General features: G+C 40.3%; 55 protein-coding genes, 2 pseudogenes and 1 other annotated feature. Of the genes and pseudogenes, 44 read left to right on the top strand and 13 right to left on the bottom strand.

Features of this window, described 5'->3' with window-relative positions; genetic code table 11:
* Nucleotides 1-91: 91 nt before the first annotated feature.
* Complete coding sequence (locus BFI01S_RS04295; RefSeq protein ID WP_061791503.1) at nucleotides 92-583, bottom strand: YajQ family cyclic di-GMP-binding protein; 492 nt, start codon at nucleotides 581-583, stop codon at nucleotides 92-94.
* Nucleotides 584-740: 157 nt separating this feature from the next.
* Between BFI01S_RS04295 and BFI01S_RS04300 the strand changes: the two genes are divergently transcribed.
* Nucleotides 741-1,604 (top strand): CvfB family protein, encoded by an 864-nt coding sequence (locus BFI01S_RS04300; protein ID WP_061791504.1) that lies wholly within the window; start codon nucleotides 741-743, stop codon nucleotides 1,602-1,604.
* 52 nt (nucleotides 1,605-1,656) lie between these two features.
* On the opposite strand, the gene BFI01S_RS22265 is transcribed toward BFI01S_RS04300, so the two are convergent.
* Together BFI01S_RS22265 and BFI01S_RS04305 are read right to left on the bottom strand one after the other, a co-directional pair.
* Nucleotides 1,657-1,788 carry a DUF3941 domain-containing protein gene (locus tag BFI01S_RS22265; protein ID WP_009331260.1) on the bottom strand — a complete coding sequence of 44 codons (132 nt, stop codon included), beginning with the start codon at nucleotides 1,786-1,788 and terminating at the stop codon, nucleotides 1,657-1,659.
* 109 nt (nucleotides 1,789-1,897) lie between these two features.
* On the bottom strand, nucleotides 1,898-2,752 hold the full coding sequence (locus tag BFI01S_RS04305; RefSeq protein ID WP_061791505.1) for a DegV family protein: 855 nt from the start codon (nucleotides 2,750-2,752) through the stop codon (nucleotides 1,898-1,900).
* A 125-nt stretch (nucleotides 2,753-2,877) separates the two neighbouring features.
* Between BFI01S_RS04305 and BFI01S_RS04310 the strand changes: the two genes are divergently transcribed.
* Both BFI01S_RS04310 and BFI01S_RS04315 read left to right on the top strand, forming a co-directional pair.
* The gene (locus BFI01S_RS04310) at nucleotides 2,878-3,708 is read left to right on the top strand and encodes a YitT family protein (protein WP_061791506.1); all 831 of its coding nucleotides are present in this window, start codon (nucleotides 2,878-2,880) and stop codon (nucleotides 3,706-3,708) included.
* Nucleotides 3,709-3,727: 19 nt separating this feature from the next.
* On the top strand, nucleotides 3,728-4,477 hold the full coding sequence (locus BFI01S_RS04315; protein ID WP_061791507.1) for a BsuPI-related putative proteinase inhibitor: 750 nt from the start codon (nucleotides 3,728-3,730) through the stop codon (nucleotides 4,475-4,477).
* A 35-nt stretch (nucleotides 4,478-4,512) separates the two neighbouring features.
* Here the strand turns inward: BFI01S_RS04315 and BFI01S_RS04320 are convergent, their stop codons facing one another.
* The 3 genes from BFI01S_RS04320 to BFI01S_RS04325 form a co-directional block, all read right to left on the bottom strand.
* Nucleotides 4,513-4,698, bottom strand: a complete 186-nt coding sequence (locus BFI01S_RS04320; RefSeq protein ID WP_048011909.1) for a DUF3813 domain-containing protein — start codon at nucleotides 4,696-4,698, stop codon at nucleotides 4,513-4,515.
* Between the two features lie 2 nt (nucleotides 4,699-4,700).
* Complete coding sequence (locus BFI01S_RS23270) at nucleotides 4,701-4,853, bottom strand: hypothetical protein (RefSeq protein WP_169799723.1); 153 nt, start codon at nucleotides 4,851-4,853, stop codon at nucleotides 4,701-4,703.
* 123 nt (nucleotides 4,854-4,976) lie between these two features.
* Nucleotides 4,977-5,795: a Cof-type HAD-IIB family hydrolase gene (locus BFI01S_RS04325; protein WP_061791508.1), complete on the bottom strand. Its 819-nt coding sequence runs from the start codon at nucleotides 5,793-5,795 to the stop codon at nucleotides 4,977-4,979.
* Nucleotides 5,796-6,076: 281 nt separating this feature from the next.
* On the opposite strand from BFI01S_RS04325, the gene BFI01S_RS04330 reads away from it, so the two are divergent.
* The 3 genes from BFI01S_RS04330 to BFI01S_RS04340 all read left to right on the top strand — a co-directional run bounded on the left by BFI01S_RS04330 (nucleotide 6,077) and on the right by BFI01S_RS04340 (nucleotide 8,522).
* Complete coding sequence (locus BFI01S_RS04330) at nucleotides 6,077-6,844, top strand: alpha/beta fold hydrolase (protein WP_061791509.1); 768 nt, start codon at nucleotides 6,077-6,079, stop codon at nucleotides 6,842-6,844.
* Nucleotides 6,845-6,915: 71 nt separating this feature from the next.
* Nucleotides 6,916-7,224, top strand: coding sequence for a metal-sulfur cluster assembly factor (locus BFI01S_RS04335; RefSeq protein ID WP_061791510.1), 309 nt, complete (start codon nucleotides 6,916-6,918; stop codon nucleotides 7,222-7,224).
* Between the two features lie 170 nt (nucleotides 7,225-7,394).
* Entirely contained in the window at nucleotides 7,395-8,522 is a 1,128-nt protein-coding gene (locus BFI01S_RS04340) for a TIGR04053 family radical SAM/SPASM domain-containing protein (RefSeq protein ID WP_061791511.1), read from the top strand.
* Between the two features lie 32 nt (nucleotides 8,523-8,554).
* On the opposite strand, the gene BFI01S_RS04345 is transcribed toward BFI01S_RS04340, so the two are convergent.
* Nucleotides 8,555-9,256, bottom strand: coding sequence for a Crp/Fnr family transcriptional regulator (locus tag BFI01S_RS04345; protein ID WP_061791512.1), 702 nt, complete (start codon nucleotides 9,254-9,256; stop codon nucleotides 8,555-8,557).
* Between the two features lie 285 nt (nucleotides 9,257-9,541).
* Here BFI01S_RS04345 and moaA point away from each other — a divergent pair, with 285 nt between their 5' ends.
* A complete protein-coding gene (moaA, locus tag BFI01S_RS04350; RefSeq protein WP_061791513.1) occupies nucleotides 9,542-10,558 on the top strand; it encodes a GTP 3',8-cyclase MoaA in 1,017 nt (338 codons plus the stop codon).
* Nucleotides 10,559-10,671: 113 nt separating this feature from the next.
* On the opposite strand, the gene ric is transcribed toward moaA, so the two are convergent.
* Nucleotides 10,672-11,364, bottom strand: coding sequence for an iron-sulfur cluster repair di-iron protein (ric, locus tag BFI01S_RS04355; protein ID WP_061791514.1), 693 nt, complete (start codon nucleotides 11,362-11,364; stop codon nucleotides 10,672-10,674).
* Between the two features lie 227 nt (nucleotides 11,365-11,591).
* Between ric and BFI01S_RS04360 the strand changes: the two genes are divergently transcribed.
* From BFI01S_RS04360 to argF, 10 genes and pseudogenes are all read left to right on the top strand, one after another.
* A complete protein-coding gene (locus tag BFI01S_RS04360; RefSeq protein WP_061791515.1) occupies nucleotides 11,592-12,857 on the top strand; it encodes a molybdopterin molybdotransferase MoeA in 1,266 nt (421 codons plus the stop codon).
* Nucleotides 12,845-13,387, top strand: coding sequence for a molybdopterin-guanine dinucleotide biosynthesis protein B (gene mobB / locus BFI01S_RS04365; protein WP_061791516.1), 543 nt, complete (start codon nucleotides 12,845-12,847; stop codon nucleotides 13,385-13,387). Before BFI01S_RS04360 ends, mobB begins: the two co-directional genes overlap by 13 nt.
* Before the next feature lie 153 nt (nucleotides 13,388-13,540).
* Nucleotides 13,541-14,260 carry a YwiC-like family protein gene (locus tag BFI01S_RS04370; protein WP_061791517.1) on the top strand — a complete coding sequence of 240 codons (720 nt, stop codon included), beginning with the start codon at nucleotides 13,541-13,543 and terminating at the stop codon, nucleotides 14,258-14,260.
* A 187-nt stretch (nucleotides 14,261-14,447) separates the two neighbouring features.
* The gene (argC, locus tag BFI01S_RS04375; RefSeq protein ID WP_061791518.1) at nucleotides 14,448-15,479 is read left to right on the top strand and encodes an N-acetyl-gamma-glutamyl-phosphate reductase; all 1,032 of its coding nucleotides are present in this window, start codon (nucleotides 14,448-14,450) and stop codon (nucleotides 15,477-15,479) included.
* Nucleotides 15,480-15,492: 13 nt separating this feature from the next.
* A complete protein-coding gene (gene argJ / locus BFI01S_RS04380) occupies nucleotides 15,493-16,722 on the top strand; it encodes a bifunctional ornithine acetyltransferase/N-acetylglutamate synthase (protein ID WP_061791519.1) in 1,230 nt (409 codons plus the stop codon).
* 12 nt (nucleotides 16,723-16,734) lie between these two features.
* Nucleotides 16,735-17,508 (top strand): acetylglutamate kinase, encoded by a 774-nt coding sequence (gene argB / locus BFI01S_RS04385; RefSeq protein ID WP_061791520.1) that lies wholly within the window; start codon nucleotides 16,735-16,737, stop codon nucleotides 17,506-17,508.
* Nucleotides 17,505-18,663, top strand: a pseudogene (gene argD, locus BFI01S_RS04390) (acetylornithine transaminase). Before argB ends, argD begins: the two are co-directional and overlap by 4 nt.
* A 77-nt stretch (nucleotides 18,664-18,740) precedes the next feature.
* Nucleotides 18,741-19,819 (top strand): annotated as a pseudogene (locus BFI01S_RS04395) (carbamoyl phosphate synthase small subunit).
* Entirely contained in the window at nucleotides 19,812-22,937 is a 3,126-nt protein-coding gene (gene carB, locus BFI01S_RS04400; RefSeq protein ID WP_061791521.1) for a carbamoyl-phosphate synthase (glutamine-hydrolyzing) large subunit, read from the top strand. The pseudogene BFI01S_RS04395 and the gene carB overlap by 8 nt, the downstream one beginning before the upstream one ends.
* Nucleotides 22,934-23,887, top strand: coding sequence for an ornithine carbamoyltransferase (gene argF / locus BFI01S_RS04405; RefSeq protein ID WP_061791522.1), 954 nt, complete (start codon nucleotides 22,934-22,936; stop codon nucleotides 23,885-23,887). The genes carB and argF overlap by 4 nt, the downstream gene beginning before the upstream one ends.
* A 37-nt stretch (nucleotides 23,888-23,924) precedes the next feature.
* Here argF and BFI01S_RS04410 read toward each other — a convergent pair whose 3' ends face one another.
* Nucleotides 23,925-24,737, bottom strand: a complete 813-nt coding sequence (locus tag BFI01S_RS04410; protein ID WP_373682868.1) for an undecaprenyl-diphosphate phosphatase — start codon at nucleotides 24,735-24,737, stop codon at nucleotides 23,925-23,927.
* Between the two features lie 170 nt (nucleotides 24,738-24,907).
* Here BFI01S_RS04410 and BFI01S_RS04415 point away from each other — a divergent pair, with 170 nt between their 5' ends.
* Both BFI01S_RS04415 and clpB read left to right on the top strand, forming a co-directional pair.
* Nucleotides 24,908-25,087: a YjzC family protein gene (locus tag BFI01S_RS04415; protein ID WP_009331234.1), complete on the top strand. Its 180-nt coding sequence runs from the start codon at nucleotides 24,908-24,910 to the stop codon at nucleotides 25,085-25,087.
* A gap of 158 nt (nucleotides 25,088-25,245) precedes the next feature.
* Nucleotides 25,246-27,843 (top strand): ATP-dependent chaperone ClpB, encoded by a 2,598-nt coding sequence (gene clpB / locus BFI01S_RS04420; protein ID WP_061791524.1) that lies wholly within the window; start codon nucleotides 25,246-25,248, stop codon nucleotides 27,841-27,843.
* 69 nt (nucleotides 27,844-27,912) lie between these two features.
* Here clpB and BFI01S_RS04425 read toward each other — a convergent pair whose 3' ends face one another.
* Entirely contained in the window at nucleotides 27,913-28,104 is a 192-nt protein-coding gene (locus tag BFI01S_RS04425) for a YjzD family protein (RefSeq protein WP_061791525.1), read from the bottom strand.
* Nucleotides 28,105-28,283: 179 nt separating this feature from the next.
* On the opposite strand from BFI01S_RS04425, the gene BFI01S_RS04430 reads away from it, so the two are divergent.
* From BFI01S_RS04430 to BFI01S_RS04445, 4 genes are all read left to right on the top strand, one after another.
* Complete coding sequence (locus BFI01S_RS04430; protein WP_061791526.1) at nucleotides 28,284-29,021, top strand: serine aminopeptidase domain-containing protein; 738 nt, start codon at nucleotides 28,284-28,286, stop codon at nucleotides 29,019-29,021.
* Nucleotides 29,022-29,102: 81 nt separating this feature from the next.
* Nucleotides 29,103-29,930, top strand: a complete 828-nt coding sequence (locus BFI01S_RS04435; protein WP_061791527.1) for a hypothetical protein — start codon at nucleotides 29,103-29,105, stop codon at nucleotides 29,928-29,930.
* Nucleotides 29,931-30,039: 109 nt separating this feature from the next.
* Nucleotides 30,040-30,996 (top strand): BMP family ABC transporter substrate-binding protein, encoded by a 957-nt coding sequence (locus BFI01S_RS04440; RefSeq protein ID WP_061791528.1) that lies wholly within the window; start codon nucleotides 30,040-30,042, stop codon nucleotides 30,994-30,996.
* Between the two features lie 29 nt (nucleotides 30,997-31,025).
* Nucleotides 31,026-31,214 (top strand): ComZ family protein, encoded by a 189-nt coding sequence (locus BFI01S_RS04445; protein WP_048010971.1) that lies wholly within the window; start codon nucleotides 31,026-31,028, stop codon nucleotides 31,212-31,214.
* A gap of 53 nt (nucleotides 31,215-31,267) precedes the next feature.
* Here the strand turns inward: BFI01S_RS04445 and BFI01S_RS04450 are convergent, their stop codons facing one another.
* Nucleotides 31,268-31,654 (bottom strand): hypothetical protein, encoded by a 387-nt coding sequence (locus tag BFI01S_RS04450; protein ID WP_061791529.1) that lies wholly within the window; start codon nucleotides 31,652-31,654, stop codon nucleotides 31,268-31,270.
* A gap of 215 nt (nucleotides 31,655-31,869) precedes the next feature.
* Here BFI01S_RS04450 and BFI01S_RS04455 point away from each other — a divergent pair, with 215 nt between their 5' ends.
* The 10 genes from BFI01S_RS04455 to BFI01S_RS04495 all read left to right on the top strand — a co-directional run bounded on the left by BFI01S_RS04455 (nucleotide 31,870) and on the right by BFI01S_RS04495 (nucleotide 42,196).
* The gene (locus BFI01S_RS04455) at nucleotides 31,870-32,802 is read left to right on the top strand and encodes a beta-ketoacyl-ACP synthase III (RefSeq protein WP_061791530.1); all 933 of its coding nucleotides are present in this window, start codon (nucleotides 31,870-31,872) and stop codon (nucleotides 32,800-32,802) included.
* Between the two features lie 48 nt (nucleotides 32,803-32,850).
* The gene (fabF, locus tag BFI01S_RS04460) at nucleotides 32,851-34,089 is read left to right on the top strand and encodes a beta-ketoacyl-ACP synthase II (protein ID WP_061791531.1); all 1,239 of its coding nucleotides are present in this window, start codon (nucleotides 32,851-32,853) and stop codon (nucleotides 34,087-34,089) included.
* A 238-nt stretch (nucleotides 34,090-34,327) separates the two neighbouring features.
* Nucleotides 34,328-34,984: a DUF2268 domain-containing putative Zn-dependent protease gene (locus tag BFI01S_RS04465; protein WP_061791532.1), complete on the top strand. Its 657-nt coding sequence runs from the start codon at nucleotides 34,328-34,330 to the stop codon at nucleotides 34,982-34,984.
* 157 nt (nucleotides 34,985-35,141) lie between these two features.
* Complete coding sequence (locus BFI01S_RS04470) at nucleotides 35,142-36,167, top strand: ABC transporter ATP-binding protein (protein ID WP_061791533.1); 1,026 nt, start codon at nucleotides 35,142-35,144, stop codon at nucleotides 36,165-36,167.
* Nucleotides 36,164-37,183, top strand: a complete 1,020-nt coding sequence (locus BFI01S_RS04475; RefSeq protein WP_061791534.1) for an ABC transporter ATP-binding protein — start codon at nucleotides 36,164-36,166, stop codon at nucleotides 37,181-37,183. Before BFI01S_RS04470 ends, BFI01S_RS04475 begins: the two co-directional genes overlap by 4 nt.
* A 35-nt stretch (nucleotides 37,184-37,218) precedes the next feature.
* Complete coding sequence (gene opp4A, locus BFI01S_RS04480) at nucleotides 37,219-38,955, top strand: oligopeptide ABC transporter substrate-binding protein (RefSeq protein WP_061791535.1); 1,737 nt, start codon at nucleotides 37,219-37,221, stop codon at nucleotides 38,953-38,955.
* Between the two features lie 96 nt (nucleotides 38,956-39,051).
* Nucleotides 39,052-40,017: an oligopeptide ABC transporter permease gene (gene opp4B / locus BFI01S_RS04485; RefSeq protein ID WP_061791536.1), complete on the top strand. Its 966-nt coding sequence runs from the start codon at nucleotides 39,052-39,054 to the stop codon at nucleotides 40,015-40,017.
* Nucleotides 40,018-40,029: 12 nt separating this feature from the next.
* Nucleotides 40,030-40,950, top strand: a complete 921-nt coding sequence (gene opp4C, locus BFI01S_RS04490) for an oligopeptide ABC transporter permease (protein ID WP_061791537.1) — start codon at nucleotides 40,030-40,032, stop codon at nucleotides 40,948-40,950.
* 156 nt (nucleotides 40,951-41,106) lie between these two features.
* Nucleotides 41,107-41,322: a YuzI family membrane protein gene (locus BFI01S_RS24730; RefSeq protein ID WP_082804464.1), complete on the top strand. Its 216-nt coding sequence runs from the start codon at nucleotides 41,107-41,109 to the stop codon at nucleotides 41,320-41,322.
* Between the two features lie 127 nt (nucleotides 41,323-41,449).
* Nucleotides 41,450-42,196, top strand: coding sequence for a YjbA family protein (locus BFI01S_RS04495; RefSeq protein WP_048010961.1), 747 nt, complete (start codon nucleotides 41,450-41,452; stop codon nucleotides 42,194-42,196).
* Nucleotides 42,197-42,219: 23 nt separating this feature from the next.
* Here the strand turns inward: BFI01S_RS04495 and trpS are convergent, their stop codons facing one another.
* On the bottom strand, nucleotides 42,220-43,209 hold the full coding sequence (gene trpS, locus BFI01S_RS04500) for a tryptophan--tRNA ligase (RefSeq protein ID WP_061791538.1): 990 nt from the start codon (nucleotides 43,207-43,209) through the stop codon (nucleotides 42,220-42,222).
* 109 nt (nucleotides 43,210-43,318) lie between these two features.
* Nucleotides 43,319-43,538 (bottom strand) — a binding site (T-box leader).
* Between the two features lie 614 nt (nucleotides 43,539-44,152).
* Between trpS and BFI01S_RS04505 the strand changes: the two genes are divergently transcribed.
* The 6 genes from BFI01S_RS04505 (at nucleotide 44,153) to BFI01S_RS04530 (ending at nucleotide 51,340) form a co-directional block, all read left to right on the top strand.
* Nucleotides 44,153-45,799, top strand: coding sequence for a peptide ABC transporter substrate-binding protein (locus tag BFI01S_RS04505; RefSeq protein WP_061791539.1), 1,647 nt, complete (start codon nucleotides 44,153-44,155; stop codon nucleotides 45,797-45,799).
* Nucleotides 45,800-45,894: 95 nt separating this feature from the next.
* Nucleotides 45,895-46,830, top strand: coding sequence for an ABC transporter permease (locus BFI01S_RS04510; RefSeq protein ID WP_048010958.1), 936 nt, complete (start codon nucleotides 45,895-45,897; stop codon nucleotides 46,828-46,830).
* Nucleotides 46,830-47,747, top strand: a complete 918-nt coding sequence (locus BFI01S_RS04515; RefSeq protein WP_061791540.1) for an ABC transporter permease — start codon at nucleotides 46,830-46,832, stop codon at nucleotides 47,745-47,747. Before BFI01S_RS04510 ends, BFI01S_RS04515 begins: the two co-directional genes overlap by 1 nt.
* Nucleotides 47,748-47,758: 11 nt before the next feature.
* Nucleotides 47,759-48,826: an ABC transporter ATP-binding protein gene (locus BFI01S_RS04520; RefSeq protein WP_035327232.1), complete on the top strand. Its 1,068-nt coding sequence runs from the start codon at nucleotides 47,759-47,761 to the stop codon at nucleotides 48,824-48,826.
* 2 nt (nucleotides 48,827-48,828) lie between these two features.
* Entirely contained in the window at nucleotides 48,829-49,764 is a 936-nt protein-coding gene (locus BFI01S_RS04525) for an ABC transporter ATP-binding protein (RefSeq protein ID WP_061791541.1), read from the top strand.
* 403 nt (nucleotides 49,765-50,167) lie between these two features.
* Nucleotides 50,168-51,340: a putative glycoside hydrolase gene (locus tag BFI01S_RS04530; RefSeq protein ID WP_206698114.1), complete on the top strand. Its 1,173-nt coding sequence runs from the start codon at nucleotides 50,168-50,170 to the stop codon at nucleotides 51,338-51,340.
* 115 nt (nucleotides 51,341-51,455) lie between these two features.
* On the opposite strand, the gene BFI01S_RS04535 is transcribed toward BFI01S_RS04530, so the two are convergent.
* Entirely contained in the window at nucleotides 51,456-51,644 is a 189-nt protein-coding gene (locus tag BFI01S_RS04535; protein ID WP_061791543.1) for a hypothetical protein, read from the bottom strand.
* Between the two features lie 249 nt (nucleotides 51,645-51,893).
* On the opposite strand from BFI01S_RS04535, the gene BFI01S_RS04540 reads away from it, so the two are divergent.
* From BFI01S_RS04540 to pepF, 5 genes are all read left to right on the top strand, one after another.
* Complete coding sequence (locus tag BFI01S_RS04540) at nucleotides 51,894-52,469, top strand: GNAT family N-acetyltransferase (protein ID WP_061791544.1); 576 nt, start codon at nucleotides 51,894-51,896, stop codon at nucleotides 52,467-52,469.
* Nucleotides 52,470-52,943: 474 nt separating this feature from the next.
* Nucleotides 52,944-53,339 carry a transcriptional regulator SpxA gene (spxA, locus tag BFI01S_RS04545; RefSeq protein ID WP_009331204.1) on the top strand — a complete coding sequence of 132 codons (396 nt, stop codon included), beginning with the start codon at nucleotides 52,944-52,946 and terminating at the stop codon, nucleotides 53,337-53,339.
* 364 nt (nucleotides 53,340-53,703) lie between these two features.
* On the top strand, nucleotides 53,704-54,366 hold the full coding sequence (gene mecA, locus BFI01S_RS04550) for an adaptor protein MecA (protein WP_061791545.1): 663 nt from the start codon (nucleotides 53,704-53,706) through the stop codon (nucleotides 54,364-54,366).
* 189 nt (nucleotides 54,367-54,555) lie between these two features.
* Nucleotides 54,556-55,719: a competence protein CoiA gene (locus BFI01S_RS04555; protein ID WP_235831099.1), complete on the top strand. Its 1,164-nt coding sequence runs from the start codon at nucleotides 54,556-54,558 to the stop codon at nucleotides 55,717-55,719.
* A 122-nt stretch (nucleotides 55,720-55,841) separates the two neighbouring features.
* On the top strand, nucleotides 55,842-57,659 hold the full coding sequence (gene pepF / locus BFI01S_RS04560) for an oligoendopeptidase F (protein WP_061791547.1): 1,818 nt from the start codon (nucleotides 55,842-55,844) through the stop codon (nucleotides 57,657-57,659).
* Nucleotides 57,660-57,671 lie beyond the last annotated feature (12 nt).

Raw genomic sequence — 57,671 nt, forward strand, 5'->3', positions numbered from 1 at the left:
CCTCTGAGTCTTGAAGTGGGGTCTTACTGCCCGTTAGACTGCGATAAACTAAACAAACAAAAAAGCAAACGGAGTTTTCCGTTTGCTTTTTTTAGCGGTAGTTAACGAATTGAACATCAACTGTCAAATCTGCCTCTTTAACAGCAGCAATAATTTTCTGCAGGTCATCGCGGTTTTTGCCGGTTACACGTACCTGATCATCCTGAACCTGGCTCTTTACCTTTAATCCGCTGTTTTTAATCAGGTTATTAATCTTCTTGGCATTTTCTTTATCAATACCCTGGACAAGCTTTGCTCTTTGGCGGACCGTTCCGCCTGATGCTCCCTCAATCTTGCTGTAATCAAGATTTTTTACAGGAATGCCCCGTTTAATTAACTTGCCTAATAAAACATCCTTAAGCTGGTCAAGTTTAAATTCATCATCAGATAGAAGCACAAGCTCCTCTTTATCCAGCTTTATATCACTTTTGCTGCCTTTAAAGTCATAGCGGGTGGAAATTTCCTTCATGGCAATATTAATGGCATTGGTTACTTCAGAAAAGTCAACTTTAGATACAATATCAAATGAGCTTTCTTTAGACATGACAGCCTCCTTGGCGATTACAATTTAAGTTTCACTTCTTGTCCTTATTATAGTAAAATATAGCAGTTCAAACAACTTTAGGAGTTATGTGATCTTTTTTGGGAAAGATTTAATATAATGAATATTTGCTGTTTACTGCTGAGAAGGAGGAAAAGAGATGGCTATAGAAGAGAATTTGGGGCGTGCTGTTAAGCTGATCGTTTCAAGGGAAGCAGCGTTTGGCTATTTTTTGACAGATGGAGAGGAGGATGTTCTTCTTCATCAGAATGAGACGGATGAAAAGCTCGAAGAAGGGCAGGAGGTTGAGGCTTTCCTTTACATGGACTCACAGGGAAGAATCGCAGCAACAACTGTCATTCCAGAGGTTCAGGCTGGTACATATGGGTGGGCACATGTAAGCGATGTAAAGCCCGGCATCGGTGTATTTATCAATATTGGCATTCAGAAAGACATGCTCCTTGGGGAGGAGGATCTTCCTGTCCATGAAGCTGTGTGGCCGATTGAAGGAGATAGATTATACATTACACTCCGGGTAAATAAGAATAACAGAATTTATGTGAAAATGGCTACTGATCCTGTCATTACCGATATCTCAATTAAAGCATCCAAAAGTGACTATAATAAAAATATTCACGGACATATTTATAGAACCGCAAAGGTGGGAAGCTGGATTTATACAGCTGAGGGCTTTAAAGGCTTTATCCATGAATCCCAGCGAAAAAAAGAGCCCCGTCTTGGAGAGAAAGTGGAAGGCCGCATAGTTGATGTGAAAGAAGATGGGACAGTGAATGTTTCTCTTATTCCAAGAAAGCATGAAGCTCTTGATGATGATTCGGAAAAAATCATCTCTTATCTTGAAAGCCGAAGCGGTGCGATGCCATATGGCGATAAAAGTGCCCCGGAAGATATCCAGGAGCGTTTTCAGTTAAGCAAAGCTTCTTTTAAAAGAGCTTTGGGCCGGCTTATGAAGGAAGGCAGGATTTATCAGGAAGAAGGATGGACATATATTAAGAAAGACTAATCAACTTCAAAAAATAATAAAACGGACAAGCCAATGCTTGCCCGTTTTATTATTAAAGATGATCTGTCTTTTTCGAATATTGGTTTTTCCCGGCTTTGCGGTTTTTCTCGCGCATCATATTTTTTTCGTGAAGAAGCGCATTATTGTCTTTCGCTTTCTTATCATTATCGGAAGTATGCGGCATAATAAAAATACTCCTTTCATACTGATGGGTTTAGCCTTCAGAAATATAACTGAAGTACAGTCATATTGTCTGTCAGAATGAAATGGAGTATGTATCCTGCACTTATGGTTTAAATTTGCTTAAAGTAGAATATCGCTATAGTTCCTGGGCCTGTATGAGCCCCGATTGCTGAGCCAATGGAAGTAATATAGACTTCTTCGGCATTAAGCTCGTCCAGTATCAGCTTTTTCATTTCAAGAGCTGTGTCTTCATCATCAGCATGGCTGATGCCGACAGTCTGCATCTCAAAGGAATTCCCATTTTCCTTCATCAGCTCAATAATGCGGCGAAGCAGCTTTTTCTTGCCGCGCAGTTTCTCAATCGGCACAAGTTTGCCATCTTCTACTGTTAAAAGAGGTTTAATATTCAAAAGTCCGCCCAGAAAAGCCGAGGCTTTCGAAACGCGGCCGCCTTTTGCGAGGTATTCAAGATCATTTACTGTAAATAAGCTCTCGAGGTTTCGGCAGCGAAATTCGATTACTTTCTGGAGGTCTTTCTTGGATGCGCCTGATTGTGCTGCAGCTGCAGCAGCCTTCACAATTAATCCATATCCCAATGAAGCAGCCTTGGAATCGACTATGGTTAATTGGAAATCGGGATATTTCTCTTTTACTTGCTCCAGGATCATGACAGCGGTCTGGTATGTACCCGAAAGTTCGGAGGAAAAAGCAATATAAATGCCGTCTTCATTGTTTTCTGCCATTTTATTGAACGTGTCTTCAAAAAGAAGAGGGGATACCTGAGATGTTTTAGGCATTTGGCCTTCCCGTATAGCTCTATAAACATCCTTAGGTTCTATGGTGACTAAATCTTCATATTCTCCATCATTCAGTTGAACCTGTAACGGAAAAAGTGTGACACCATGTTCTTTATAAAAGCTAAGCGGCAAGTCACACGCACTGTCAGCTAGAATTTTTACTGACATTATCTTTCACCTGCTTTCAAACTATATGAATTAAGTTTATAGAAATCAAGGAGAAAACACAATGAATTGTGTTGAAAATGCACCTTATTGGGGTAAAGAAATTATAAAAATTCAGGGGGTAAAAAATGGTTTGGCTAGAAACTAAGAAAGTATTTATTGTTTTAATTGGCGCGATATTGAATGCAATCGCTATGAATTTTTTTCTTATACCCGCTAATGTATATGCAAGCGGTTTTACAGGGGTGGCACAGCTCTTATCAAGTATTTTGGGTGATTTCGGATCAACAGGGATATTGCTGTTCATTCTAAACATTCCTGTTACCATATTGGCCTGGAAAAAGGTTGGCCGTTCGTTTACGATTTATAGTTTTCTAAGCGTCTTCCTGATGTCTTTCTTCCTGGAAGTGATACCTGTAATCCATGTATCCGGGGATATTCTGCTTAATGCCGTTTTTGGAGGTGTCATAGCAGCTGTAGGTGTAGGGATTACACTTAAATGGGGGGCTTCCACAGGAGGAATGGATATCATTGCGATGGTCTTGTCCAGGATGAAAGACAAACCTGTCGGTACATTTTTTTTTACTCTTAATGCCATTATTATTATAACAGCCGGTTTTTTGTATGGCTGGGAAAAAGCACTATACACCCTTGTAACCCTTTATGCTTCTACAAGGGTTATTGATGCCATTCATACCAGACATGAAAAACTTACAGCTCTGATTATCACGAAAAAATCCGAAGAAATGAAAAGAGCGATCCATGACCATCTTGTCAGGGGAATAACAACTTTCCCTGCAAAGGGAGCTTTTACAAATGAAAATAAGGAAATGATGATGATTGTCATCACCCGCTATGAGTTATTTGACCTTGAAAGAATCATTAAAGAAGTGGATCCGAATGCTTTTACAAATATTGTTCAAACCACTGGTGTATATGGTTTCTTCCGCAGGGATTAAATGAATGGAGGGATGAAGGATGCTTCGTCTTTTGGCTGCTGCTGTAATTATCCTCACTATGCCTATGCAAAGTTTTGAAGCTTCTATTAAGGAAATGCCTTTTGATTTTAATGTAATGCCTCAAGCAGGACAGGAAACACTAAAGATCGATTTGCTTCTGAGGAATAAGGCCAATTATCCGCTGAGCTTTGAGTTTGGATCCTCTCAGTTTTATGAAGTGGAGATTTTCACTCAAGAAGGCGAAAAGGTATATTCCTCCTCAGAAGGAAAAGCATTTTTACAAGCTATTCAAACCATTGCCGTCAAACCGGATGAAAGCAAGGTATGGGAAGAGCAGTGGGATTACAGGCATAAAGGGAAAAGAGTTCAGGAGGGAGAGTACATAGTAAAAGCCAGGCTTCTGGCATCAAACTTAAATGGCAAAAAGTTGGAGACAAAACCTGAATCTGAAGCATCTGTTTATATCCCGGGCCAAAATCCTTCCTTTAGCCAGGCAAAGGTTACAGGCAGGAACGGCGAATATATCATATTATTTAAAGCTCGTCCAAAAAGTGGAAAGCTATGGTATACAGTTGAAGACGGCCATAATGAGCTGCAGTCTGAAAAGACCATATTGGCTTCACCAAATGATTGGAAGAGCTTTAGGATAAAGATAAGCCTTCCTTCTGAAAACATACCTGAAAACAGAACAGTGGTTTTGCATTTATATGAAAAAGATGAAGACGGAGATATTATGAATTCTTATCCTGTTATACTGGAAAGCAATTAACAAGAGCTGGCAGCCATTGAGGCCGCCAGCTCTTTTTAGCGATACTGCGAATATTGTTCAAGTTCCTGCTGCATCTCCCGGAGCTGAGCCTGTTCAGCCGCTGTGGAGTTGGCAAATGCAGAACTTAAAGCATTTTTCGCCCGGGAAACAGTTTCTTCGCCTGCAGAATTTTTGGCTATTTCCACATATTTTCTGGCTTCCTGAAATAATCTGTTACCCATCGCTATATTCCTCCGAGGGATGATTCTTTCACATTATCTAGTTTTTGGGCTTCCGCCTCAGCATAGGTCATGTGGTACGGGATACGCTCATCATGCTTACTAACAGTATCAGCACCCTGTTGAACGAAGCGTTTTGATTTATTACGTTTACCCATTCGAATCCCCTCCATGAAAGAGTTTGAAGCCGCAATTGGGCTGCTTCATCTTTAGTATGCTCTATAGGAAGGATTTAAAAAGGGGATTTAATGGTTTCAATCTAATTCTTTTTGGTCAGCTGCTTAAAGAGCTTTAAGATTTAATAAGTCATTTAGATAAATGCCGATTCCATCTTCCTCATTGGTTAATGTGACCTCTTTGGCAATATTTTTCACCTGGTCGATCGCATTGCCCATGGCAATCCCGTAGCCTGCAAATTCAAGCATTTCGAGATCATTGTCTTCATCGCCAAAAGCAATGATCCGCTCGGGCGGTATTTGGAAATAATCAGCTGCTTTTTTGAGGCCAACAGCTTTATTCAGTCCTGTTTTCACGATTTCAATGACATGCCAGGGAGCAGCCCATCTGCGGTGGTCAATTACTTCGGCATGGACCTCGGAAAGATGATTCCTGATGGATTTTACATGTTCCTCATCAGTATGTATCAGCATGCTTGTCGGATTCTCTTTTAAGTAACTGCGCAAATCTCCCGTCGTAATATTCGGATCGCCAAAACCGAAGATGTCGAGAAGCTTCTCATCATGGTAGTGCAAATAAACATCATCAATAACTTCTGCTACGATATTATGAATAGTATAGCTATTAACGGCTTCGACAATTTCCTTAGCCACGTTCATTTGCAGTGGTGTGTGGTAAACACCCCAATTATGGTCTTTAGGATGATGTATGTATGCACCATTGAAATTGACAATCGGCGTAGTCAAACCCATTTCACGATAGTAAATTTCACTCGAGCGAAATGGCCTTCCGGTGGCAATCATTACTTCATGCCCTTGTTCACGTGCCTTTTGAATAATCGTTTTAGTTTTAGCAGAGATGGTTTTGTCATCTTTTAATAATGTGCCATCAAGGTCCAGTGCAATTAAATGTTTTTCTGCCATAAGATCTCCTTCTAAGCGCTCAGCACTTTTATAATAATAAAGTAATTGCAGCCAGCGGACTGCAGCGCATTGCTTATATTGAAGTATGCCCCGCTTTTCTTTTTAAGTGTAAAGGTTTTGGAAAAGAAAAGTCCACATGTTAAACTGAAAATATAGAAAGAATTTACATAAAGACAAGAGCTTAAGCTTTTACAAAATCATTTTATACATATATGTTATCAATATTATTATAATTTTGTAAAAAAGTTCATCTTGGTACAACAGGTTTAGGAGGAAAAATTGTGGTTGTTATTGAACATAAGCTTATCAGAGAAATTCCTGTTCTTGAACTTGCCAGACAGGAAATAAAAGGGGAACCCCTGCCTTTTATCATTTTTGTTCATGGTTTTACAAGTGCCAAAGAACATAATCTGCATTATGCCTATCTCCTTGCAGAAAAGGGGTTTAGGGTAGTGCTGCCGGACACCTTATTTCATGGGGAAAGATCCGAGGGCTTATCAGGCAGCGATTTAAACTTCAAGCTTTGGGATATTGTTCTGAATACCATTGCGGAATTGAACATAATCAGGAATGTCTATGAGGATTGTGACTTGATTGATGAGGGAAGAATAGGACTTGTAGGCACCTCCATGGGGGGAATAGTCACTTTGGGCGCCCTGACACAGTATGAATGGGTCAAAACTGCAGTTAGCCTTATGGGTATGCCGTATTATGAAAAGTTTGCTCAGCTTCAGCTCGATGAACTGAAGAAAAATAATATTAAGGTTCCGCTCACAAATGAAGAACTAGCAGATCTTCTGAGAATCCTTAGGGAGCGGGATCTGAGCCTTCAGCCAGAAAAGCTTGGCGGAAGGCCGCTCATGTTCTGGCATGGCAAAAAGGACCCGGTTGTTCCTTATTCCTATACATACCAATTTTATGAGACCATCCAGCCCCTGTATAGTGACTCGCCTGAAAACCTCCTGTTTATATCAGATGAACAGGCGGGGCATAAAGTCAGCAGGGAGGGGCTGCTTGAAACAGTTAAATGGTTTGAGGAACATTTATAACCTGTATTTTTTCATTTCATTTAAATTTTTGTTAAGATAAAGATAGTAAATAATGAAGGAGTGCTGCAGATATGGATCAGGATTTAAAAGACAGCATTATGGGTGCACTGGAGCTTGTAGTAGACCCTGAGCTGGGCATAGACATTGTAAACTTAGGCTTAGTATACGATGTGAAAATGGAAGAGGAAGGAAAAGCTATAGTTGATATGACTCTTACTTCCATGGGCTGTCCTTTGGCAGGCACAATTGTTGAACAAGTAAAGTCAGCGCTGGCAGATATCCCTGAAATAAAAGACACTGAAGTGAATATTGTCTGGAACCCGCCTTGGTCCAAGGACAAAATGTCCCGTTATGCAAAAATTGCACTTGGCGTACGGTAAAATTTAAGCTCAAAACAGCAGGAGTATTTCCTGCTGTTTTTTTGTGCCCTTGTGAGGTAGTTCACTTATTTCACATGCCGATTATCCTATAATAACAATGGAAAGACAAAATATAGTTTGCTTTGCGTTGACAAATGGCTGGGAGTGAGGCCATCAAGGAGGCATTTTTAATGGGATTTGATAGAGATTTTAATAAAGACCCTTTTATTGTGATATGGGAATTAACAAGAGCATGCCAGCTAAAATGTCTGCATTGCCGTGCGGAAGCGCAGTACAGGAGAGATCCGAGAGAACTTTCCTTTGAAGAAGGGAAGGCTCTAATTGACCAAATCAGGGAAATGAACAACCCTATGCTTGTTTTTACGGGTGGAGATCCATTAATGAGGCAGGATGTTTTCGACATAGCTGAATATGCCGTGAAAAAAGGCGTTCGTGTTTCCATGACGCCCAGTGCTACACCAAATGTAACGAAAGAAGCTATTGAAAAAGCCAAACAGGTCGGCTTAGCTCGATGGGCGTTCAGCCTTGATGGGCCAAATGCAGAAATTCACGACCACTTTAGGGGGACTTCCGGTTCCTTTGATTTAACGATTGAAAGGATAAAATATTTACACGAGCTTGAAATTCCAGTCCAGATTAATACAGTTATCTCGCGTTATAATATCGATTACCTTGAGGAGATGGCCAAGGTTGTAGAAGAACTCAAATGTGTCCTATGGAGTGTGTTCTTCCTCGTCCCAACAGGGAGAGGGCAGGAAAAAGATATGATCTCGCCGGTTGAGCATGAGAAGGTATTTACATGGCTGTATAACTTAAGCAAAAAGGTTTCCTTCGATATTAAGACAACAGCTGCCCAGCATTACCGCCGAGTTGTCATTCAGCAAAAAATGAAGGAAGCAAAAGATCAAAATGAGGATATTCAATATCTCGATGCACTTACACAGCAAGGGCTGACGGGTTCTATAGATGGTTTAGGCAGGGCGCCAAAAGGAGTAAATGACGGAAACGGGTTTGTTTTCATTTCACACATTGGGGACGTTTATCCAAGCGGGCTTTTGCCTGTTAAAGCAGGAAATGTAAGGGAACAGCCGCTCGCCGAAATATACAGGGAATCGCCCATTTTTAAAGATCTCAGAAATCCTGATAAATACAAAGGGAAATGCGGTCAATGTGAATTCCGGTATGTTTGCGGAGGATCAAGATCACGTGCATTTGCCATGACAGGGGATTATATGGAAAGCGAGCCGTTTTGTGTATATATTCCTAAGGCACTTAGAAAGAATGCGGCAAAGGCATAAAAGGAATAGAGGAGTGCAGCATGACTGCGCTCCTATTCAATGCTGCAGTATACGGCAGGGCAATTTTCACAGCCTATTTCACTTTTTAAATATTGAAGATCTTGAACTGTAATTTTTCCATTTATGATCGTAATAATGCCGTCCTTCTTCAGTTCACCTAGTATCCGGTTGGTGCTCTCTCTGGAGGTGCCGCAGAAATTCCCAAGCTCCTGATTCGTAAGGGGCAGATCAATTAGTATGCCGCCATTCACCTTTACGCCATAGCTGTTAGTCATTCTGATAAGAGTTGAATACAGGGCACCTTTTTTCCCATTAAGCACGAGGTCTCTGAATTTGGTCTGTGTATTGCGGAAATGGTCGCTCATCCATTTCATAAATTCATAGGCCAGAGTACTATTTTTAAAAATCTCCCTTTCCAGGACATCTTTTTTAATCACAGCTACTTCACCAGCTTCAAGAACTAAAGCATTCAATAAATATTTTGGGTCGCTGGTAAATAAGGTCAGCTCACCAATGATTTCATTTTCTCCGCATAACCTGAAGGTGAGTTCCCTGCCATCTGCTGTTATCTTGCTGATTTGTATCTTGCCGGAAAGGATGATATACAGTTCATCTGCATCCATGCCTTCCTGAAAAATATAAGCCCCTTTCTGGGTTTTCATATGCCGGTCAGCGAAATGAAGAAGCTCTTTAATCTCAATGGAATGTGTCTGTTTAATGGCTGTATGAGCCATGGTAATCCTCCTTCATAAAACAACTGTCTTTTCTCACAATAATATCATTTGTATAGTGAAAACATCGCCGGCTTTTGTGTCTTTATTGTGGCATTTTCTATAGAAATGGCTAGTCACAGCTATTAAAAAACAATTTCCTATTAACATTGCATCGATTGTATGTTCTAATAGTAAAAGCCCTTAATTTGAGATACTGGGTTATTTCTGTTATTTTAAGGGAAAGGCTAAAATATACATCTGTATAGATAGCTTAATAAAGTCACTCTTTAAATGGAGTTGAACGGAATGGCTAAAACAATCGTTAAAGATAAATTGAATAGACCTTTAAGAGACCTGCGTATTTCTGTCATTGACCGCTGTAATTTCCGCTGTCAATATTGCATGCCGGCAGAAATTTTCGGTCCTGATTTTGCTTTTCTTCCAAAAAGCGAGCTTCTCAGCTATGAAGAAATTGAACGGCTGGCTAAAATTTTCGTGAGTCTTGGAGTGGAGAAGATCAGGTTAACAGGCGGGGAGCCCCTTATGAGAAAGGACATGCCTAAACTTGTCAAAATGCTTTCAGACATTGAGGGATTAAAAGATATTGGACTGACCACCAATGGTGTATTGCTTCCCAAACATGCGAAGGATTTAAAAGAAGCAGGACTGTTGAGGGTTAACATCAGTCTTGACAGTCTGGATGATGAGCTTTTCGGACAAATTAACGGACGCAATGTGGGTGTCAAACCAGTCCTTAAAGGGATCGAAGCAGCAAAAGAAGCAGGACTTGGCGTGAAGATTAATATGGTCGTCAAAAAAGGCCTGAATGATTCTGAAATTGTCCCGATGGCTAAGTTCTGTAAAGATAACGGCTTACAGCTCCGCTTTATTGAATACATGGATGTCGGCAGCACAAACGGCTGGAAAATGGATGAGGTAGTAACTAAAAAAGAGATTTATGAGCTCTTAAAGGAACACTATTTTTTAGAGCCGGTAGATCCGGATTATTTCGGAGAGGTGGCCAAGCGGTACCGCTATAAAGGCACCGATGTAGATGTTGGGTTTATTACATCTGTTTCTGAATCTTTCTGTTCAAGCTGCACTCGTTCAAGATTGTCAGCAAACGGCCAAATTTTCACGTGTCTATTTAATGGTGAAGGGCACGATTTAAAGGAATTTATGAGAAAAGGCGCCACGGACGAAGAAATTACCGATCGGATTATTAAGATTTGGAATGGCAGAAAAGACAGGTACTCAGACGAACGGACAGAAGAAACCGCTGCAAACAGGAAAAAGATTGAAATGTCCTATATTGGGGGATGAAAAAGCATGCTTTGCTGTGTCATGAGAAATAGGCACAGCGGGCAGGCTTTTATTTTTGCCGTTTGAATGCACAAAAAATCTGCAGCCGATATTGGCTGCAGATAAAGCATTGTTTAAATATATCGAGGGAAAAGAATATTATTTTCCAGATGAACATGCATGAACGTTTGGCTTTCCAGATCTTCAAGCCGCTTATATACAAGACGATAAGAACCGCATGCATCTGCTGGAGGAGTAAAATCAGCTGTAATTTCCCTCAATTCCTTTAAAATTGAACCTGCATGATCATGCTCCTTCTCAAGCTCCCGGATATAGCTGATGATTTCTTCGCGATTTTCAACTGTAGGGTCTTCAAGCTTCAGAAGAAGCGGAAAAACTGACTCTTCCTCTTTGGAAGTATGTTCAAGAAGCTCGTGCTTCAATTCAAAGAATAATTGATGGACTTTAAGAAGCTCCTCATGGCTTTCTCCATGAACTCTTGATACCTTTGTTACATATGGGCTCAATTGTGATAGTTCTTCTTCAAGAGGACGATGATATCGATTGATGACATGTTCAATAATGTCTTCTGATGTACTGTCTGTCCAAACCTCTAAATCATCGGTTTGGTTTTCCTTTTGAATTACATCGTTTAATTCGTTAATCAGAACGTCCATATCTGCTGACTGCTCTGAAACAGCACGCGCCAGCGGAATATTGCCGCCGCAGCAAAAATCAATGCGATGACGTTTAAAAACATCGCTTGTTTTTGGAAATTCATTTACGATATCTTTTACCAGACGATCTTTTGTAATTTGTATAGTCATTGAATTTTTCCTCCTTCTATCTTGTGAACTATCTAAAGAATAAACGAATCTCCTTTTTAATTTGGTGACGGGCATCACACTTGCAGGCTTTTTATAAAGTTTTTTGAGTAAAACCTTGCACAGATGAAAACTGAAAGTGTGATGATTGTCATGTTATGGATTTTCATGTACGTTTATAATAATTAAATTAGAAAAGACATTAAGAAAAGTACATAGGAGCTGATATCATGCTGGAAAAAAGAACTCCCATTCCTGTTGCTGAAGCAGTAAAAAAAATCATGGCATATCAATTAAACGGATGTGCAGAATACGTATCCATTAATGAAAGCAGCGGCCGTTTTCTGGCAGAAGATTTAAAAGCGACACATGATGTCCCTCATTTTGATCGATCACCATATGATGGTTTTGCTGTCCGTTCTGCAGATACAAAGGAAGCTTCAATGGAAAATCCCGTCGTATTTGAGGTGGTAGACCACATTGGGGCGGGGCATGTGACTTCTAGAAACATTGGTCCATTCCAGGCTGTGAGGATCATGACCGGTGCGCAAATGCCTGAGGAATGTGATGCTGTTGTAATGCTTGAACTGGCAAAAGCATACGAAGAAGACGGTAAGAATTATATGTCCATAAAACGCTCCTATAAAACTGGAGACAATGTTTCCTTCAAAGGAGAAGATGCAAAAAAAGGAGATTCTTTAGTTAAGAAGGGGACAAAGATCAATCCCGGAATTCAGGCCATTCTCGCAACCTTTGGTTATGCAGAAGTGCCTGTTGCCAAAAAGCCTGTTATTGGATTATTTGCAACAGGCACTGAACTATTGGAAGTCCATGAACCGCTGGAACCGGGGAAAATCAGAAACAGCAATGCTCATATGATTACAGCGCAAATTGAACGGGCCGGCGGGGAAGTTATTTATTATGGAAAGCTTCCTGACGAATTTGAAACATGTTTTAATGCTGTAAAAGAAGCGTTGAACAGCGTGGATATGCTGATTACTACAGGCGGTGTATCTGTGGGCGATTTTGATTATCTGCCGGGCATTTATGAAAAACTTGAGGCAGAGGTGCTGTTCAATAAAGTTGCCATGAGGCCAGGCAGTGTAACGACTGTTGCCCAGCATGAGGGAAAACTTCTGTTTGGACTTTCGGGAAATCCTTCTGCCTGCTATGTCGGGTTTGAGCTTTTTACAAGACCAATCATCCGGAAAATGCTGTTCTCTGAGAAACCGCACTTAAGGAAAGAAACTGCTGAACTGGTTGCAGAATTTCCAAAAGCAAACCCATTTACACGATTTGTCAGGACGTCTGTAAATTATTTGGAAGGACGACTGGTGGCAGCACCAAGCGGAGTGGATAAATCAAATATTGTGATGAGTCTTGCCGGTGCGAACTCGCTAATGATTCTGCCAGGCGGAACGAGAGGCTATGGCAAGGGGGACATCGTTGAAGTACTATTGCTTGAGGACCATGAAGGAAGCAAATGGCCATGGTAAAGGGAGCTGTTATCTTTCAGGTATCCGGCTATCAAAACAGCGGAAAAACAACGTTGATAAATAAATTGATTTCCGGATTAAAAGAAAAGGGGCTTTCTGTCATTACCATTAAACATCATGGTCATGGCGGCAAACCGGAAACTCCGGAAGGGAAGGATTCCAGCAGCCATATCGAGTCAGGAGCTGCCGCTTCACTTGTAGAAGGGGGAGGCAGACTTCTTATGCATGCTGAGAAGAAAAGCTGGAGCCTGGAGGAGCAGGTAAGGATTGTGCTGCAGCTGCAGCCGGACGTCGTGCTTATTGAAGGTCATAAAAAGGCATCATATTCTAAAGCACTCTTGCTCAGAAGTGAAGAAGAAATGCACCTTATGAAGGAATTGACAAATGTTTGTGCAGTGATCAGCTGGGATGCTAAAGTAATAAAATCAAACGATGCAAATTTTGAAACGCCGTTTTTCAGCATTGGTGATCCCAAAGGCCCTGATTGGATTGTTGAGTATTTAGTGAGCGAAAGAATGAAAAAAAGATAGAAGCAGAACAGCCCAATTCTATTTTGGGCTGTTTTTAATATCCTCTCAAAATTGAACTTTTTGTGGCGTTGTGTGTATCAGTGATAATCTTCACTTTATATTTACCGGGAAGATTATATATTATAGGCAGAAAGCAGCGGGGAGGTATTATAGATGAAGTTATTTATGCCGAAACAGCATGGCGCCTGGGCAATGCTGTTTCTGCCATTTTGGCTCGGAGCGGCTGCATCTGATATTATTTGGTCTCATATCCCGTTTTTTTTAGGATGGATATTACTATATCTGGCCACTTATCCGGGCCTTCTGCTATTTAAAAGAAAAAGAATGGCTTTATATGCAAAATGGACGGCCATTTATCTGGTCCCGGCTATTTTACTCCTTATAATTCCTTTACTGGAAAGGCCATCGATTATCATTTTCGGGCTTCTTATGGTTCCTTTCTTTATTATTAATGCGTTCTATTCTTTCAAAAACAGAGATAGAGCATTGGGCAACGACTTTAGTGCCATTTGTGCATTTTCAATAGCGGGTCTTGCGAGCAGCTGCTTGCCGCAGGGGGGAATTTCACCGATGGCCTGGACAGTGTTTGCAGCATCTATTTTATTTTTTGCAGGAAGCACCTTCTATGTAAAATCAATGATCAGGGAAAAGAAAAATAGTTCCTTTAAATGGATTTCCTGGATCTTTCATACTGCGGTACCGATACTTTGGCTCCTGGCGGGCGGATGGATTGTATCTGCTGCGTTTCTTCCCAGCCTTTTCAGGTCCATTGCATTTTACGGGAAGTCATTTACACCAAAAAAAATTGGCGTTTATGAAATTGCTAATGCTTCAATATTCTTCTTCATGTTATTACTTGCCATACACACTTGAGAACCGGCCAGAAAAGGCCGGTTTTTTCAATTTATCAAGAAAAGCGGATAATAAATATTAGAAATCTTTAAAACTTCAGTAAAATAGGTTGCAATTTTTCAAACCAGTTTCTATAATAAGAGAAACATAAATTCATAAATATGTATATAAATGATTAAATATACAACAAAGTGTGAAAGGAGCAGTTATGAACGTTTCAATAATCGGAACAACCGGATATGGGGGTGCTGAATTGCTCCGTATCCTCAAGCAGCATCCGGAATTTAACATTATATCAATTCATTCAACCAAAGAAGACATCCCCATTTGGAATGAATATCCGCATCTATATGGAATATTAGACAAAAATTTGCAGGGAATAGATTCAGATCAAATAGCTGGCCAATCTGATATTGTTTTTCTGGCTACACCATCTGGGGTATCGGGAAAACTTGCTGAAGATTTTTCAGGTAAAGACGTTAAGGTAATTGACCTATCCGGTGACCTTCGAATTCCGGCTCAAGCCTATCTGGATTGGTATAAACACGCTCCTGCAAACGAATCTCTTGTAGAAAAAGCAGTATATGGGCTTCCTGAGTGGCATCATGACGAAATAGCTGCCGCAGACATCATATCTAATCCTGGGTGCTATCCAACAGCTGCTCTGCTAAGTCTTGCACCGGTTGTAAAAGAAAATTTAATAAAACCAGATAGTGTTGTTGTCGATGCAAAATCCGGGGTGTCCGGGGCAGGACGGGCGCTTTCGCGAACAACAAGCTATGCGGAAGCAAATGAAAACCTGCGGGTTTATAAGGTAAACCAGCATCAGCATACACCCGAGATCGAACAGCAGCTGATGAAATGGAATTCCGCATTGATGCCGATCACCTTCACAACCCATCTTCTTCCGATAACAAGGGGCATTATGACAACCAGTTATGTTCAGATGACCAAAGAATACACTTCTTCTCAAATTCTTGAACTTTATCAATCAGTCTATGAAAACCAGCCATTTGTCCGGATTCGTCCGGAAAATACCTTTCCTTCTGTAAAAGAGGTGGCAGGCTCTAATTTTTGCGATATAGGTGTCCATATGGATTCCAGAACGGGCAGACTGACAATCGTTTCAGTGATTGATAATTTAATGAAGGGTGCTGCCGGGCAGGCTGTGCAAAATGCCAATATTATGAGCGGATTGGATGAAGCAGCGGGTCTCGGATTTGTTCCGCTCTATCCATAAGGAGGAAAGAAAAATGCAATTAGTATCTCAAACCGAAGTAACCGAACTGCCGACCGGAAGCATCATAACACCGAAAGGCTTTACAGCAGCTGGGGTCCATGCAGGGCTGCGCTATTCAAAAAAAGACTTAGGAATTATATTAAGCGATACTCCTGCACAATGTGCAGCTGTCTATACAACAAGCCATTTTCAGGCGGCCCCTCTAAAAGTTACACAGGAAAGCATTGCAGCAGAAGGCCTCATTCAGGCTGTTATTGTAAATAGTGCATGTGCCAATGCCTGTACAGGGAAACAGGGTCTAAAGGATGCTTATCAAATGAGAAAATCAGCTGCAGATAAATTCAATTTAAAGGAACAGCATGTGGCGGTTGCCTCTACCGGTGTCATTGGCGAGTATATGCAGATGGATAAGATAGAAAAGGGCATTAAGATGCTGAAGCCCGGCAATGAGGCATTACACTCAGAGGATTTCCAAACAGCCATATTAACAACAGATTTAGTGATGAAGAAGTGCTGCTATTCTGCAGTCATTGATGGAAAAACAGTCACGATGGGCGGGTCGGCTAAGGGTTCTGGAATGATTCATCCCAATATGGCAACCATGCTTGCGTTTATCACAACTGATGCCAATATAGCAAGCTCTGATTTGCAATTTGCTTTAAAACAGGTTACTGATCGAACGTTCAATCAGATAACCGTTGATGGGGATACCTCAACAAATGACATGGTAATGGTTATGGCCAATGGAGCCAGCTGTACCAATAAACTTTCACAGGAGCACCCGGAGTGGGATGTATTTATACAGATCCTTTCCAAAACTTGTGAGAGTCTTGCCAAACAGATTGCAAAAGATGGCGAAGGAGCTACAAAGCTGATTGAGGTGGAGGTGTCGGGAACAAAAAACGATGAAGAGGCAAGAATAATTGCCAAGCAGATTGTCGGCTCTAACCTTGTTAAGACTGCTATATATGGAGCAGATGCCAATTGGGGCAGAATTATCGGGGCAATTGGACAGAGCCAGCCTGCTATTGATCCGTCTTCGGTGGATATTGCAATCGGACCTATAGTCATGCTGAAAAATAGTGTTCCACTGGCATTTTCAGAGGAAGAAGCAAAAGAGTACTTATCTAATTCCGCCATTCAAATTACTGTGGATCTTCATCAGGGAGCAGGCAAAGGGAGGGCCTGGGGATGTGACTTATCCTATGATTATGTCAAAATCAATGCAAGCTATCGAACCTGAGGGGGATGCCATTTGAAAAGTATAGTCATTAAGTGCGGAGGCAGTGTAATGGAAGAGCTGGGAGAAGCTTTCTTTGATAGTCTTTTAGAGTTGAAGAAGGAAGAATACCAGATTGTTTTTGTTCATGGGGGAGGCCCGGCAATTAACAGGATGCTGGAACTTTATAATATCCCTCATGAATTTGTTAATGGGCTAAGAAAAACGACTCCGGAAGTTCTGGAAGTAGCAGAGATGGTTTTGTCAGGACAATCCAATCGCAAACTTACCTCAATGATCGAACTGCATGGTTTGAGAGGTTTTGGTGTAAATGGCAGTGATGCGGGATTACTAAAGGCAAAATGTATCAATCAGGATGAGCTTGGACTTGTTGGTGAAATAACGGCTGTTAATCAGTCAGTACTTGAAATGTTATTTAATGAAGACCTGGTCCCTGTCATTACTCCTATTGCAGCTGCAGAAGATGGCACGAAACTGAATATCAATGCCGACTATGCTGCGGCAGCCATTGCCAATGCCATTAAAGCTGAACATTGCATCTTTGTAACGGATGTAAAAGGAATATTCATTGACGGTAACCTCACTCACCAGCTTGACGCGGATGAAATTGAACAGCATATTAAAAATAAAAAAATTACAGGCGGAATGATTCCAAAAGTTACCTCTGCCTTGAACCTAATCAGTAAAGGACTAAATAGCGTAATGATTGTATCAGGTAAAGAAAAGTTTTATGAGGATGGCATATGGATCGGGACGAACGTATCTGCCAAGAAGGAGGTCTTAACTTGAGTAATCTATTTCCAACGTATGCCCGGTGGGAAGTGGAGCCGGAAAAAGCAGAAGGAAGTTATCTTTTTGATAAAAGCGGTAAGCGCTATTTGGACTTCACCTCAGGAATCGGAGTCTGCAATCTCGGTCACCGTCCAGCAGCTGTACAAAAATCAATCAACGAACAGCTGAATAAATTCTGGCATGTTTCCAATTTGTTCATACAGGATCAGCAGGAGACTGCAGCAAAGGCTCTCTCCGAAGCTGCGGGTATGGATCTTGTATTCTTTGCCAATAGTGGAGCAGAAGCAAATGAAGCAGCGATTAAACTTGCCAGGAAAGCTTCGGGACGGGAAAAAATCATTACTTTTCAGCAATCATTCCACGGGAGGACCTTCGCCACTATGGCTGCAACTGGGCAGGATAAAATAAAAAACGGCTATGGTTCCATGCTGGAAACATTTAAATATGTTCCTTTTAATGATCTTAATGCATTAAAGGATGAGATGGATTCAGAAACAGCCGCTGTAATGCTGGAAATTGTACAGGGTGAAGGCGGGATTCACATTGGGGATCAGGAGTTTCTGGCAGAAACAGAGAAGCTTTGCAAAGAATACGGTGCGCTGCTGATTGTAGATGAAATTCAGACCGGCATTGGCAGGACGGGTAAAGCCTTTGCATTTCAGCATTTTGGCCTTGCCCCCGATATCGTAACCGCAGCTAAAGGCCTGGGAAGCGGATTGCCAATCGGCGCTGTGGTTGGAAAAAAAAACATTAGAAGGAGTGTTTGGACCAGGAAGCCATGGATCAACATTTGGCGGAAACCCGATCAGCATTTCTGCTGCTATTGCTACAATGAAGACAATATTTCATGATGATTTTTTGCAGGACGTCCGGGAAATGAGTGAGTATTTTGCTGACAAATTGGCAGAATCGCTTGAACAGATTGCAGCTGTTAAGGAGATTCGCTATCTTGGTTTGATGGTCGGTATTGAATCAGATATTCCCCTTCCATCATTGTTAAAGGAATTAAGAGGCAAGGGCTTGCTGGCATTGCCTGCAGGGGTAAATGTTTTGAGGCTGCTGCCTCCCTTGACAGCATCCAAATCTGAAATAGATGAAGCTGTACAAATTCTGCAATCCACACTAAAGGAATTTTCAAAATCAGCTGTGTAGGCTGTATTATTTTTCAAATGGATGAATAAAAATTAACAAAGTTATATAAATATACAGATAGCTTCGAGGTGTTGATAATGGAAGGATACCTTCATTTAAATAGCGGCCATTCCTATAAGGGCCAATGGCTGACGGATCAGCCTGAAAAGGATATAAAAGGGGAAATCGTTTTCTTTACAGGAATGACAGGCTACCAGGAAGTATTGACAGATCCTTCTTATAAGGACCAAATTATTGTGTTTACGTATCCTTTAATCGGAAATTACGGAATAAATGAGAATGATTTTGAGAGCAAGAAACCTCATGTGGCAGGGGTTATTGTATATGAAGGAAGCAGAAATCCTTCGCATTACAAATCGACTTATTCGCTTCAGGAGTACCTTCAGAAATGGAATATTCCATTATTAGGGCATATGGATACCCGTTCCATTGTAAAGAAAATCCGTTCAGAAGGCAGCATGCCGGCAAAAATGTCTTCTTCGGAAACGGCAGCCGCCGGATTGCTGCTTCCAAAGGATGAAAAAGTTTGTAAAGTATCATCACAAACTATGGAATGCTTTGGGGAGGGCGGCATTCATATAGTTGTCATGGATTTTGGAGCTAAAAAATCAATTGTGGATTCTTTGCTGAAAAGAGCGTGCAAGGTTACATCTGTTCCTTATAATACAGGCTTTGAACAGATAAAAAAACTAAATCCAGACGTGTGGTGCTTTCAAACGGGCCTGGAGATCCAAAAGAATTAAAAAGCATCCTCCCGGAATTAAAAAAGGTGCTGGAGCAGTATCCGGCATTGGGAATTTGCCTTGGCCACCAGCTGGCAGCTTTAGCATTTGGAGGCAACACAAAGAAACTGTCCTTTGGACATAGGGGTGCCAACCACCCGATTGCGGACATGAAGAAGGGCACTGTCTTTATGTCATCACAAAATCATAGCTATGTGGTTGATGAAGAAAGCATAATAGATACAGGGTTTAAAACCCGCTATGTAAACCTTCATGACCAGTCAATTGAGGGACTGATGCATAAGGTGCTGCCAATCCATACGGTGCAATTCCATCCGGAAGCCCATCCCGGCCCTGCGGATGGTGATTATATTTTTGATGAGTTTATGAACATGATTCAAGAGGAGAATAGGAGAGTTTTCGCTTATGCCTAAAGACATCAGTATCCAATCCATATTAGTAATTGGCTCAGGCCCGATTGTCATCGGGCAGGCAGCAGAATTTGATTATGCAGGAACACAGGCCTGTGCAGCATTAAAGGAAGAAGGCTATAAGGTTATCCTTGTTAATAACAATCCGGCTACCATCATGTCTGACAAAGCTTTTGCTGATAAAGTCTATTTCGAGCCGATGACTGCTGACAGCCTTGAGAAGATTATAAAGAAAGAACGTCCAGATGGCCTGCTTGCCACACTGGGAGGCCAGACAGGATTAAATCTTGCTTTTAAACTGAGTGAATCAGGTGTGCTTGAACGCTATGGAGTGAAGCTTTTGGGCAGCAGTATTGAATCCATTAAGAAAGGTGAAGACCGGGAAGCTTTTCGTAAACTGATGAACGAGCTTAACGAACCTGTTCCTGAAAGCATCATTGTCCATGAAGTGGAAGAAGCCATTCAATTTGCCCATGATATTGGATTCCCTATTATAGTCCGTCCAGCTTATACCCTTGGCGGAACAGGCGGTGGAATTGCAGGAGATTTTGATGAACTGGCATCCCTGGTGCAGGGCGGCTTAAAAGAAAGTGCGATTAGCCAATGTCTGGTTGAAAAAAGCATAGCAGGGTTTAAGGAAATAGAGTATGAGGTTATGCGGGATTCCCAGAATACGTGCATCACGATATGCAATATGGAAAATATTGATCCTGTAGGGGTGCATACCGGTGATTCAATTGTTGTAGCGCCTTCCCAGACCTTAACTGATGATGAGTACCAGATGCTCCGAACGGCATCCATTAAAATCATTTCAGAGCTGGGCATTATTGGAGGGTGCAACATTCAATTCGCCCTGGATCCGCATAGCAGGAATTATTACTTGATCGAAGTAAATCCGAGAGTCAGCAGGTCATCTGCCCTTGCTTCCAAAGCAACAGGCTATCCAATTGCCAGAATGGCTGCAAAGCTTGCAGTCGGGTATAACTTATCGGAGATCATAAACCCTGTAACAGGAGACACATTCGCAAGCTTTGAACCAGCTCTCGATTATGTCATCGTTAAATTTCCAAAATGGCCTTTTGACAAATTTCCTTCTGCAGACCGCAAGCTCGGAACACAAATGAAAGCCACCGGAGAGGTAATGGGTATTGACCGGAATCTGGAACGGGCTCTTTTAAAAGCAATCCATTCACTTGAAGGGAATGGATTGGATTTAATATCACCTGTCTTATCAGCTAAATCGGCAGATGCGCTTGAGGAACTGCTATTAAAGCAGACAGACGAAAGATTTTTTACCGTGATTGAATTATTGCGGAGAAATTACTCATTAGAAGCGTTACACTCTATCACAAAAATAGATTATTTCTATCTCAATATACTCAATGAAATGGTAAAACTGGAAAAACAAATCTCTGCCTTAACACTTGATGAAGCAACAAAAGAGGAGCTGCAATTTTTTAAGGAAAAGGGCTTCAGTGATAAGTTTCTTGCATGGGAATGGAAAGTAACGGAGAAAGCAGTCAGGGAAAAACGGAAAGAGGCTGGCATTCTTCCAGCATATAAAATGGTTGACACATGTGCTGCTGAATTTGAAGCACAATCTAATTATTATTACTCCAGTTACTTTGGCGAAAATGAACAAGTAAAGAGTGATAAGAGGAAAGTGCTTATTATCGGAAGCGGCCCCATCAGGATTGGCCAGGGCATTGAATTTGATTATTGCTCCGTTCAGGGAGTGTTTGCTCTGAAAGATGAAGGCGTTGAGACAATTATGATCAATAATAATCCTGAAACGGTTAGTACGGATTATACAACCGCTGACAGACTGTATTTTGAACCGCTAATCCTTGAGGATATCTTAAATGTGATTGAAGCAGAAGGGATTTCAGAAGTCATTGTGCAGCTTGGAGGGCAGACAGCTCTGAATCTCGCATCCGAACTGGAGGATTATGGAATTATCCTGCTCGGAACTGACTCAAAGACTATTGATGCATTAGAGGACCGCAAGCTTTTTTATCAGTTATTGGATGATTTACATATCCCGAGGATAAAAGGCGATGTCGTCTACTCAGAAGCAGAGCTGAAAGAAGCGGCCGAAAAAATTGGATTCCCGATTCTGGTCCGGCCATCCTATGTTATAGGCGGCAGAGGAATGGAACGTATTTCTTCTTCAACTGAGCTGGAACGTTATTTAATGAAAGGTAATGTCCCTTACCCGATTTTAATTGATCAATTCGTGCATGCTGTAGAAGCTGAACTTGATCTGGCAGCAGACGGAAATTATATCTGTGCACCGGCAATTATGGAGCATATTGAAAAAACCGGAGTGCACTCAGGAGACAGTATGTCCGTTCTCCCGCCGCAAAATCTTTCGGAAAATGTCCAGAATAAAATGCTGGCCTATGCGAAAGCGATTGTGCAAAAGCTCCATTATAAAGGACTTATGAATATTCAGTATATCGTGAATGGTGAAGAGGTATTTATACTTGAAATTAACCCTCGTGCAAGCAGAACGGTACCCATTATCAGCAAGGTAACAGGCGTGCAGCTGGTGGAGGTTGCGACAAAAATATTGCTTGGGAAATATAATTTGTCGAAAGATGAAATTCCGGCTGCTGCAAATCTCCCCTTTGTATGTGTGAAATTCCCCGTCTTCTCGAATTATGCATTAAAGGGATTGGACAGCAAAGTGGGTCCTGAAATGAAATCAACAGGTGAGGGCATTTCACTGGCGCCAAATTATGAGGAAGCTGTCAGAAAGTCCTTCCATGCTGGTTTAAGTGGTGTAAAGGGCAAATGTGTCGTAATAGCAAACTCTCCAATAACAGAAGAATTAACACATTATATCAATCAGGCTAAAGCTGTGCCAGTTTTCCTGACTCAAGACAATATGGACTGGAATGCCCAGGAAACCTTTGCTTTATACAATCCCGGAATGAGTGAAAGTGATAAAAAAATGAGAGAAATGGGAACCAAAAACAGAATTTTGACTTTCAGTGAAAAGGAAACACTTATCGCCTTATTAAAATCAATGACGGTCGGTGAGTGGGATGTTAAATCCATTGAGGATTGGCAGGGCATTAAAAATAATGACGGAGAAAAGGAAGTGGGCGTCATATGATTTCAACTCAGGCGGATAAGAGCTTAAATATAAAAGGGAAGGACTTTCTAACACTTGCAGACTTTTCAGCAGACGAGATAAAGGGGCTTTTGGAAAAAGCAAAGCAATTAAAAGAAGCTCATCTGCAGGGTGCAGAAACATCTATCCTAAAAGGGAAAATTCTTGGCATGATTTTTGAAAAGTCATCAACACGTACAAGAGTTTCCTTTGAAGCAGGGATGCTGCAGCTTGGAGGCCATGCCTTATATTTAAATAGCCAGGATCTGCAGCTTGGAAGAGGAGAAAGCATTGCGGATACAGCTAAAGTGCTTTCACAATATGTTGATGCGATTATGATCCGCACCTTCTCCCATGAGAAGATCCAGGAACTCGCTTATCATGCGGACATTCCGGTTATTAACGGCCTTACCGATCTTTATCATCCATGCCAGGCTCTTGCCGATCTCCTTACAATTGAAGAGAAAAATGGGGAGTTAAAAGGCCAAAATCTGGCATATATAGGCGATGGCAATAATGTGGCCCATTCTTTAATGATTGCTTCTGCCAAGATGGGGGTAAATATCACGATTGCCTGTCCTGCAGGGTATGAGCCAGATCAATCTATTTTCCAGCAATCACAAGAGTTCGCAGAACTAAGCGGTTCAAAGGTAATCGTCACACACAATCCTGAAGAAGCCGCTGCGAATGCCGATGCCATCTACACAGATGTCTGGACGAGCATGGGACAGGAAGCAGAGAATGACAAGAGGCTCAAAGACTTTGCTGATTATCAGGTTAATGAATATCTTGTCCAAAATGCCAAAAAAGATTACGTCTTTTTGCATTGCCTGCCTGCCCATCGCGGTGAGGAAGTTACAGCGGAGGTCATAGATGGAAACAATTCCGCTGTCTTTCAGCAGGCTGGGAACAGGCTCCATGTTCAAAAAGCCATTCTTTCAGAGATATTATAATGGAAAAGCCTTCTCTGCGCTGAGAAGGCTTTCTTCATTAAGATAAGAAATAAACAAGCGGCCCAACAATAAAACAGTAAATCGCAAAATACTTCAGGTTCCCTTTAGCCATAATATTCATAAACCATTTCAGGGAAAAGTAAGATGCAATCAGTGAGGCAATAAAGGCTATTGTATAAGGCAAAGCCAATTCAGATAAATTGGGATCTGTTAAAATGTCGTTGAAACCCAATATCATTCCGCCGGCACTTACGGGGATATATAAAAGGAAAGAAAACCTTAATGCTGTTTCCTGTTTCATCCCAAGTCCCATAGCGGCTACAATGGTAGCACCGGAACGGCTGATTCCCGGTATCAGTGCAACTGCCTGGGCAAGGCCAACAATGATTGCATCCTTATAAGATAATTCAGCATCATTTTTCCGTCCTCGTAAATTCCGGATCAGCCACAGGGCAAGTCCAGTTATGATAAGTGTAATCCCTACTGTTTTAATATTGGCAAGATGATCATCAATAAAATCCTCAAACAAAATACCAATAACACCTGCGGGGATGGTTCCAATAAACAGGTAAATGATAAACCGAAAATCAGATTCCGCCTGTTTATCTTTGGTTGTGACGTATGCAAATCCATTTCGAAGCAGTCTTATAATATCCTCCCTGTATATAAGCAAAACAGCTAATAAGGAGGCAGTATTTACAAGAAGGGCAAAGCTGAGGCCTTTAATGTCCAGATCGAAAAAGTACTGGGCAATTTCCAGGTGCCCGCTCGATGAAATGGGAATAGGCTCCGTAAATCCCTGAAACAATCCCAAAAACAAGTACTTAAGCAATGTCAGAAAATCAGTCACAGGTAAATCCTCCATTATGAAATCTCATACCTCCCATTTAACAATAAAAAGGACCGCAGAGTAAAGTGATATCCTTATCATGTTTTTACGCGATGCCAATAGTTTCCCTCATGAGAGATGCAAGAATGGAAATAATAATAAGTGATTTACGATTAAAGGAGGTATTCAGCATGGGGCAAAACAGACAATTTAAGCCTGGCCAGAAAGCACCTAATAATGGAATTTATATAGAAATTGGCGAAACAGGAAGCAACGTCAATAATCCGCAAATGCTTAAAATGAGAGCTGGGGACCAATTTCCGGAAACATCCAATCATAACCGGCTATGGACATATAAAAGAAAGCCCTGATTGTGATTAATTAAAAGAAAATGGGGAAATAGGAAATAGAGCCATCCCAATAGCGGATGGCCTTTTAGACATGAAAAAAGGCTGAAAACTTTACATATGAAAAGATTGAATTATAATAAAATTAAAAGGTCAAAAAAGGTCAAAAAGGAGGTAGCATAATGGATGTAAATCGGATGACAGAGCGACTCCAGGAAGGGTTATTGAATGCGCAGTCCAGAGCTATTCGCGAGCAGCATCAGGAAGTGGATGAAGCCCATTTATTCCTGGCTTTACTGGAGCAGGAAACCAGTCTTGTTTCATTAATACTGTCAAAAATGCAGATTTCTGCGGAGTCCTTTTCCAATAAAATGCAGGAAGCGCTAAGAAAGAAACCGCAAGTATCCGGTTCAGGAACAGAACAAGGGAAACTGTATATAACCGGTAAACTGCAGCGGATGCTGGCGGACGCAGAAAATTATATGAAAACTTATCAGGACGATTTCATGTCAGTGGAGCATGTATTCATGGCTGCTGCAGCGGCGGAAACCGAAACGGCAGCAATTTTAAAGTCATACGGGATCAGTAAAGAACAAGTGGAGCAGGCGATTAAAGAAGTTAGGGGGAATCAGAGAGTGACATCGCAAAATCCTGAATCAACATATGAGGCATTAAAAAAGTATGGAAGGGATCTTGTCTCAGAGGTAAAGAAGGGAAAAGTTGATCCTGTGATTGGCCGGGATAGCGAGATCAGGAATGTCATTCGCATCCTTTCAAGGAAAACCAAAAATAATCCGGTTTTAATAGGCGAACCTGGGGTTGGGAAAACCGCTATAGTCGAAGGTCTGGCACAGAGAATTGTCCGTAAGGATGTGCCTGAAGGCCTTAAGGATAAAACCATTTTTGCCCTTGATATGAGCGCTTTAATTGCGGGAGCCAAATTCCGGGGTGAATTTGAGGAAAGACTGAAAGCGGTTTTAAATGAAGTTAAGAAAAGCGAAGGCAGAATTCTTCTCTTTATTGACGAACTGCACACCATTGTAGGTGCGGGCAAAACAGAAGGAGCCATGGATGCAGGGAATATGCTGAAACCCATGCTTGCAAGAGGAGAATTGCACTGTATAGGAGCTACCACACTTGAGGAGCACCGCAAATATATCGAAAAAGATCCTGCGCTGGAACGGCGTTTTCAGCAGGTATTGGTGCAGGAGCCGGATGTAGAGGATACAATCTCTATTCTAAGAGGGCTGAAGGAGCGCTTTGAAATACATCATGGAGTCAACATCCACGATCGTGCTTTAGTGGCTGCCGCAACCTTATCAGACAGGTATATTACAGACCGTTTCCTCCCTGATAAGGCGATTGACTTGGTTGACGAAGCCTGTGCTATGATAAGGACCGAAATTGATTCAATGCCATCTGAGCTGGATGAAGTCACAAGAAGGGTCATGCAGCTGGAAATAGAAGAAGCGGCACTAAGAAAAGAAAGTGATGAAGCAAGCAAACAGAGACTCGGAGGCCTGCAAAAAGAACTGGCTGAACTAAAGGATCAGGCAAATAGCATGAAAGCTAAATGGCAGCTTGAAAAAGAAGGAATCCAAAAAGTACAGGAAAAGCGGGAGCAGCTTGAGATAATGCGCCGTGAACTTGAGGAAGCTGAAAATAATTATGACTTGAATAAAGCAGCAGAACTTCGCCATGGAAGAATCCCGGCTTTGGAGAAGGAATTGAAAGACCTTGAAAAAGCAGTTAATGAGAATCAAGGGGACCGGCTGCTGAGAGAGGAAGTCACAGAAGAAGAGATTGCTGGCATTGTGGCAAGGTGGACAGGTATTCCCGTGGTTAAACTTGTTGAAGGTGAACGTGAAAAGCTTCTTCGCCTTGAAAATATCCTTCACGAAAGAGTGATTGGACAGGATGAAGCGGTGCAGCTTGTGTCAGATGCTGTCCTAAGAGCAAGAGCAGGCATTAAAGATCCGAACCGCCCGATTGGATCTTTCATCTTCCTGGGTCCAACCGGAGTGGGAAAAACAGAATTGGCTAAGGCACTTGCACAATCATTGTTCGATAGTGAAGAACAAATAATCAGAATCGATATGTCCGAATATATGGAAAAACATGCTGTATCAAGATTGATTGGTGCTCCTCCGGGGTATGTAGGTTATGAGGAAGGCGGTCAGCTGACAGAAGCTGTCAGAAGGAAGCCATACTCAGTAATTCTGCTTGATGAAATTGAGAAGGCTCATCCAGAAGTATTCAATATCCTCCTGCAGATGCTTGATGATGGAAGGATCACTGACTCACAGGGCCGCACGGTTGATTTTAAAAATACGGTTATCATTATGACTTCCAATATCGGCTCCCACTTTCTTCTGGAACGCTCTGCCAATGAGGCAGATATAACTGAAGAGACCAGAGACAATGTACTTGGACAGCTGAGGAGCCATTTCCGCCCGGAGTTTTTAAACAGAGTGGACGAAATTATCTTGTTTAAGCCTTTAGCTCTCAATGAAATAAAGGGTATTGTATTAAAATTAATTACTCAGCTTCAAGCAAGATTATCAGATCAGCATATTAAGTTAAGTATAAATGATGATGCGAGAGAATATATTGCAGAAAACGGATTTGATCCTGTTTACGGCGCCAGGCCGCTCAAACGGTTTATCCAAAGGAACGTAGAAACAGCACTCGCCCGCAAAATCATCGCAGGAGAAATTAAAGATCAAAGTGAAGTTATTATATCAGCAGAAAACGGCAGAATTGAACTGCTGGTAAAATAAGGACACAAATGAAAAGAATCATCCTGAGTTAACAGGATGACTCTTTTCATTTCCTGCAAAAGCTGCAGATTAATGAATTCCTTCTTTCTCAACAGGACCTTCAGGAATGATGGAAGCGACAACAAAAATTAAAACGGTTGTCCCAGCTGCCAGAATGGTGCCGGTTACAAAATCGTATGGCGCTCCAAGCATTGAGGAAACTACGTACGTTAACATTTGAACAAGAAGGAAAGTCCAGAAGAATGTCCAAAAGTATCTCATCTATTTCACCTCTAACATAATTAATCCCTTTTCATATTAGCATAAGCCATTAAAGAAATAAATTTATTTTTTCTCTTTTCAGCCCATTGATGAACTTGTCTAAAACTAGGCTAATCTCCCTTTCATTTTAAGTTTATTTACATACATTATATTATGCAAACTTGCAAAGGAGTTTTACTATGGAAAGCCGGAACTTCCAGCTGGATACAGAATGGTGCATGATTCATTACCCAGATAAACCAAGTGGTTTCGGTATTCTGATAATTGGGGATGATCGGCACTTTGTTGATAGAAACTGCAGTTTTTGGACTCAGAATGAAGGGAAATATTCATTAATTAAGAAACTAAGACAAGATGGCTATACGATCTTTTATTCAAATTTATACGGAAGGCACTGGGGATGCGATCGGGCTGTTGAGAAGGCTAAGTACTTGTATGAACATATCACGCGTACAGAAATTATAAACGAAAAGATCCATATTATTGCTGAGGGAATGGGAGCATTGGTTGCCCTTAGGTTGCTGCATGAAATGAGTGATTTAATCCGTTCAGCCGTATTAATAAATCCTATACTTTCACTAAAGCATCATCTCGACCAGGAAAAAGAGCATAAGTTCTTTTATAAGAAACTATTAAAAGAACTGGCAGCTTCCTATGAAATAGAAAAGGAAAACATAGCAGAACAGCTCAGCAAACATGAAAAAAACCTCACATCCGGCCTTAAAGTCCCCGTCAGAATCATTCAGGTTCTGGCCGGCGGAAGAGCTTACAAGCAATCGGATTATTTAAAGAAACGATCCATACAATGGGAAAATGAAAATAGCCCTATCTCAGTGTTTTATATCCTCCCAGATAAAAAACAGCGAATATCTTCCCAAATGACAAGCTTCTTTAATAAATATGAAAAAGTCCTATAATACTGCTGCAATTCCCGCAAAGAAATAAAGACAATCCTTTGAGCATAGAATACATTAATATGCTTCCAAGGAGGAGTGAAGATGGACAGGGCAGTCATATTAGGGACATTTGAATTTATAGGATTCAGCCTGTGCAAGCATCTTCTGGAACAGGGCTGTGAGATAGATGGAATTCATTTCGACAAAGAAAAAGATGACGCTTTAATTCACGAAAAACGTCTGACAATCGGACGAAATGCCAATTTCAATGAAAAAAACTATTCTGCATGGATTAAATCTGGAGAAATACTAAAAAATGACATGATTTTCATAGATATATACGACTTATATATTAGGAATGAGCTTGCCGCTTTAAGGGAGAAGGAGCTTATTGAAGGATTTTTTCTGAAAAATATGGCTTTATTCCAGATCCTTCAGGTGAAAATTGTATTCCTTCTCCCTATTCAGTGGCTAAAAGACATCAGCAGAACACACAGCAAGCTCGAAGATGCTATTGAAATACTTCAAGAAAACAATATTTCAGTTTCATCCTTTTACATGCCTGTCATTTATGGTCCCTGGCAGCCTAAGGAATTCAGTTTTCATCAGTCTATTGCGAAAGAAAGAGTAATGATAAGTGAAAGAGAATGGATACATGATGCTATCTTTATTGATGATCTCATCAATTTCTTATCAAATTGTGCAGATAGGTCTTTAGATGAGTCTTACCTATTAAAAAGCAGTATCACCAGGCACTGGCGAAAATGCGCTGACTATCTTTCATTTGACTATAATGAAAATTGGAGATATCCCGATTTGGCAATAGGGAAAGTAACTGAAAGAACGATTCAGTGTTCAGTAAAATTCTCCGATGGTCTCGAAAAGCAAAGAAGACATTTTATTTCATTAGAAAGCCCGGATGGCTGGTAAATTGGAAAAAAATCTTTCCATTTGAGATAAAGAAAAGGTAGAATTGAATTAGACTGGTAAATTAAACCGGCAGCAGGAAGCGAAAGACAGAGAGGCGGAGAAAAAGAAGATGCATAAGACATTAAAGAAATTAGGGATCCTTCTTTTGTGCCTTCTTTTATTGGCCTCCTGCAGACAGCCGATGTCTGCAGGAAAACTTGAGAAAGCTGGATTATTAGTGCCCGATACTGTCAATGACCAAGTATGGGGGACCAAAGGCTATAAAGGCATGCTAAAGATTCAATCCCATTATGATATTGAGGTTTATTATAAAGAAGGCATGAATTCAGAGATGGTTGTTGAAAGAGCTGTTAAAGAGTTTGACCAAAAAGGTGTAAACCTGATCTTTGGACATGGCAATGAATACGCTGCATACTTTAATAACATCTCAAAAAAATATCCTGACATTCACTTTGTCAGCTTTAATGGTGACGCCCAAAATGAAAACACCACCAGTTTGAACTTTGAAGCATATGCCATGGGTTTCTTCGGAGGCATGGTTGCAGGACATATGACGAAAACGAATAATGTAGGAATACTGGCGGCTTTTGAATGGCAGCCGGAAGTAGAAGGTTTTTATGAAGGTGCAAACTATATCAATGATAATGTAAACGTGCAGATCCAATATGTCGGCAACTGGGACAATGATAACAAAGCCATCGCTCTTTTGGACAAACTTATTGCCAATAAGACAGATGTTGTCTATCCGGCCGGAGATGGGTATAATGTTCCTGTCATCGAAAAGCTGAAAGAAGAAGGGCTCTACGCCATCGGCTATATTTCCGATCAGTCTGATTTGGGTGAATCAGTCGTCCTGACCAGTACAATTCAGCATGTCGATGTTTTATATGAACTAGTGGCAGAAAAATATAACGAAGGCGAACTCGAATCAGGAAATCTATTTTTCGATTTCGAGGATGAAGTGATTTCACTTGGAAAATTCAGTCCTGACGTTGACGAAGATTTCAAAAAAGAACTAAATGCTGCCATTGAGAATTACAAAAAAACAGGCAAACTGCCTGAATAGTAATTACCATACATAGGAGGTACTGCAAGATGAACGAAAAAAACATGGAATTCATGCAAATCGCCATGAAATACCTGCCAGAAGCCAAACAGCAGCTCGACGAAGCAGGCATCGAACTATCCATGGAAATGATCCAGCCATTCATGAACCTATTCATCAAAGTTATGAACGAAGCCTATGAAATGGGTAAAACGGATGCTTTGAATGAAAGTGAATAATTTGGGAAACCAGCCTTTTGGGCTGGTTTTTGTTTTTTGGGGAAACTCTGCCCCTACTTCTTCCAAAACATCTCCAGCAAAGGACCCGCTTTTTTCAGCAATGGCTTTAAATGATGAGCTGAAGACATCAGTGTATCAATGTTGCCCATGAGTTCCTCTACGTTTATGTTGTTCAGGATATTGTTTACATTTTCTTTGCCGGAACTCTCTGTTTCAGTAGTTTCTCTGCTTTTTCCCCCTAAGAGCCAGTCGTCAGCTTCATGAGCATTTCTGCTTCTGCCTCCGAAAAGCCACTCGTTTTTCCCGTGATATTCTTCAGCACTGCTGTCGAATTCAATTTTGCCTTCAGCTGGCGTATGGTTTCTGACTTTTTCTCCAAATAAAAAATGGGTTAAAGGGTCTTCTGTATTTCCCATGTCTTTTTCATCCTTGTTAAGCATATGCCAGTTCCCTCCTTCCAGATGCCTATATTATCAGCATATGAAGAAAAGTTGACAGGGTATAGACATTTGTGGAGTAAAAGTACGGAAAGGTAAAAAGTGTTGCGTTATTGTATAAACTTTTGATAAAATTAGTACCAAGTCATAATAATTGATAATAATATTTAAATAGAGAATACTTATGGGTTTGTAATTATGAAAGGGAGTGGGGCTCCATGAATGCTGGAATTATAGGAATCGGAAGATATCTTCCTGAAAAAGTGGTAACAAATGCTGATTTGGAGAAAATAGTTGATACTTCTGACGAATGGATCCGGACCAGGACTGGAATTGAAGAGAGAAGAATTGCGGATGACAGCATAGATACATCAGATATGGCCTATGAGTCGGCATTAAAGGCATTGGATAATGCAGGCATTGAAGCAGAGGATTTAGATCTGATTTTAGTTGCAACGGTTACACCGGATAAACCCTTTCCATCTGTTGCCTGCATGCTCCAGGAGAGGCTGAAAGCAAGCAAGGCGGCGGCAATGGATATTAGTGCTGCATGTGCAGGATTCATGTATGGTATCATAACGGCAAAACAATTTATTGAAACTGGGACATATAAAAATGTTTTAGTAGTAGGTGTAGAAAAGCTTTCAAAAATTACAGACTGGAATGACCGTAATACTGCCGTTTTATTTGGAGACGGAGCAGGTGCAGCTGTAATTGGGCAAGTCTCGGATGGCCGGGGAATATTATCATTTGAATTAGGAGCAGATGGCACTGGCGCAAAGCATCTATACCAGGATGAATATATCATCATGAACGGGCGTGAAGTGTTCAAATTCGCAGTCCGCCAAATGGGTGAAAGCTGCATCAACGTACTTGATAAAGCTGGATTATCCAAAGAGGATGTAGATTTCCTAATCCCTCATCAGGCTAATATCCGCATCATGGAAGCTTCCCGTCAAAGATTAGAACTCCCTGTTGAAAAGATGTCCAAAACAGTGGATAAATACGGAAATACTTCTGCTGCATCTATTCCGATTGCATTGGTGGAAGAACTGGAAGCGGGTAAAATTAAGGATGATGATTTGCTTGTGATGGTCGGCTTTGGCGGAGGGCTGACCTGGGGAGCCATTGCGATGAGATGGGGAAGATAAGATACCTCATTTTAAATATGATGATAATTTAAAAGGAGCTGCATCAAAATGAATAAAAGAAGAGTTGTCGTTACAGGCATCGGAGCTGTAACACCGCTTGGAAATAATACAGAGACGACATGGAACAATATTAAATCAGGGGTTTCAGGCGTTGGCCCTCTGACTAGATTAAATGCAGATGAATATCCAGCTAAAGTTGCTGCAGAGGTAAAGGATTTTAATCCGGAAGATTTTTTTGATAAAAAAGATGCTCGAAAAATGGACCGCTTCACACATTACGCTGTTGCTTCATCCATGATGGCTGTTAGAGATGCAAACCTTCAGATTACAGATGAAAATGCTCATCGCATCGGTGTTTGGATTGGTTCAGGCATCGGCGGAATGGAAACATTTGAAAATCAATATGAAATATTTATGAAACGTGGATACAGAAGAGTCAGCCCATTCTTCGTGCCAATGATGATTCCGGACATGGCAACTGGCCAAGTCTCGATTTATTTAGGGGCAAAAGGGTTTAACTCATGTACAGTGACAGCATGTGCCACTGGTACAAACTCAATCGGAGATGCCTTCAAGGTGATTCAGCGCGGCGATGCCGATGCAATGATTTCAGGCGGTGCAGAAGCGCCAATCACAAAAATGTCTGTAGCCGGGTTTTGTGCGAACACCGCGCTTTCAACCAATCCAGATCCAAAAACAGCGAGCCGACCATTTGATCAAAATCGTGACGGGTTTGTTATTGGAGAGGGTGCGGGAATTGTAGTACTTGAAGAACTTGAGCATGCACTTGCACGCGGTGCAAAAATTTATGCTGAAATCGTTGGATATGGCGCTACCGGGGATGCTTATCACATCACTGCACCTGCTCCAGGCGGAGAAGGCGGAGCAAGAGCCATGAAAATGGCGATAGAAGACGGCGGTTTAAAGCCGGAAGATATCGATTATATAAATGCCCACGGTACAAGTACTGATTATAATGATAAATTTGAAACATTGGCAATCAAAGAGGTGTTTGGAGAGCATGCCTATAAATTGGCAGTAAGCTCGACTAAATCAATGACAGGACATCTTCTGGGAGCTGCAGGCGGAATTGAAGCCATTTTCACAGTTCTGGCACTGAAGGAAGGAATCCTTCCGCCTACCATTAATCTGGAAATCCCGGATCCTGAATGTGATTTAGATTATGTTCCAAATAAGGCCAGGGAAAAAGAAATAACAGCTGCAATGAGCAATTCACTGGGCTTTGGCGGCCACAATGCAACCATTGTTTTTAAAAGATATGAATAAGAAATAACCAAAGCTGATTTAAGGGAAGTCAAACCTCCTTTGAATCAGCTTTTTTGATTAACAAAATCCTTATACCTACATATTATCGAGTATAAGGAGGTGCAGAAATGGGATAGTTAGAACAGATTTATGGCTCGAGGAAGGCTTTAAGGAACCTCTTAAAATATGTGAAAAGCTTACCGGCCCCTTCAATGATGATAATCCCCGAAAAATCTATGAGTATCTAACAGGCTTCGGCATGTATACACCTGACCGGTTCAGCAGGAATATTTTCAATGAGTTAAAAGAAAAGAAAGTGTGGGATCTGGCAAAAAACATTCACTTAAAATATAGGAGGAAGTGGGCGGGGCCTGACATCAATGTTTACATTTTCCCGTCTGCTGGAGGCGGACTATTTTCGCGTCATTCTGGTAAATCGGGAGTATCCTTTGCAAATATGCTCTTTCTGTTTCTTCCTTCAGAAATAGAAGAAGCTGAACTAGAGGCTTTATTTGTGCATGAATATCACCATGTCTGCAGAATTAACTCACAGAAAAAAAAGATTGAAGAATTTACGCTGCTCGATTCCATTATACTGGAAGGGCTTGCCGAACATTCAGTAGAAATATACTGTGGAGAGAAGTTCAGGGGATCCTGGTGCACCAGATATTCAAAAGAAGAAATCAGGAATTTCTGGGATAAATTGATCAAAGCTCAGTTGAAATTAAAAAAGAATGAGAGGCTCCATCAGAAGATACTGTATGGTGAAAGACCCTACCCTACATTACTTGGCTATGCTGCTGGCTACGAAATTATAAGGGAATTTAGAGAGAAAAAAAGTTTTTCTACAAAACTATCTTTTAGTGCGCCATCCGAATATTTTGTAGACCAAACTTTATATAAACTGGAGTCGTAATCGCTTTAAAGCCCTAAAATGCGGGCTTTTTTTTTAGTATAGAAAAATGAATTTTAACAAATTTTAAAAAAATCTTGCAATTGTAATAACTTTGTAATAATATTTTAGACAAATAGAATGAATTAACAGAATAATTCGAAAAGGTAAGAGGTGTCCTATGAGCACAAATCCCCGTCAACATAAAGACGCACCATTACTAGAGGTGAATAATTTAGAAACGGCTTTTTCCATAGATGGTACATTCTATAATGCAGTTGATAATGTTTCTTTTAGAGTTAAACCCAGACAAATAGTTGGAATCGTAGGAGAGTCGGGCTGCGGTAAATCTGTAATGAGCCTCTCTGTCATGAAGCTCCTGCCTAAGGGCATTGGTCAAATCCGTAATGGAGAAATCATCTTTGACGGTGTTCATTTGGAGAAGATGACAGATTCAGAGATTAATAAAATCAGGGGAAAAGATATCGCGATGATATTCCAGGAACCTATGACTTCTTTAAATCCCGTTTTCTCTATCGGGTTCCAGCTGCAGGAAGTATTATTCAATCATATGAAAATCTCCAAAAGAGAAGCGCGGCTTAAAAGTATCGCACTTCTAAAAAGTGTGGGAATTTCAAGACCTGAAAAAATTGTAGATGAATATCCGCATCAGCTTTCAGGAGGCATGAGGCAAAGGGTCATGATCGCCATCGCCATTGCCTGCCAGCCGAAGCTGCTGATCGCCGATGAGCCGACAACTGCCCTGGATGTAACTGTACAAGCCCAAATTCTTGAACTTCTAAAAGAAATCCAGGAAGTCAATGATATGTCTGTCATACTGATTACACATGATCTTGGTGTTGTGGCCGAGATGTGTGATGAGGTAATTGTTATGTATGCAGGGAAGATAGCAGAGCGGACTGATGTAGATTCCTTATTTCACAATCTAAAACATCCGTATACTCAGCTCCTGATGGGAGCTATTCCGAAAATGGATGAAGAAGTGGAAAAGCTAAGCACAATAAAAGGAATTGTGCCTTCATTAAAAAATATGCCTAAAACAGGGTGCAAATTTGCGGCGCGCTGCCCTAAGGCAATGCCTGAATGCCTGACAGTTACACCTCGATTGGCAGAAAATGAAGCAGGACATGAGGTTGCCTGTCTGCTTTACGAGACAAGCCAGCCAAAACAAGAGGTGAACACATGATGAGTACAGAACATAATAATACAGCTGTTTTAAAAAAGGATAAAAGCAGCAATGAAGTGCTATTAGAGGTTAAGAACCTAAAGACTTACTATCCAATAAAAGGAGGAATCCTGAGAAAGACTGTGGCGGTCGTTAAAGCTGTCGACGATATTTCCTTTGAAATTAAGAAAGGGGAGACGCTGGGGCTGGTGGGAGAATCAGGCTGCGGAAAATCAACCGCAGGCAGAACGATCCTCAGACTCCTAGAACCAACAGACGGACAAATCATATTTGACGGACAGGATATCACAAATGTAAGAGGAACCAGCCTGAGGAAAATCCGCCAGGACTTCCAGATGGTTTTCCAGGATCCTTATGCATCATTAAATCCCACGATGATGGTTGGGCATCTTGTGTCAGAGCCCATCAGGAACTATAACAGCAAATCCGAAAAAGAACTTAAGCCGGAAGTAATGGATCTTCTTGCGAAAGTTGGGCTGCCTGAAGATGCTTACTATAAATACCCGCATGAGTTTTCCGGCGGGCAAAGACAGCGTATCGGAATCGCAAGGGCACTGGCTTTAAGACCAAAGCTCATTATTGCGGATGAGCCTGTTTCCGCCCTGGATGTATCGGTCCAATCTCAGGTATTGAATCTGCTGAAAGAGCTTCAGGATGAATTTGATCTTACTTTCTTATTTATTGCCCACGATTTGAGTGTAGTTAAACATATGAGTGACCGGATAGGGGTTATGTATCTGGGAGGCCTTGTAGAAGTCGCTGAAAAGGACAGCCTCTATGCAGATCCTCTGCATCCATATACTCAAGCTCTAATATCCGCAATCCCGGAACCGGATCCGCGCAAGAAAAAAGAAAGAATCATTTTAGAGGGCGATGTGCCAAGCCCGATTGATCCTCCAAAAGGATGTACATTCCATCCGCGCTGCGCACATGCAATGCCGGAGTGCCAGAGTGTAAAACCGCACTTAAAGGAGGTGAAGCCTGGGCATAGAGTCGCTTGTCACTTATATAAATAAGGCTTTGTCAAAAAATATTTTTCGGGGGGAAACCAATGAAGAAGTCAGCATTATGGCTGCTTTCGCTTCTGCTTGTCATGTCTGTATTCCTGGCAGCATGTTCCGGCGGCGGAGAGAAAGCCAGCACTGATAAGGAACCAAAAGATGATGGGAAAGCATCAGGAGAAGCTCAAGAGGGTGGAACAGTAACATTCGGTTACACTCAGCCATTCAAAGGTGTTTTATCTTATGCTTACTATGAGGGTGAAGATGATGTAAATGCCTTGAAATTTATGCATGAAGGCATCTTTAACACAAGCGAGGAATTGACTACTGTTCCTGGTTTAGCTGATTGGGAAATGTCTGAGGATAATACTAAACTAACAATTAAGTTTAAAGAAGGCATTAAGTGGCATGATGGAGAAGAGTTAACAGTTGAGGATTTGGAATATGCTTGGTACTTAATAGCAGACCCAACTTATGAGGGAGCTCGATTTGCTAATGTGGAAATGATTAAAGGAGCTCAAGAGTACAAAGATGGAAAAGCTGATAAAATTGAAGGTATTAAAATAATTGATGATTATACTATCGAGGTAACAGTTAAATCACCTACTGTTAACTTAATTGATAATATTTGGTCATATCCCGAACCAAAACATTATTATGGAGATATCTCTTCTAAGGAACTTCCTGATTCAGATCAAATTCGCAAAAATCCAATTGGCATAGGACCATTTAAAGTAAAGAATATTGTACCTGGAGAAATGATCGAATTTGAACGTTTTGATGACTACTGGCAAGGTAAGCCAAAGTTAGATGGTATTGTTTACAAAATCATTGATGGATCTCTTACGCAAGGTTTAGTACAAAACGGAGAAATCGATGTTATTGAAGCTCCAAAAGATCAGTGGGAAACAATTAAAGCTCTTGATAATGTGAATCCTCAAGAAGTGGACGCATTGTCTTATAGCTATATAGCATTTGACTGGGGTCATTATGACACGAAGAAGGGTGTAGTTGTTTCTGACAACAAGAAGTTCCAAAATAAGAACCTTCGCCATGCAATGGCACACGCCATTGACCGTCAGGCATTCATCGATGGTTTCGCAAACGGTTTAGGAAAACCTTTAAATACTCCTTTCCCTTCAGTCTCATGGGCGAAAATTGATGAATCAGAAATCAATGCTTACGAATTTGATCAAGAAAAAGCAAAGAAATTACTTGACGAAGCAGGTTATGTTGACAAAGACGGCGACGGCTTCCGTGAAGATCCAGAAGGCAAGCCATTCACAATTAACTTTGATGCAATGGCAGGCGCTGAAACTTCAGAGGCCCGTGCTCAATTCATCCTGCAATCCTGGCAGGAAGTTGGCTTAAATGCAAAGCTTAACGGCGGTTCACTCAAAGATTTCAACCTATTCTATGACACGATTGAAGCAGATGATCCATCAGTTGAAACATTCATGGGTGCATGGGGACTTGCCAGTGATCCAGATCCAGCTGGCATCTGGTTGTCTACTGACAAATGGAATATGTGGAGATGGTACAGCGAAGAGTCTGATGCACTTATTAAAAAGGGGGTAACTTTCCCAGAAGATCCTAGCAAGGATGTTAAAGAACACAGACAGGAAATTTATAACGAATGGCAAAAGCTAGTAAATGAAGAATTACCAGTTATTTTCTTTGAACAGCGTGTAGATGCTTGGGCTGTTAATAAGCGTGTTGGTGGAGTTAAGTTGTACGCGGACGGAGTTATGCCAAATGAAGTTTATAATTGGCACATTGTAGAGTAATAGAATTAAAAGAACCTGTATTCCTTGGGGGAATGCTCCTCCAAGGAATACAAGTTTAACCAGCGAATAAATTTTTGTTTGGTAAGGGGAATGGAAATGCTACAGTACACAATTCGAAGACTCATAGGTATGATTCCAATAATTTTCCTTATCTCAGTAGTGGTATTTACTTTGGCTAAGCTTATGCCTGGAGATGCACTATCTGGAAAAATTGACCCTTTAAACTCAGATCCGGAGTATATTGAAGAAATGCGTGAGAAGATGGGATTGAATGATCCTATACCTGTACAGTATGTCCGCTGGATGAGTGGAGTGGTCCAAGGAGATTTTGGAGATTCATTTATTCATAAACGCCCGGTTATGGAATTAATTGGTGACCGTTTGCCGAACACAATAATTTTAGGATTATCAGCACTTGTAATCACTTATTTATTAGCCTTTTTAATGGGCCGGTACTCTGGGCGATTTGCCTATAGCATTGGCGATTATCTAATTTCTGCCTTTAACTATTTAGCACTTGCAATTCCCAGCTTTGTTGCAGCTTTGGTTGCCATTTATGTTTTTGCCATCAATCTTGGATGGGTTCCGGCCAGTGGAAGTATCGGCAGCGGGGTAGAAGCAGGGACACTGGAATATTACTTAAGTAAAGCAAAACATACAGTTTTGCCGGCTATCGTCCTGGGAGCCATGGCTACAGCCGCTTATACACAGTTCTTAAGAAATGATATGATCGAAAGCTCTCGCAAGGATTATGTTCGTACAGCAAGAGCTAAAGGTACGAAGGAATCTGCGATTTATAATAAGCACATTCTAAGAAACTCAATCATACCTATTGTTACTCTGCTTGGATTCGATATTGCCAACCTATTTGGAGGGGCAATTATCACAGAAACCATTTTCACATACCCTGGAATCGGTTATTTATTTGTAGAATCAGTTCATGCCCGTGATTATTCTGTTATGATGGCGATTACCATGATGCTAACCATTTTAACACTAATTGGAAATTTAGTTGCAGATTTACTTTATGGTTTAGTAGATCCGCGTATTCGTTTAAGTTAGGTAGGTGAGAGTATGGAACCGTCAATTTCACAGCAAACTTCGCCTGGTTTAGCAGAGCCTGTTAAACCTCCGAAGAGTCAATCACCATGGGCTCTCGCCCGCCGCAAGTTTTTGCGCAATAAAGCAGCAATGATCAGTCTTGTTTTCCTGCTGCTGGTCTGTGCAATGTCCATATTGGCTGAGCCGCTGACTATGCCGGTTGAGGAGACAGCTAAGATCAATTTAACACAAATGAGCAAAGAACCATCTGCCGAGCATTATTTCGGTACGGATAAGTCTGGTAGAGACGTATTTGCCCGTACATTGCATGGCGGCAAAACTTCACTCCTGCTTGCGTTTTCAATTACAAGCGCTGTAATAGCATTAGGTACACTCGTAGGTGCCACAGCAGGATATTTTGGCGGATGGGTCGATAATGCTCTTATGAGATTTACGGATTTTATGATGAACTTTCCATTTTTGCTCTTTGTAATCGTTTTAAAATCTATTTTTATCGAATCAAGCACTGGTACCTTGATTTTTGTAATCAGTGTTTTAAGTTGGACCGGTACCGCCCGTCTTGTGAGAAGCAAGGTTATGGCAGAAAAGGAAAATGAATATATTATGAGTGCCGTTTCAATCGGCTGTTCAGCGCCAAAAACGATCTTTAAGCACTTGTTGCCTAATGTGATGTCGACCATTATCGTCCAGGCGACGATTACCCTGGCGGCAATGATTGTGGCAGAAACAGCACTAAGCTTTCTGGGATTCGGTGTACCTATGAACATTCCAACCTGGGGGAACATGCTTCAGGAAGCAAGGAGCCCTGATGTTTTAACCAGTAAATGGTGGATATGGATTCCGCCAGCTGCGGTTTTAACATTTACCATTCTATCGATCAACTTCATTGGTGAAGGCTTAAAAGATGCGTTCAACCCTAAATCCAATAGATAGCCAAAAAAACGCCTATAATCAGGCGTTTTTTACTGTCTTCAGGCAAATAGCTTGTACATATCCGAACTGAGTTTTTCATATACATGTAAAAAAAGACTGGGAGTGAGTTTATGGCAGCAATAAAACCTTTTATGACTCACAAATATTGTAAAGAACATGTTTTTTAGGGCATTTTGGCTTTTAACGGGGTTTGGAGTTTCTGTTTCGGGAGGAGTCAGTGTTATAGGGTATTTAAATTTGCTTACAACTGGACATACCTTCAAAGAATATTGGAATTTTATCACCTATCGTCCAGAATGCTATTTGCTTCCGATCGGAATCTTTATAATAACAATGAGCATATATTTACCCTATTCAAATGAGGATGATTAAAAGTCGTCTCATCAAATATAAGGAATGTTAATTACAAAAAATGGATTGCGAGTGCAATATAGGAATAATTTTACTGCCTGATGCCCATACTGAGTGACAAATAGTTTGTTGAAGTGGGGGTTGAAAAATGTTGTATCTTCATGATGTTTGGGTGAATTGGTTTGAAGGAGAAGAAAATGGATACAATGTATGCCATTTTCATGAATGGAGAAAAGATGATGGCGTAGAACTGCTTGACCAGGTTCCGCTGCTAAAGATTGACCCGGTCCTTTTTAATTATATTGAAAATGATCTTTCTGAGCTGCCACAACAACTGCTTGATGACATTTATCAAAAAGCTTACTTAAGGAAAAATCATGAACGAATCCAATTGGAGTATTGCTTTGTTGTATCAGATGGGACAGGCATATTGGCTGTAGATACAATCGGCTACAATATTCCAATCAGAAAAAGCAGGTTAATACCAAGGCAGGAGCAGCTGGCATATGAAATGCTGGAAAACCAGGAAACGGCTAATTACTCTTTTAATGATCAAACAGCATTGAAGGAATTCCATATTCTTTCTCCTTCTCCGGACTTGATGGCAGGTCTGACAAGAAAAGAAAGACAGCTTAAACAGCTTCTGTTTATGGCGCTGGATCAGCTTCATTCCTCCAAAAATGATGCTGAAATCCGTTATTGGTATACGGAGTGGAGCCCTGAACGTTATACGAAAATACAATCAATGAATTTCGAAGAGGCCTGGTATGAATTATTTGATGAAAGTAAATACGGCTGGTCAAGTAAACATGAAAAGTTTTGTGAAAACTTAATAAAAGGACAGCCGTTTTTTGAGAAGTTGTGGGAAATGGAGCATGGTCCAAAAGTAAATTAAAAAAACAGCCCAAGGCTGTTTTTTTATTTTCTCTTTCTGCCTAGTCCCATGGCGTTTTCCATTTTTTTAATCATTTTGTATGCGACTCTATTAGCTTTTTCTGCTCCTTGATCAAGTACAAGATCAAGTTCTTCTGATTCCATTAATGCATAGTATTTATCCTGAATAGGTTTAATTGTTCCAATAACAATATCAGAAAGGCCGGCTTTAAATTCCCCGTATCCTTTGCCTTCATATTCTCCTTCGATTTCCGCAACGGTTTTACCTGAAAGTATTGAGTAAATGGAAAGGAGATTAGATACTCCTGGTTTGTTTTCCTTATCATACTTAACAATGCCTTCAGAATCTGTTACGGCACTTTTTATTTTCTTTTCAATTTGTTGTGGGTCATCTAATATTGAAATAAATGATTTTTTATTTGGATCAGATTTGCTCATTTTCTTTAATGGATCCTGAAGTGACATTACTCTTGCGCCTTCTTTGGCGATTCTGACATCTGGAATAGTGAAGATGTCATTGTACTTCTTATTGAATCTCTCAGCAAGATCGCGGGTTAATTCCAAGTGCTGTTTTTGATCCTCTCCAACCGGAACCAGGTCTGTATTGTATAGAAGGATATCTGCAGCCATCAAAGGGGGGTAGGTCAGCAGTCCTGCAGATACGGCATCTTTACCTTCTGATTTGTCTTTGAACTGAGTCATGCGCTCGAGCTCACCGATGTAAGAAACACACTGCATCATCCAGCCTGCCTGGGCATGGGCTGGAACTTCCGATTGGATGAACAGTGTGGATTTCTCAGGGTTGATTCCAACAGCCAAATATAGTGCAGCAAGACTTCGAATGTTTTTCCTCAATTCCAGTCTGTCCTGGGGAACAGTTATGGCGTGCTGATCAACAATGCAAAAATAGCAGTTGTAGTCATTCTGCAGTTCAACAAATTGTTTCATGGCACCAATGTAATTGCCAAGGGTAATTGTGCCGCTGGGCTGGATGCCGGAAAATATAGTTTTCATGTTTTTCCTCCTTTAATCGGCTTAAAAGATCATGAATTGTCAGGCGTTGAAGAGAAATTTTTGTTGTAATCATAAAAAAGGCATAAAAAAGAACCATTCATCCCTATTAAATAGGGACGAATGGTCCGCGTTGCCACCCTAATTACTCAAATACTGAGTCACTCTGCCCTATGCAGAAAAATGCATAGGTCCCCGATAACGCAGGGAAGCGCCTAAAAAATTCAGAGGCTCAAAAGTCCATTCGATTTACCGGGCTGCCTGTTTCCACCTTCCACAGACTCTCTGCTAAACCCTGGGTAAATGTACTACTCTTTTTTCATTGCCGACAAGATAATTTAATTTTACTGTATTATATTATAAGGTAAACTATACCGATACAAAAATCAAGCTCATAATAAGAATTTTGAGGGCAGTCATAGCCTGCACTTAAAGGCTTTGTTTTACCAATATGCGGCTGAAAATTCCTAGTAAAAAATAGCAAAATAACTAAAAAGAAAAATTTTTTTATTATCTCAAAAATCTTAATTTATAAGACCTTTTGACGAAAAATGTCGTACTTCACGGAATTGCATGTACAAAAAGCCACTTGCAATAAGTTTTTAAACTATTTATAATAAACGTAACAAACATAATCTTTACGAATTTGTTACATTTAAAACAAAACTATATCACTCCAGATAGCGAGAATATGGTGCATATTAGTAAGTTTATAGCTTACATATTATAGATTACACCTTTTAATCTGAATTATCAGAATATAAGGATAATCTATCTTTAAGAGAATATAAACTTGCTTTTTTTGTTGCCTTCTAAATAGTCTGCAAATTTTTTAAATTGAATTAACAGACTATTTAAGTAATATATCTGGGGCGCACAGTTGTGTTTTTCATGAAAGGCAAATGGTAAAGAGATTGTTTGAGGAAATTAATAGGGGGTTAATACCGTGAACAAAAGATTATCGATCTTTTTTAGCATGCTGCTTGTGCTAAGCATGTTCCTTGCTGCATGCAGCGGCGGCGGAGACAATGCTGACGGCGGCGAAAAAGGCGGAGATGACGGCGGAAAGTCTGATGTACCGCAGGAATTAAGAGTAAATATCAACACTGAACCACCATCATTAAACCCAGGACTTGCAGAAGATTCAACTTCTGGAACTGTGCTTCGTAACGTGTTAGAAGGTCTTACTCGCATCAATCAAGATGGTAAGCCTGAGAAAGCAATGGCAGAAGACATCAAAGTTTCTGAAGACGGAAAAACTTATACATTCACAATTCGTGATGCAAAATGGTCAAATGGCGATCCTGTAATCGCTAAAGACTTTGAATATGCTTGGAAATGGGCATTAGATCCTGCCAACAACTCAACTTATGCATACCAGCTATACTACCTTGAAGGTGCTGAAGCTTTCAACACAGGCAAAGGTGAAAAGGATGCTGTTGGTGTTAAAGCTATCGATGATAAAACTTTAGAAGTTAAATTAGTAAATCCAACACCATATTTTGAAGAATTGACTGCTTTCTATACTTATCTGCCAGTTAACAGCAAAATTGCTGAAGCTAACCCAGAATGGGCAACTGACGCTGGTGAGAATTTCACTACTAACGGTCCTTTCCATTTAGTTGAATGGGCTCACAGTGACAAGATCGTTCTTGAGAAGAGCGAAACATACTGGGATGCTGAAACAGTTAAGCTTGACAGCATTGAAATGATTATGATCAATGATCCTAATACTGAATTATCTATGTTTGACAACGGTGAACTAGATTGGGCTGGAGCTCCAACAGGTGCCCTTCCAACTGACGCTATGCAGGCACTTAAAGACGAAGGCCGCTTAGTTACTCAGCCGATTGCAGGTATTTACAACTACAAGTTCAATACAACTGTAGAACCATTTAATAATGTCAATATCCGTAAGGCGTTTGCACATGCTATCAACCGTCAGGAGCTTATCGATAACATCCTTCAGGGTGAGCAGCTTCCTGCAATGGCAATTGTTCCACCTTCAATGTTTGAAGAAAACGAAAAGGGTTATTTCCCTGATAATGATGTAGAAAAGGCTAAAGAATATTTACAAAAAGGTCTTGAAGAGCTTGGATATAAAGATGCGTCTGAACTTCCAGCTGTAACTCTTTCATACAATACTTCTGAGGCGCACCAAAAGATTGCACAGGCAATCCAGGATATGTGGAAACAGAACCTTGGCGTAGAAGTAACACTTGATAACGCAGAATGGAATGTATTCCTTGATAAAGTAAACCAAATGGATTACCAGGTAGCTCGTATGGGCTGGTTGGGTGACTTTAACGATGCTATCAACTTCTTAGAAATGTACCGTGACGCTGATGGCGGTAACAACAATACTGGATGGGAAAGCAAAGAGTTCCAGGATCTGCTTGCTAAATCTGCAACAGAAACTGACCCTGAAGCTCGCCAGCAATTGTTGAAGGATGCTGAAGCAATCTTCATGGAAGATATGCCAGTAGCTCCAATCTATTTCTACACTAACAATTGGGTACAGGCTGAAAACCTTAAAGATGTTGCAGTATCCGGTCTTGGTGATGTTCAGTACAAGTGGGCATACTTTGAATAAAAAATAGTGATTAAGACGAAAGGTATATGGGATTAACTGTCCCATATACCTTCGTTTCTGATTAAGGCATAGTAATAAATTGGAGGTGTTTGACAATGGCAAAATATATTGGAAAACGCTTGCTGTACATGCTTCTGTCCTTATGGATGATCGTTACGGCAACTTTTTTCTTCATGCGCATTGCACCCGGAAACCCTTTTGCATCTGAGAAAAAACTTCCTCCCGAAATTGAAGCTAACCTGAATGCTCATTTTGGCCTGGACAAGCCTTGGTATGCACAATATTGGGAGTATCTTGTTCGTATCGTGAATTGGGATTTCGGACCGTCATTTAAATACAAAAGCCAAACTGTTAACGACTTGATTAATGAAGGTTTCCCAGTTTCATTTCTTCTTGGAATGGAAGCCATTTTTATCGCCGTTGCAGTCGGAGTTCTTTTAGGAATTATTGCCGCATTAAAGCACAATAGATGGCCGGATTACACAGCAATGATTGTAGCTGTATTAGGGATCTCAGTACCTTCCTTTATCATGGCATCATTCCTGCAATATTTCCTGGCAATAAAAATGGGTATTTTTCCTGTAGCACGGTGGGAAACTTTTATGCACAGCGTCCTGCCAGCAGTGGCATTGGCTTCAACACCAATGGCATTTATTGCGAGGCTGACTCGTTCGAGCATGCTTGAAGTTCTGGCGAATGATTATATTAAAACTGCTAAATCAAAAGGTTTAAGCAGGGGAGTAATTACAGTAAAACACACAATTCGTAATGCCCTTTTACCAGTAGTAACTTATATGGGGCCATTGACAGCGGGGATTTTAACAGGAAGTTTCGTTATTGAAAGAATCTTCGGTATTCCTGGACTTGGTGCGCACTTTGTAACTAGTATCAACAACCGTGACTATACGGTCATAATGGGTGTAACCGTTTTCTACAGTATTCTGTTGCTTGTATCTATTCTCCTTGTTGACATTGCATACGGAATCATCGACCCACGCATCAAACTTGCAGGCGGGAAGAAAGGAGAGTAATTATGCAGATTTCGAAAGATAAGTTTAAGTTAGTCGGAACACAGCTTGGTGAAGCTGAGAAAATTTCAAAACCAAGTCTTTCTTTCTGGAAGGATGTATTTATTAGATTTCGAAAAAACAAGCTTGCCCTGTTTGGATTAGTGTTATTAGGACTTCTGATCTTCATGGCAATCTTTGGACCATATATGACTCCATATGATTATGCATCAAATGATCTAAGCAACAAAAACCAGCCGCCTTCTTCTGAACATTGGTTCGGAACGGATGATCTTGGCCGTGACATGTTTGCCCGTACTTGGGAAGGTGCGCGAATTTCCATCTTCATTGGAGTTGCAGCAGCTGTAATTGATTTGATTATTGGTGTGCTTTGGGGCGGTATTGCCGGTTATAAAGGCGGACGCACAGATGAAGGAATGATGCGCTTTGCCGATATTTTATATGGTGTACCTTATCTATTATTAGTAATCTTGTTAATGGTTGTACTTGGACAGGGATTGTCGACTATGATTATAGCCATGTCCATAACTGGATGGATCAATATGTCACGTATTGTCCGTGGTCAGGTGTTATCTCTTAAAAATCAGGAATATGTCCTGGCTGCCAAAACGCTTGGTGCGGATACAAGCAGGATTATGGCCAAACACTTAATTCCAAATTCAATGGGGCCTATTCTAGTCACAATGACGCTGACTGTCCCTTCTGCTATTTTTACAGAAGCATTCTTAAACTTTATTGGTCTTGGATTAACACCGCCGATTGCGAGCTGGGGAACAATGGCCAATGATGGACTTGCGGCTATGCGTTACTACCCATGGCGCTTATTCTTCCCTGCTGTGTTTATCTGCTTAACGATCTTTGCATTTAACGTGGTTGGCGACGGCTTGCGTGATGCTCTAGATCCAAGAATGCGTAAATAAGGAGTGAGAACATGGAAAAATTACTTGAAGTAAAAAATTTAGAAGTCTCATTCCAAACATATGGAGGTACAGTAAAAGCAGTCCGTGGAGTCAGCTTTGACCTTCATAAGGGAGAGACGCTTGCGATTGTTGGTGAATCAGGGTCAGGCAAAAGTGTTACTTCCCAGTCTATTATGAAGTTAATACCTATGCCGCCCGGCCGAATTTCAGGCGGGCAAATACTGCTTAGCGGTGAAGACATCGTACCCAAAACAGAAAAGCAAATGGAAAAGATCCGCGGTAAAGAAATCAGTATGATCTTCCAGGACCCAATGACATCATTAAATCCGACGATGCGAGTTGGAACACAGATAATGGAAGTGCTGATTAAACATCAGAATATGTCTAAAACTGATGCCAAAAACAGAGCAATTGAATTGCTGAGACTTGTTGGTATTCCGATGCCTGAGAAAAGGGTAAATCAATATCCTCATGAATTCTCCGGCGGTATGAGACAGCGTGCGATGATTGCGATTGCCCTTGCAGCTAATCCAAAGCTGCTTATCGCTGATGAGCCGACAACTGCACTTGACGTTACGATTCAGGCACAAATTCTGGAACTTATGAAAGATCTGCAAAATAAAATGGATACATCCATTATCTTTATTACACATGACCTCGGTGTAGTGGCAAATGTTGCGGACCGGGTAGCTGTAATGTATGCTGGCCAGATTGTTGAAATGGGTACTGTAGATGAAATATTCTATGACCCGCGTCATCCTTATACTTGGGGATTGCTTGCATCCATGCCTAGCTTAGAGAATGATGAGAAAGCTGAATTAGCTGCTATTCCAGGGACACCTCCGGATCTGACGGATCCTCCAAAAGGAGACGCGTTTGCAGCCAGAAATCAATATGCACTTGCAATTGATTTTGAAGAAGAGCCGCCGATGTTCCAAATCTCAGAAACACATTTTGCAAAAACATGGCTTCTTCACCCGGATGCTCCAAAGGTTGAGCCGCCGGAAGCAGTAAAAAAACGTATGCGCCAATTATCCTCCACTTTTGAAAAGCCTGTAGTAGTTAAGGAGGGAAAATAATAATGGCAGAAAAATTGCTCGAAATTAAAAACTTAAAACAGCATTTTAATGTAGGCCGTCCGAATATGGTAAAAGCAGTTGATGGGATTACTTTTGATATTTATAAGGGAGAGACCCTTGGACTTGTTGGTGAGTCTGGCTGCGGTAAATCAACTACTGGACGAACTATTATCAGATTATACGATGCAACAGATGGGCAGGTTCTTTTTGAAGGTGAAGATGTTCACGGCAAAAAATCTGCAAAAGAACTGAAAAAGTTTAACCGGAAAATGCAAATGATTTTCCAGGATCCTTATGCTTCCTTAAACCCGCGTATGACGGTTGCCGATATTATTGCTGAAGGAATCGATATTCACGGCTTGGCAAAAAGCAAAAAGGAACGTATGGAGAGGGTTTACGAACTTTTGGACACTGTCGGTCTGAACAAAGAACATGCTAACCGTTACCCTCATGAATTCTCTGGCGGACAGAGACAGCGTATCGGGATTGCCCGCGCGCTTGCGGTTGACCCTGATTTCATTATTGCCGATGAGCCAATTTCAGCATTGGACGTTTCCATTCAGGCTCAGGTAGTAAACCTTATGAAAAAACTGCAGCGTGAAAAAGGATTGACATACCTGTTTATCGCACATGATTTATCTATGGTTAAATACATCAGTGACCGCATCGGTGTTATGTACTTCGGTAAACTGGTTGAACTTGCACCAGCTGAAGATTTATATAATAACCCTATGCACCCTTATACTCAATCACTGCTGTCAGCTATTCCGCTTCCAGATCCAGAAACAGAACGTACCCGCAGAAGAAAATCTTATGATCCAGCAGTTCACAATTACGCTGACAATGAAAAGCTGGAAATGCGCGAAATAACACCTGGTCATTTTGTTTATTGCTCTGAAAAAGAGTATAACGAATTAAAAGCTAAATATGCCAAATAACAAAAAACGATCTCGACTGAGATCGTTTTTTACATCCTGGAAAAGTAAATGTTCGCTATAAAGGAATTACCAAGATGTAAATTACCCAGTCAAATGTGTAGAGAGTGGAAATTCTCTTTAACACTTTTAATCGCTAATGTGTACTTTTCTATATAATACATCATTTTCCTGAATATTACTATGAGAATTTTCAATTATTTATATTTTTCCATCAATTTGTTTATTTAAACAGGATTTTGATATTTTTTTAATAAAATTGGTTTAAAGAACACTTTTAAAGATAATTTAGTATAAAGATAGTTCTTAATTCTTTGAGATAATTTTATAATGAAGGTATCAAGCAGAATACTAAGAAAAGGGGGCATAACATGTGAACAAGACATTAAAGTTAGGTGCAGCCTTAATGTTAGTATCAGCTTTATTCATATCAGCCGATCCAAGTGAGGCAAAAGAACAGGAAAATAAGGAAACAGGACAAAACCCCCAAAGGGAACATGTTTCGCTGGTGAAAACCCTTCCGGAAAAAGTAAGCCGTTTTCAATTTGATTCCGGCTATCATTTTCAATATCCAGATGCTGTAAGGGGCATATATGTCACCGGACATTCAGCAGGGGGTGAAAAGTTTAATAAATTGGTGAAATTGATGGATGATACCGATTTGAATGCGATGGTAATCGATATTAAGGACGATTGGGGCAACCTAACGTATATTCCAGAAGACAAATCACCATATAATGATATCGGCAAGTCTTACATAAAGGATCCAAAAAACGTCTTGAAAACTATGGAAGAAAAGCAAATTTATCCGATTGCAAGGGTAGTCGTTTTCAAGGATTCAGTTCTGGCGAATAAAAAGCCTGAATGGTCGTATAAAGAGGGAAATACAGTATGGAAGAATGGCAGAGGTGAATCCTTTGTAAATCCATTTTTAAAAGAAGTTTGGGATTACAATATTGGAATTGCAATCGAAGCTGCAAAAATGGGATTTCAGGAAATTCAATTTGATTATGTCCGATTTCCTGAAGGTTTTGAACACCGCGATAGCTCCTTGAAATACAGTATGGGTGACTACGAAGATCTTAAAATTGAAAATGTAAAAAAGCGTGTAAGTGCGGTTACTGACTTTGTCGAGTATGCCAGGAAGCAGCTTGAGCCATATGGAGTAAAGGTCTCGGTTGATATCTTTGGCTACACGGCGACCCTTCCTGAAGCACCGGGAATAGGCCAAAATTTTTCTAAGATCTCAGAACATGTGGATGTAATTTCTTCTATGATTTATCCAAGCCACTGGACATCTTATTTTAGCATAGCCAAACCGGACCTGGAACCTTATAAGCTTGTTTCTGAATATGCTAAACTTGAGAATAAAAAGTTGGGAGAGTTGGATAGTCCGCCTGTTTCCAGACCATGGCTTCAGGACTTTACAGCTTCTTATTTAGGAGCCGGAAATTATAAGAAGTATGGAAGAACGGAAGTTGAAGCGCAAATAAAGGCACTGAACGAACAGGGGATTAATGAATTCCTTTTATGGAATGCAGGTAATTCGTATACACAAAACGTGGATTATACACCATAAAAGCAAGAAAGAGGCCGATTATTTCGGTCTCTTTCTTGCTTTGTTTATCAATTAATTAAGTTACATATTATTTGACACGAATTTTGTATACGGTATCATAGTATAGAGGCATGGGCTACTGCTTTTTTTGTCCGCCTACGCTTTTCCATCCAGTCTGCACCCTTGCGGATTGATCCACGAATTCGGATTTATTTTTACCGCCAAAAAACTTTTCTCCAATACCATTAGTTAGTACACCTAACAAGGCAGTAAATCCAATTATGAGCAGTGCAACAATTGTTAAATCAGTTATGTAACCAACCATGATAAACCTCCATCTTTCTTTTCACAGTCTCCTGTGATTAGTTAGTGTATAAACATCCCTAATCTTATTTTATTCGAAATTTTCCAGTATTAAAAGGGGAAATTCCACAAATACTTAATCTGATTGGAAATAATACAAGTCTAAGTATAAAAGAAAGTGGAAAGGAAAGCTGGGAGCTTATCATGCTGGAATAAATATTCATGCTCTTTAAATAATACGTTGTTTGACGGGCATAAAAGGAGAAGATCCATGCATTGGTATGAAAAACTGAATCAATATTTCCCAATTGAAGAAATGAAATCAAGAGAACATATGGAAACCTTATTAAAGGAACGGTCAGACATCTATCATAAAGATGAAGGTCCACACCATGTACTTATGTATGTTGAACTGGATAACTTTGTGTTTATTGATTATCTGTTTGTTTCGAAGGAATCCAGAGGACAGGGACTTGGCCATAAGTTACTTCAAACACTTAAAGCCAAAGGCAAACCGATCATATTGGAAGTTGAGCCGGTTGATTATGAAGACACGGATACTGAAAAGCGGCTCAAGTTCTATAAAAGAGAAGGATTTGAGCACGCACAATCAATTGGGTACAGCCGGCGGTCTCTTGCGACCAATGAAATCAATACAATGGAAATTCTATATTGGTCCCCTGAAAACGAAAGTGAAGAAATGATTTATGAAGCCATGAAGAAAACCTATGAAATGATTCATACTTATAAGGATTCGCATTTTTATGGAAAGTCATATCAGCCTGTAGATGAGGTTTTGACTTATGAAGAAAATAAAAATGGAACGGATGTTTTAGAGGATTTATAAGTATTTGGAAAAACACAGTCATTTTTGTAAATGGCTGTGTTTTCATTTTCATTCATTAATTGAGAAAATATTAATAAGCACTTTGGTTTATTTAAAATTAACAAGGGTATATATAGAATAATTTAGTATAAACAAAAAAACTTCATACATAAAATTCCCCTTAGGCTCAGGCTTAAGTAACTTTATGGAAGCAATTATAACAAAAAACATTTAAAAAAATGAAACTTTTTGCTTGTTCATTCGTCTTATTAAGTAGATTCTAATTCTTAATCCATTTGTTTAATGAATGTTTAATACTTTTATCATATTTATAAAAAGTTATACCAAATAAATATTGTTTAGTGTATAATTAATAATATAAATTCCTTGATTAAAGTTATTTTAATCTAGAAGACTCTAGAAATATTTGATTAAACAAATATAATCTCTGATAGTTTCATATATGTCTAAATTTAAGGAGTGTGAATTTGTAAAATGGTCACATTATACACTTCACCAAGTTGTACATCCTGCAGGAAAGCTAAATCATGGTTGGAAGAGCATGAAATTGCCTATAAAGAACGAAATATTTTTTCAGAACCGCTATCGATTGATGAAATTAAAGAAATTCTTCGAATGACTGAAGATGGAACAGATGAAATTATTTCAACTCGCTCAAAGACATTTCAAAAGCTTGATGTAAACCTTGAATCAATGCCTCTCCAAGATTTATTTGAGCTAATTAAGGAAAACCCGGGGCTGCTTCGCCGTCCAATCATTCTTGATGAAAAACGTTTGCAGGTTGGATATAATGAGGATGAAATAAGACGTTTCCTTCCAAGAAAAGTCCGTACTTACCAGTTGCGTGAAGCACAGCGTATGGTTAATTAACAAAATGCATTTTATAATGCTTAAAATTGAGAGGCCTTCTTTCTGTTAACAGAAGAAGGTCTTTTTGTCTATTATGTGAAAAAAGAAAAAGGAAAATGGATATAATAAGAGAATATTTAATTAAGCCAAATGAGATAAGGTGTACCACCTGGGACAATATAGGCATTTAACGGTTTTTTTAAACATATGACTTTTTAATTCCCTTTATGATCAATTTGTCATAAAATAAAAGTACAAGGTACAAAATACATTTTACCTTCAATTTAATCGGGGATTAACCAATTGATTTACGGGTAAATGGATAACACATGACTGCTGGGGGTATTTAGTCCCTTCAATCATAGCCAGAAGGGAGAGTTGCTGCATGGAAATCGAACGTATTAATGATCATACCGTTAAATTTTATATTTCTTATCTTGATATAGAAGAAAGAGGCTTTGACCGTGAAGAGATTTGGTACAATCGTGAGCGGAGTGAGGAACTCTTTTGGGAAATGATGGATGAAGTCCATCAGGAGGAAGAATTTCTTGTTGAAGGCCCTTTATGGATCCAGGTTCAAGCACTAGATAAGGGTTTGGAGGTTCTTGTAACAAAAGCTCAGCTATCAAAGGATGGTCAAAAGTTTGAACTTCCTGTCCCGGATGAAAAAGTGAAAGATTTGCCTGTGGTTGAACATATAGAGGAAATGCTTGATCATCATTTCCGTAAATCCGATGATAATGATAACGAATATGTGGGAGATCTTGAGTTCCTATTATCATTTAAAGATTTTGAAGACATTATTTCATTATCAAAGCGGTCAATTCTTGATTCCATTACCACAAAGCTATATTCCTTTGAGGGGAAGTATTATTTATTCGCAGAGTTCCCTGAAGAGCTTTTTGAAGAGGATGACATAGATAACATGCTGAGTATTCTTCTTGAATTCGGGCACGAAACAAGTAAAACTATTCACCGTGTAATGGAATATGGTAAATTGATTATTGAAAGTGATGTTTTTGAAAATTTGAGAAAACATTTTAAATAGTAAATGAAAGTAGATTTCATATTTGAAATCGGCTTTTTTTGTATGCGAACTTTTTCATTGCAGCAATTAATGAGCATAAGAAAGAACTTTAAGAGAATATGTCGGATAAAAAGGAATTTAGCCATTAAAAATAGAACCATAAGGAAGAAAGGAGATGATCATTTGTTAGTTGCCTCAACAGAGAATGGGGTGCGAATAAACCTTATAGGTTCACACAGTATCCCTTCTTTACAGCAATACAGGGAAAAACACAACTTTTTCTGCCCGGAATGCAAAGAGAAAGTAATAATGAAAATCGGAAAAAAGAGAATCCCGCACTTCAGCCACAGTAAGGGTTCTGAATGTCCGGAAAGGTATGAAAGGGAATCAGAATACCATATTTCCGGAAAGGTGCTATTGTTTAAATGGCTAAAGAAAAAAGGTTTAAATCCAACTCTGGAGCCATATTATCCGGAAATATCACAGCGGCCGGATATCAGTGTCCATTATGAAGGTGTACATTATGCTCTGGAATATCAATGTTCAAGCATTTCGGAGGAGTTATTTATAAAGCGGACAGAAGCATACTTTCAGGCAGGCATCGTTCCAATTTGGATACTGGCTGGGAAAAGTATTAAGCGTATTGGAAAATCAAAAATTTCTTTATCTGGTTTCCAGTACCTATTCCTTCGGCAAACACCTTCAGGCCATTGGGTAATCCCTTCTTTTTGCCCCACCACAAAATCGTTTATCAATATTCACAATATCCAGCCCCTCACCGTCAGAAATGCCTGCGCGCATTATGATGTAAAACCTATTTTCCATGCAGAAGCAGATATATTATTTGATCCATATTTTAAAAATGATATAAATATAGATGAATGGAAGAAAGAGGTTCGGAAAATAAAGAATTCCCTTTCACAAAATAGCGGTGCTATTAAAAATAACTTTCTTCAGTATTTATACTCCCGCTCAATTGCTCCTGCGTTCCTTCCGCCTGAAATTGGCCTTCCTGTCCGTCATTCTCCATTTATAGAAACCTCACCTATACAGTGGCAGAGTTATTTGTTTATGGATATAATCGGCAAAGAGAGGCCCTTCTCACTTCCGCAGATGATTGCAGCCTTTTGCAACAGGGTAAAGAATAATGATATAAAAATCAGGTCAATCCCACTTGTGCAAACCGGGTCCGAAATCCATGCAATTAAAGAATATCTTGATGTCCTTATTAACTTAAACATTGTTAAACATGCAGAAAAAGGTTTATACAAAAAAGCTGCATTAAGCGGTGAGCCTGGTTATTACTCCGGTATAATCCAAATAGAGGACGATTTTTATAGAGGCATCACTCAAAGGATTTTGCAGGGCAAATAAATGAAAAAGACTTATTTAACATAAAATAATCAAAGACTTCCACTTTTGCTCTTTAAAAAGCAGGAACTTTTTTCTTCAAAGAGAAGATAGTGTAATGGGACTTTTGAATGGAGGATGAATTTATGAATAATGAAACAACTGTAAAGAAACTGCCGGCAAGGAATGAGATTTCACCTGAAGATACCTGGCGTTTGGAGGATATTTTCCGTTCTGATGACGAGTGGAACAAAGAATACAATGAAGTACAGAAGCTGATTCCGGATGCAGGAAAGTATCAGGGCAGGCTCGGGGAAAGTGCTGAAACATTATATGCAGCGCTTCAATTCCAGGATCATTTACTTTCGCGCCTTGGGAAGCTTTATACATATGCCCATATGCGTTATGACCAGGATACAACAAATTCATTTTATCAGGGATTGGATGACAAAATTAAAAATTTGTATTCTGAAGCTGCTAGTGCACTTGCCTATATTGTTCCTGAACTGCTTGCTGAAGATGAAGAGAAGATTGCCGGCTATTTAAAGGAAAAAACCGAGCTGCAATTATATAAACATTCCCTGGAGGAAATTAACCTACAAAGACCTCATGTATTATCTGCTGAGCAGGAATCCCTTCTTGCTCAGGCTTCCGAGGTGCTTGGGGCTTCCAGTAATACATTTGGCATGCTGAATAATGCTGATTTGGAGTTTCCGTCCATTAAAGATGAGAATGGGGAAGAAGTCGAAATTACTCATGGACGATTCAGCCGTTTTCTTGAAAGTGATGAGCAGCGTGTCCGGCATGATGCTTTCAAAGCTGTATATGAGACTTATGGGAAGTTTCGCAATACATTTGCAAGCACTCTAAGCGGAAACGTAAAAAAAGATAATTTCAACGCAAAGATCCGAAATTATGACTCCGCGCGCCAAGCTGCCCTTTCTGCGAACAATATTCCTGAAAGTGTTTACGAAAATCTGGTCAATACCATTAACGATAACCTGCATTTGCTGCATCGCTATGTCAAACTCCGCAAGAAGGTTCTTGGGGTTAAGGAGCTTCATATGTACGATCTCTACACTCCTTTAGTGAAGGAAGTAAAAATGGAGATTCCTTATAATGAGGCGAAAGATCTGATTTTAAATGGATTAAAGCCACTTGGTGAAGACTATTTAAATATTTTAAAAGAGGGTTTTGAAAATAGGTGGGTTGATGTTCATGAGAATAAAGGCAAAAGGAGCGGGGCTTATTCTTCGGGAACCTATGGCACCAACCCTTATATACTAATGAACTGGCAGGACAATGTGAACAACTTATTTACTCTGGCTCATGAATTTGGCCATTCGGTTCACAGCTACTATACAAGAAAATATCAGCCATACCCTTATGGAAACTATTCAATTTTTGTTGCAGAGGTTGCCTCTACTTGTAATGAAGCCCTCTTAAACGATTATCTGCTAAAAACAATTGATGATGATAAGAAGCGGCTGTATCTGCTGAATCACTATCTTGAAGGCTTTAGAGGCACTGTTTTCCGCCAGACCATGTTTGCAGAATTTGAACATCTTATTCATCAAAAGGCGCAAAACAATGAAGCCTTGACTGCAGATTCATTGACTAAAGAATATTATGAACTTAATAAGAAGTATTTTGGGGATGAAGATATCGTAATTGATGAGGAAATCGGCCTGGAATGGTCCAGAATTCCGCATTTCTACTATAATTATTATGTTTATCAATATGCAACAGGCTTTAGTGCGGCTACGGCATTAAGCAAGCAGATTCTTCAGGAAGGTCAGCCTGCAGTTGACAGATATATTGAATTCCTGAAGTCCGGCAGCTCGGATTACCCAATTGAAGTGCTAAAGAAAGCCGGAGTTGATATGACGAGCAGCAAGCCGATTGAAGATGCCTGCAAAGTATTTGAAGAAAAGCTTAATGAAATGGAAAGCTTGCTTTCTTAATAGTAAAGGTGC

This window comes from Cytobacillus firmus NBRC 15306 (assembly GCF_001591465.1).
GTDB classification, from domain to species: domain Bacteria; phylum Bacillota; class Bacilli; order Bacillales; family Cytobacillaceae; genus Cytobacillus; species Cytobacillus firmus.

Coding starts and splice junctions, on each gene's coding strand:
- BFI01S_RS04520 (WP_035327232.1), top strand. CDS start 47,759: ATGGAAAAATTACTTGAAGTAAAAAATTTAGAAGTCTCATTCCAAACA.
- argF (WP_061791522.1), top strand. CDS start 22,934: ATGATTTCAACTCAGGCGGATAAGAGCTTAAATATAAAAGGGAAGGAC.
- BFI01S_RS04335 (WP_061791510.1), top strand. CDS start 6,916: ATGGATCAGGATTTAAAAGACAGCATTATGGGTGCACTGGAGCTTGTA.
- mecA (WP_061791545.1), top strand. CDS start 53,704: ATGGAAATCGAACGTATTAATGATCATACCGTTAAATTTTATATTTCT.
- opp4A (WP_061791535.1), top strand. CDS start 37,219: ATGAAGAAGTCAGCATTATGGCTGCTTTCGCTTCTGCTTGTCATGTCT.
- pepF (WP_061791547.1), top strand. CDS start 55,842: ATGAATAATGAAACAACTGTAAAGAAACTGCCGGCAAGGAATGAGATT.
- BFI01S_RS23270 (WP_169799723.1), bottom strand. CDS start 4,853: ATGGGTAAACGTAATAAATCAAAACGCTTCGTTCAACAGGGTGCTGAT.
- argC (WP_061791518.1), top strand. CDS start 14,448: ATGAACGTTTCAATAATCGGAACAACCGGATATGGGGGTGCTGAATTG.
- BFI01S_RS04370 (WP_061791517.1), top strand. CDS start 13,541: ATGAAGTTATTTATGCCGAAACAGCATGGCGCCTGGGCAATGCTGTTT.
- BFI01S_RS04525 (WP_061791541.1), top strand. CDS start 48,829: ATGGCAGAAAAATTGCTCGAAATTAAAAACTTAAAACAGCATTTTAAT.
- BFI01S_RS04325 (WP_061791508.1), bottom strand. CDS start 5,795: ATGGCAGAAAAACATTTAATTGCACTGGACCTTGATGGCACATTATTA.
- BFI01S_RS04430 (WP_061791526.1), top strand. CDS start 28,284: ATGGAAAGCCGGAACTTCCAGCTGGATACAGAATGGTGCATGATTCAT.
- mobB (WP_061791516.1), top strand. CDS start 12,845: ATGGCCATGGTAAAGGGAGCTGTTATCTTTCAGGTATCCGGCTATCAA.
- BFI01S_RS04360 (WP_061791515.1), top strand. CDS start 11,592: ATGCTGGAAAAAAGAACTCCCATTCCTGTTGCTGAAGCAGTAAAAAAA.
- BFI01S_RS04445 (WP_048010971.1), top strand. CDS start 31,026: ATGAACGAAAAAAACATGGAATTCATGCAAATCGCCATGAAATACCTG.
- BFI01S_RS04320 (WP_048011909.1), bottom strand. CDS start 4,698: ATGGGTAACAGATTATTTCAGGAAGCCAGAAAATATGTGGAAATAGCC.
- argJ (WP_061791519.1), top strand. CDS start 15,493: ATGCAATTAGTATCTCAAACCGAAGTAACCGAACTGCCGACCGGAAGC.
- BFI01S_RS04415 (WP_009331234.1), top strand. CDS start 24,908: ATGGGGCAAAACAGACAATTTAAGCCTGGCCAGAAAGCACCTAATAAT.
- BFI01S_RS22265 (WP_009331260.1), bottom strand. CDS start 1,788: ATGCCGCATACTTCCGATAATGATAAGAAAGCGAAAGACAATAATGCG.
- moaA (WP_061791513.1), top strand. CDS start 9,542: ATGGCTAAAACAATCGTTAAAGATAAATTGAATAGACCTTTAAGAGAC.
- ric (WP_061791514.1), bottom strand. CDS start 11,364: ATGACTATACAAATTACAAAAGATCGTCTGGTAAAAGATATCGTAAAT.
- spxA (WP_009331204.1), top strand. CDS start 52,944: ATGGTCACATTATACACTTCACCAAGTTGTACATCCTGCAGGAAAGCT.
- BFI01S_RS04315 (WP_061791507.1), top strand. CDS start 3,728: ATGCTTCGTCTTTTGGCTGCTGCTGTAATTATCCTCACTATGCCTATG.
- BFI01S_RS04530 (WP_206698114.1), top strand. CDS start 50,168: ATGTTAGTATCAGCTTTATTCATATCAGCCGATCCAAGTGAGGCAAAA.
- BFI01S_RS04440 (WP_061791528.1), top strand. CDS start 30,040: ATGCATAAGACATTAAAGAAATTAGGGATCCTTCTTTTGTGCCTTCTT.
- BFI01S_RS04340 (WP_061791511.1), top strand. CDS start 7,395: ATGGGATTTGATAGAGATTTTAATAAAGACCCTTTTATTGTGATATGG.
- BFI01S_RS04425 (WP_061791525.1), bottom strand. CDS start 28,104: ATGAGATACTTTTGGACATTCTTCTGGACTTTCCTTCTTGTTCAAATG.
- BFI01S_RS04495 (WP_048010961.1), top strand. CDS start 41,450: ATGTTGTATCTTCATGATGTTTGGGTGAATTGGTTTGAAGGAGAAGAA.
- BFI01S_RS04470 (WP_061791533.1), top strand. CDS start 35,142: ATGAGCACAAATCCCCGTCAACATAAAGACGCACCATTACTAGAGGTG.
- BFI01S_RS24730 (WP_082804464.1), top strand. CDS start 41,107: ATGTTTTTTAGGGCATTTTGGCTTTTAACGGGGTTTGGAGTTTCTGTT.
- BFI01S_RS04450 (WP_061791529.1), bottom strand. CDS start 31,654: ATGCTTAACAAGGATGAAAAAGACATGGGAAATACAGAAGACCCTTTA.
- BFI01S_RS04535 (WP_061791543.1), bottom strand. CDS start 51,644: ATGGTTGGTTACATAACTGATTTAACAATTGTTGCACTGCTCATAATT.
- trpS (WP_061791538.1), bottom strand. CDS start 43,209: ATGAAAACTATATTTTCCGGCATCCAGCCCAGCGGCACAATTACCCTT.
- BFI01S_RS04295 (WP_061791503.1), bottom strand. CDS start 583: ATGTCTAAAGAAAGCTCATTTGATATTGTATCTAAAGTTGACTTTTCT.
- opp4C (WP_061791537.1), top strand. CDS start 40,030: ATGGAACCGTCAATTTCACAGCAAACTTCGCCTGGTTTAGCAGAGCCT.
- BFI01S_RS04345 (WP_061791512.1), bottom strand. CDS start 9,256: ATGGCTCATACAGCCATTAAACAGACACATTCCATTGAGATTAAAGAG.
- BFI01S_RS04510 (WP_048010958.1), top strand. CDS start 45,895: ATGGCAAAATATATTGGAAAACGCTTGCTGTACATGCTTCTGTCCTTA.
- BFI01S_RS04300 (WP_061791504.1), top strand. CDS start 741: ATGGCTATAGAAGAGAATTTGGGGCGTGCTGTTAAGCTGATCGTTTCA.
- BFI01S_RS04435 (WP_061791527.1), top strand. CDS start 29,103: ATGGACAGGGCAGTCATATTAGGGACATTTGAATTTATAGGATTCAGC.
- BFI01S_RS04455 (WP_061791530.1), top strand. CDS start 31,870: ATGAATGCTGGAATTATAGGAATCGGAAGATATCTTCCTGAAAAAGTG.
- BFI01S_RS04465 (WP_061791532.1), top strand. CDS start 34,328: ATGTATACACCTGACCGGTTCAGCAGGAATATTTTCAATGAGTTAAAA.
- BFI01S_RS04305 (WP_061791505.1), bottom strand. CDS start 2,752: ATGTCAGTAAAAATTCTAGCTGACAGTGCGTGTGACTTGCCGCTTAGC.
- BFI01S_RS04540 (WP_061791544.1), top strand. CDS start 51,894: ATGCATTGGTATGAAAAACTGAATCAATATTTCCCAATTGAAGAAATG.
- BFI01S_RS04310 (WP_061791506.1), top strand. CDS start 2,878: ATGGTTTGGCTAGAAACTAAGAAAGTATTTATTGTTTTAATTGGCGCG.
- carB (WP_061791521.1), top strand. CDS start 19,812: ATGCCTAAAGACATCAGTATCCAATCCATATTAGTAATTGGCTCAGGC.
- fabF (WP_061791531.1), top strand. CDS start 32,851: ATGAATAAAAGAAGAGTTGTCGTTACAGGCATCGGAGCTGTAACACCG.
- clpB (WP_061791524.1), top strand. CDS start 25,246: ATGGATGTAAATCGGATGACAGAGCGACTCCAGGAAGGGTTATTGAAT.
- opp4B (WP_061791536.1), top strand. CDS start 39,052: ATGCTACAGTACACAATTCGAAGACTCATAGGTATGATTCCAATAATT.
- BFI01S_RS04475 (WP_061791534.1), top strand. CDS start 36,164: ATGATGAGTACAGAACATAATAATACAGCTGTTTTAAAAAAGGATAAA.